This is a genomic window from Roseivivax sp. THAF30 (assembly GCF_009363575.1).
GTDB classification, from domain to species: Bacteria; Pseudomonadota; Alphaproteobacteria; order Rhodobacterales; family Rhodobacteraceae; genus Roseivivax; species Roseivivax halotolerans.
On record NZ_CP045389.1, the window covers coordinates 2,302,431 to 2,356,723 of the forward strand.

Annotated in this window: 56 protein-coding genes and 1 pseudogene (2 of these 57 cut by a window edge); 21 read left to right on the forward strand and 36 right to left on the reverse strand. The window is 65.1% G+C overall.

Translation table 11 applies throughout. The annotated features are described in order from the left end of the window. The 3 genes in view from FIU91_RS11165 to dusB are tightly spaced (each overlapping or abutting the next) and all read right to left on the reverse strand, a layout consistent with a single transcriptional unit that may run on beyond the window. Positions 1-142, reverse strand: partial view of a response regulator gene (locus FIU91_RS11165; RefSeq protein ID WP_152462502.1) — the beginning only. It extends 1,229 nt beyond the left edge of the window; 142 of the gene's 1,371 nt are visible here — the first part of the coding sequence; it begins with the start codon at positions 140-142; the stop codon falls past the left edge of the window. After that, positions 142-1,227 (reverse strand): nitrogen regulation protein NR(II), encoded by a 1,086-nt coding sequence (locus FIU91_RS11170; protein ID WP_152462503.1) that lies wholly within the window; start codon positions 1,225-1,227, stop codon positions 142-144. The genes FIU91_RS11165 and FIU91_RS11170 overlap by 1 nt, the downstream gene beginning before the upstream one ends. Further along, a complete protein-coding gene (dusB, locus tag FIU91_RS11175) occupies positions 1,224-2,204 on the reverse strand; it encodes a tRNA dihydrouridine synthase DusB (protein WP_152462504.1) in 981 nt (326 codons plus the stop codon). Before dusB ends, FIU91_RS11170 begins: the two co-directional genes overlap by 4 nt. 177 nt (positions 2,205-2,381) lie before the next feature. On the opposite strand from dusB, the pseudogene FIU91_RS19680 reads away from it, so the two are divergent. The 3 genes and pseudogenes from FIU91_RS19680 to FIU91_RS11190 all read left to right on the forward strand — a co-directional run bounded on the left by FIU91_RS19680 (position 2,382) and on the right by FIU91_RS11190 (position 4,468). Then, a pseudogene (locus FIU91_RS19680) lies at positions 2,382-3,513 on the forward strand (bifunctional 2-C-methyl-D-erythritol 4-phosphate cytidylyltransferase/2-C-methyl-D-erythritol 2,4-cyclodiphosphate synthase). After that, positions 3,510-3,998: a phosphatidylglycerophosphatase A gene (locus FIU91_RS11185; RefSeq protein ID WP_152462505.1), complete on the forward strand. Its 489-nt coding sequence runs from the start codon at positions 3,510-3,512 to the stop codon at positions 3,996-3,998. The pseudogene FIU91_RS19680 and the gene FIU91_RS11185 overlap by 4 nt, the downstream one beginning before the upstream one ends. Further along, a complete protein-coding gene (locus FIU91_RS11190; RefSeq protein WP_152462506.1) occupies positions 3,995-4,468 on the forward strand; it encodes a CinA family protein in 474 nt (157 codons plus the stop codon). Before FIU91_RS11185 ends, FIU91_RS11190 begins: the two co-directional genes overlap by 4 nt. Here FIU91_RS11190 and FIU91_RS11195 read toward each other — a convergent pair. Continuing rightward, entirely contained in the window at positions 4,465-4,908 is a 444-nt protein-coding gene (locus tag FIU91_RS11195) for a type II toxin-antitoxin system RatA family toxin (RefSeq protein ID WP_093009930.1), read from the reverse strand. The genes FIU91_RS11190 and FIU91_RS11195 overlap by 4 nt on opposite strands. A gap of 69 nt (positions 4,909-4,977) precedes the next feature. Here FIU91_RS11195 and hpt point away from each other — a divergent pair, with 69 nt between their 5' ends. Together hpt and FIU91_RS11205 are read left to right on the forward strand one after the other, a co-directional pair. After that, positions 4,978-5,520 carry a hypoxanthine phosphoribosyltransferase gene (gene hpt / locus FIU91_RS11200; RefSeq protein WP_093009931.1) on the forward strand — a complete coding sequence of 181 codons (543 nt, stop codon included), beginning with the start codon at positions 4,978-4,980 and terminating at the stop codon, positions 5,518-5,520. A gap of 4 nt (positions 5,521-5,524) precedes the next feature. Continuing rightward, positions 5,525-5,704: a hypothetical protein gene (locus FIU91_RS11205; RefSeq protein ID WP_093009932.1), complete on the forward strand. Its 180-nt coding sequence runs from the start codon at positions 5,525-5,527 to the stop codon at positions 5,702-5,704. A gap of 4 nt (positions 5,705-5,708) precedes the next feature. On the opposite strand, the gene FIU91_RS11210 is transcribed toward FIU91_RS11205, so the two are convergent. The 11 genes from FIU91_RS11210 to FIU91_RS11260 all read right to left on the reverse strand — a co-directional run bounded on the left by FIU91_RS11210 (position 5,709) and on the right by FIU91_RS11260 (position 18,127). Next, positions 5,709-6,854: an FAD-binding oxidoreductase gene (locus FIU91_RS11210; RefSeq protein ID WP_152462507.1), complete on the reverse strand. Its 1,146-nt coding sequence runs from the start codon at positions 6,852-6,854 to the stop codon at positions 5,709-5,711. 31 nt (positions 6,855-6,885) lie between these two features. Next, positions 6,886-7,662, reverse strand: a complete 777-nt coding sequence (locus FIU91_RS11215; protein WP_152462508.1) for an SDR family NAD(P)-dependent oxidoreductase — start codon at positions 7,660-7,662, stop codon at positions 6,886-6,888. A 62-nt stretch (positions 7,663-7,724) separates the two neighbouring features. Continuing rightward, positions 7,725-9,644, reverse strand: a complete 1,920-nt coding sequence (locus tag FIU91_RS11220) for a beta-galactosidase (RefSeq protein WP_152462509.1) — start codon at positions 9,642-9,644, stop codon at positions 7,725-7,727. Between the two features lie 25 nt (positions 9,645-9,669). After that, positions 9,670-10,275, reverse strand: a complete 606-nt coding sequence (locus FIU91_RS11225) for a 2-dehydro-3-deoxy-6-phosphogalactonate aldolase (RefSeq protein ID WP_152462510.1) — start codon at positions 10,273-10,275, stop codon at positions 9,670-9,672. After that, positions 10,272-11,177 carry a 2-dehydro-3-deoxygalactonokinase gene (locus FIU91_RS11230; RefSeq protein WP_371418287.1) on the reverse strand — a complete coding sequence of 302 codons (906 nt, stop codon included), beginning with the start codon at positions 11,175-11,177 and terminating at the stop codon, positions 10,272-10,274. The genes FIU91_RS11225 and FIU91_RS11230 overlap by 4 nt, the downstream gene beginning before the upstream one ends. Continuing rightward, positions 11,177-11,947, reverse strand: coding sequence for an SDR family NAD(P)-dependent oxidoreductase (locus tag FIU91_RS11235; RefSeq protein ID WP_152462512.1), 771 nt, complete (start codon positions 11,945-11,947; stop codon positions 11,177-11,179). Before FIU91_RS11235 ends, FIU91_RS11230 begins: the two co-directional genes overlap by 1 nt. After that, positions 11,947-13,662 carry an IlvD/Edd family dehydratase gene (locus FIU91_RS11240; protein ID WP_152462513.1) on the reverse strand — a complete coding sequence of 572 codons (1,716 nt, stop codon included), beginning with the start codon at positions 13,660-13,662 and terminating at the stop codon, positions 11,947-11,949. The genes FIU91_RS11235 and FIU91_RS11240 overlap by 1 nt, the downstream gene beginning before the upstream one ends. Positions 13,663-13,674: 12 nt before the next feature. After that, complete coding sequence (locus FIU91_RS11245) at positions 13,675-15,015, reverse strand: alpha-glucosidase/alpha-galactosidase (protein ID WP_152462514.1); 1,341 nt, start codon at positions 15,013-15,015, stop codon at positions 13,675-13,677. Positions 15,016-15,024: 9 nt separating this feature from the next. After that, the gene (locus FIU91_RS11250; RefSeq protein ID WP_152462515.1) at positions 15,025-15,873 is read right to left on the reverse strand and encodes a carbohydrate ABC transporter permease; all 849 of its coding nucleotides are present in this window, start codon (positions 15,871-15,873) and stop codon (positions 15,025-15,027) included. Between the two features lie 3 nt (positions 15,874-15,876). Further along, positions 15,877-16,806 carry a carbohydrate ABC transporter permease gene (locus FIU91_RS11255; RefSeq protein ID WP_152462516.1) on the reverse strand — a complete coding sequence of 310 codons (930 nt, stop codon included), beginning with the start codon at positions 16,804-16,806 and terminating at the stop codon, positions 15,877-15,879. A gap of 67 nt (positions 16,807-16,873) precedes the next feature. Continuing rightward, entirely contained in the window at positions 16,874-18,127 is a 1,254-nt protein-coding gene (locus tag FIU91_RS11260) for an ABC transporter substrate-binding protein (RefSeq protein ID WP_152462517.1), read from the reverse strand. Between the two features lie 143 nt (positions 18,128-18,270). On the opposite strand from FIU91_RS11260, the gene FIU91_RS11265 reads away from it, so the two are divergent. Further along, positions 18,271-19,059 carry an IclR family transcriptional regulator gene (locus FIU91_RS11265; protein WP_152463720.1) on the forward strand — a complete coding sequence of 263 codons (789 nt, stop codon included), beginning with the start codon at positions 18,271-18,273 and terminating at the stop codon, positions 19,057-19,059. A gap of 17 nt (positions 19,060-19,076) precedes the next feature. After that, a complete protein-coding gene (locus tag FIU91_RS11270) occupies positions 19,077-20,138 on the forward strand; it encodes an ABC transporter ATP-binding protein (protein WP_152462518.1) in 1,062 nt (353 codons plus the stop codon). Here the strand turns inward: FIU91_RS11270 and FIU91_RS11275 are convergent. From FIU91_RS11275 to FIU91_RS11355, 17 genes are all read right to left on the reverse strand, one after another. After that, positions 20,135-20,968 (reverse strand): PHB depolymerase family esterase, encoded by an 834-nt coding sequence (locus FIU91_RS11275; RefSeq protein WP_152462519.1) that lies wholly within the window; start codon positions 20,966-20,968, stop codon positions 20,135-20,137. The genes FIU91_RS11270 and FIU91_RS11275 overlap by 4 nt on opposite strands. Positions 20,969-21,034: 66 nt before the next feature. Then, the gene (locus FIU91_RS11280) at positions 21,035-21,553 is read right to left on the reverse strand and encodes a YHS domain-containing (seleno)protein (protein WP_152462520.1); all 519 of its coding nucleotides are present in this window, start codon (positions 21,551-21,553) and stop codon (positions 21,035-21,037) included. Between the two features lie 128 nt (positions 21,554-21,681). Then, positions 21,682-23,562, reverse strand: coding sequence for a glucans biosynthesis glucosyltransferase MdoH (gene mdoH / locus FIU91_RS11285; RefSeq protein ID WP_093009946.1), 1,881 nt, complete (start codon positions 23,560-23,562; stop codon positions 21,682-21,684). Continuing rightward, positions 23,559-25,106 (reverse strand): glucan biosynthesis protein, encoded by a 1,548-nt coding sequence (locus FIU91_RS11290; RefSeq protein WP_152462521.1) that lies wholly within the window; start codon positions 25,104-25,106, stop codon positions 23,559-23,561. Before FIU91_RS11290 ends, mdoH begins: the two co-directional genes overlap by 4 nt. 7 nt (positions 25,107-25,113) lie before the next feature. Beyond that, positions 25,114-26,328: an OpgC family protein gene (locus tag FIU91_RS11295; protein ID WP_152462522.1), complete on the reverse strand. Its 1,215-nt coding sequence runs from the start codon at positions 26,326-26,328 to the stop codon at positions 25,114-25,116. Positions 26,329-26,350: 22 nt separating this feature from the next. Beyond that, on the reverse strand, positions 26,351-27,712 hold the full coding sequence (locus FIU91_RS11300) for a tetratricopeptide repeat protein (RefSeq protein WP_152462523.1): 1,362 nt from the start codon (positions 27,710-27,712) through the stop codon (positions 26,351-26,353). A 115-nt stretch (positions 27,713-27,827) separates the two neighbouring features. Beyond that, the gene (locus tag FIU91_RS11305; RefSeq protein ID WP_152462524.1) at positions 27,828-29,042 is read right to left on the reverse strand and encodes a CaiB/BaiF CoA-transferase family protein; all 1,215 of its coding nucleotides are present in this window, start codon (positions 29,040-29,042) and stop codon (positions 27,828-27,830) included. Further along, positions 29,026-30,639: a thiamine pyrophosphate-binding protein gene (locus FIU91_RS11310; RefSeq protein WP_152462525.1), complete on the reverse strand. Its 1,614-nt coding sequence runs from the start codon at positions 30,637-30,639 to the stop codon at positions 29,026-29,028. The genes FIU91_RS11305 and FIU91_RS11310 overlap by 17 nt, the downstream gene beginning before the upstream one ends. A 139-nt stretch (positions 30,640-30,778) precedes the next feature. After that, positions 30,779-31,783 carry an ABC transporter substrate-binding protein gene (locus FIU91_RS11315; protein ID WP_152462526.1) on the reverse strand — a complete coding sequence of 335 codons (1,005 nt, stop codon included), beginning with the start codon at positions 31,781-31,783 and terminating at the stop codon, positions 30,779-30,781. 40 nt (positions 31,784-31,823) lie between these two features. Next, positions 31,824-32,669 carry an ABC transporter permease gene (locus tag FIU91_RS11320; RefSeq protein WP_152463721.1) on the reverse strand — a complete coding sequence of 282 codons (846 nt, stop codon included), beginning with the start codon at positions 32,667-32,669 and terminating at the stop codon, positions 31,824-31,826. Between the two features lie 8 nt (positions 32,670-32,677). Beyond that, the gene (locus FIU91_RS11325) at positions 32,678-33,679 is read right to left on the reverse strand and encodes an ABC transporter permease (protein ID WP_152462527.1); all 1,002 of its coding nucleotides are present in this window, start codon (positions 33,677-33,679) and stop codon (positions 32,678-32,680) included. Further along, complete coding sequence (locus FIU91_RS11330; protein ID WP_093009952.1) at positions 33,676-34,095, reverse strand: GNAT family N-acetyltransferase; 420 nt, start codon at positions 34,093-34,095, stop codon at positions 33,676-33,678. The genes FIU91_RS11325 and FIU91_RS11330 overlap by 4 nt, the downstream gene beginning before the upstream one ends. After that, entirely contained in the window at positions 34,092-34,874 is a 783-nt protein-coding gene (locus FIU91_RS11335) for an ABC transporter ATP-binding protein (RefSeq protein ID WP_093009953.1), read from the reverse strand. Before FIU91_RS11335 ends, FIU91_RS11330 begins: the two co-directional genes overlap by 4 nt. Beyond that, positions 34,871-35,518 (reverse strand): DUF2268 domain-containing putative Zn-dependent protease, encoded by a 648-nt coding sequence (locus FIU91_RS11340; RefSeq protein ID WP_152462528.1) that lies wholly within the window; start codon positions 35,516-35,518, stop codon positions 34,871-34,873. The genes FIU91_RS11335 and FIU91_RS11340 overlap by 4 nt, the downstream gene beginning before the upstream one ends. Beyond that, entirely contained in the window at positions 35,518-36,978 is a 1,461-nt protein-coding gene (hydA, locus tag FIU91_RS11345; RefSeq protein WP_093009955.1) for a dihydropyrimidinase, read from the reverse strand. The genes FIU91_RS11340 and hydA overlap by 1 nt, the downstream gene beginning before the upstream one ends. Before the next feature lie 63 nt (positions 36,979-37,041). After that, complete coding sequence (locus FIU91_RS11350; RefSeq protein WP_152462529.1) at positions 37,042-37,290, reverse strand: hypothetical protein; 249 nt, start codon at positions 37,288-37,290, stop codon at positions 37,042-37,044. Then, a complete protein-coding gene (locus tag FIU91_RS11355; RefSeq protein WP_152462530.1) occupies positions 37,287-38,537 on the reverse strand; it encodes a Zn-dependent hydrolase in 1,251 nt (416 codons plus the stop codon). The genes FIU91_RS11350 and FIU91_RS11355 overlap by 4 nt, the downstream gene beginning before the upstream one ends. Before the next feature lie 184 nt (positions 38,538-38,721). On the opposite strand from FIU91_RS11355, the gene FIU91_RS11360 reads away from it, so the two are divergent. Together FIU91_RS11360 and FIU91_RS11365 are read left to right on the forward strand one after the other, a co-directional pair. Then, positions 38,722-39,357 carry a TetR family transcriptional regulator C-terminal domain-containing protein gene (locus FIU91_RS11360; RefSeq protein ID WP_152462531.1) on the forward strand — a complete coding sequence of 212 codons (636 nt, stop codon included), beginning with the start codon at positions 38,722-38,724 and terminating at the stop codon, positions 39,355-39,357. Between the two features lie 35 nt (positions 39,358-39,392). Next, positions 39,393-39,629, forward strand: coding sequence for a hypothetical protein (locus FIU91_RS11365; protein WP_245760196.1), 237 nt, complete (start codon positions 39,393-39,395; stop codon positions 39,627-39,629). A 170-nt stretch (positions 39,630-39,799) separates the two neighbouring features. Here FIU91_RS11365 and preA read toward each other — a convergent pair whose 3' ends face one another. Continuing rightward, on the reverse strand, positions 39,800-41,104 hold the full coding sequence (preA, locus tag FIU91_RS11370) for an NAD-dependent dihydropyrimidine dehydrogenase subunit PreA (protein ID WP_152462532.1): 1,305 nt from the start codon (positions 41,102-41,104) through the stop codon (positions 39,800-39,802). A gap of 54 nt (positions 41,105-41,158) precedes the next feature. Further along, positions 41,159-42,544 carry an NAD(P)-dependent oxidoreductase gene (locus tag FIU91_RS11375; protein ID WP_152462533.1) on the reverse strand — a complete coding sequence of 462 codons (1,386 nt, stop codon included), beginning with the start codon at positions 42,542-42,544 and terminating at the stop codon, positions 41,159-41,161. Between the two features lie 225 nt (positions 42,545-42,769). On the opposite strand from FIU91_RS11375, the gene FIU91_RS11380 reads away from it, so the two are divergent. From FIU91_RS11380 to FIU91_RS11400, 5 genes are all read left to right on the forward strand, one after another. Beyond that, entirely contained in the window at positions 42,770-43,900 is a 1,131-nt protein-coding gene (locus FIU91_RS11380; RefSeq protein ID WP_152462534.1) for an ABC transporter substrate-binding protein, read from the forward strand. 80 nt (positions 43,901-43,980) lie between these two features. Continuing rightward, a complete protein-coding gene (locus FIU91_RS11385) occupies positions 43,981-44,901 on the forward strand; it encodes a branched-chain amino acid ABC transporter permease (RefSeq protein ID WP_093009962.1) in 921 nt (306 codons plus the stop codon). Further along, a complete protein-coding gene (locus tag FIU91_RS11390; RefSeq protein WP_152462535.1) occupies positions 44,898-45,881 on the forward strand; it encodes a branched-chain amino acid ABC transporter permease in 984 nt (327 codons plus the stop codon). Before FIU91_RS11385 ends, FIU91_RS11390 begins: the two co-directional genes overlap by 4 nt. Continuing rightward, positions 45,874-46,623 carry an ABC transporter ATP-binding protein gene (locus FIU91_RS11395; RefSeq protein WP_152462536.1) on the forward strand — a complete coding sequence of 250 codons (750 nt, stop codon included), beginning with the start codon at positions 45,874-45,876 and terminating at the stop codon, positions 46,621-46,623. Before FIU91_RS11390 ends, FIU91_RS11395 begins: the two co-directional genes overlap by 8 nt. Continuing rightward, on the forward strand, positions 46,620-47,306 hold the full coding sequence (locus tag FIU91_RS11400) for an ABC transporter ATP-binding protein (RefSeq protein WP_093009965.1): 687 nt from the start codon (positions 46,620-46,622) through the stop codon (positions 47,304-47,306). Before FIU91_RS11395 ends, FIU91_RS11400 begins: the two co-directional genes overlap by 4 nt. 19 nt (positions 47,307-47,325) lie before the next feature. Here the strand turns inward: FIU91_RS11400 and FIU91_RS11405 are convergent, their stop codons facing one another. Continuing rightward, the gene (locus FIU91_RS11405) at positions 47,326-47,634 is read right to left on the reverse strand and encodes a hypothetical protein (RefSeq protein WP_152462537.1); all 309 of its coding nucleotides are present in this window, start codon (positions 47,632-47,634) and stop codon (positions 47,326-47,328) included. A gap of 196 nt (positions 47,635-47,830) precedes the next feature. On the opposite strand from FIU91_RS11405, the gene phnC reads away from it, so the two are divergent. From phnC to FIU91_RS11430, 5 genes are all read left to right on the forward strand, one after another. Beyond that, positions 47,831-48,652, forward strand: a complete 822-nt coding sequence (gene phnC / locus FIU91_RS11410; protein WP_093009967.1) for a phosphonate ABC transporter ATP-binding protein — start codon at positions 47,831-47,833, stop codon at positions 48,650-48,652. Positions 48,653-48,705: 53 nt separating this feature from the next. Then, positions 48,706-49,614 (forward strand): phosphonate ABC transporter substrate-binding protein, encoded by a 909-nt coding sequence (gene phnD, locus FIU91_RS11415; protein ID WP_093010117.1) that lies wholly within the window; start codon positions 48,706-48,708, stop codon positions 49,612-49,614. A gap of 76 nt (positions 49,615-49,690) precedes the next feature. Then, positions 49,691-50,581: a phosphonate ABC transporter, permease protein PhnE gene (gene phnE, locus FIU91_RS11420; protein WP_152462538.1), complete on the forward strand. Its 891-nt coding sequence runs from the start codon at positions 49,691-49,693 to the stop codon at positions 50,579-50,581. Further along, complete coding sequence (gene phnE / locus FIU91_RS11425) at positions 50,578-51,894, forward strand: phosphonate ABC transporter, permease protein PhnE (protein WP_254701951.1); 1,317 nt, start codon at positions 50,578-50,580, stop codon at positions 51,892-51,894. The genes phnE (FIU91_RS11420) and phnE (FIU91_RS11425) overlap by 4 nt, the downstream gene beginning before the upstream one ends. 1 nt (position 51,895) lies before the next feature. Continuing rightward, positions 51,896-52,513, forward strand: coding sequence for a chloramphenicol acetyltransferase (locus tag FIU91_RS11430; protein WP_152462539.1), 618 nt, complete (start codon positions 51,896-51,898; stop codon positions 52,511-52,513). A gap of 9 nt (positions 52,514-52,522) precedes the next feature. On the opposite strand, the gene phnF is transcribed toward FIU91_RS11430, so the two are convergent. Beyond that, positions 52,523-53,257 carry a phosphonate metabolism transcriptional regulator PhnF gene (gene phnF / locus FIU91_RS11435; RefSeq protein ID WP_093009970.1) on the reverse strand — a complete coding sequence of 245 codons (735 nt, stop codon included), beginning with the start codon at positions 53,255-53,257 and terminating at the stop codon, positions 52,523-52,525. A 91-nt stretch (positions 53,258-53,348) separates the two neighbouring features. On the opposite strand from phnF, the gene phnG reads away from it, so the two are divergent. Both phnG and phnH read left to right on the forward strand, forming a co-directional pair. Continuing rightward, the gene (phnG, locus tag FIU91_RS11440) at positions 53,349-53,801 is read left to right on the forward strand and encodes a phosphonate C-P lyase system protein PhnG (protein ID WP_152462540.1); all 453 of its coding nucleotides are present in this window, start codon (positions 53,349-53,351) and stop codon (positions 53,799-53,801) included. Further along, positions 53,801-54,293, forward strand: the 5' portion of a protein-coding gene (gene phnH / locus FIU91_RS11445) for a phosphonate C-P lyase system protein PhnH (protein WP_152462541.1). The gene runs 71 nt beyond the window's last position; only the first 493 of its 564 coding nucleotides appear in the window; the start codon lies at positions 53,801-53,803; its stop codon lies off the right edge, out of view. Before phnG ends, phnH begins: the two co-directional genes overlap by 1 nt.

Genomic DNA, 54,293 nt, shown 5'->3' on the forward strand with positions numbered 1-54,293 from the left:
CGCCCTTGCCCTCGCCGACCCAGCGCATGAGGGTCGTCAGCGACGAGGTCGCATGAACCTTGCAGCCCGCGCGCGTCAGCGCCTGGGTCAGAACCGTGCGGATCGTGCGGTCGTCATCGGCGACCAGGACCGTTCCATCCATCACTCACCCTCCTTCGCGTCTTTTGGTGCCAGCGGCAACGAGATGCGGAAGAGCGTGCGCCCCGGCACGCTTTCCACGGAAATCCAGCCGTCATGGTCGGAAATGATCTTCGAGACGAGCGCGAGACCGAGCCCCGTGCCGTTTTCCTTGCCCGAGACGAAGGGATCGAAAATGTCGCCCTTGATGTCGTCCGGCAGGCCCGGCCCGTCATCCACGATCTCGATCTGGAGCGGCAGCAGCTGCCCCGAGCCGTCCGCGCGGCGCAACCGGAAGCTGTGCTCGTAGAAGGTGCGAAGGCGAATGCGCCCGCCTTCCTTGGGATCGGCCGCTTCGGAGGCGTTCTTGAGAAGGTTGAGGACCACTTGCAGAAGCTGGTCGGGATCGCCCCAGGCCAGCGGCAGCGACGGATCGTAATCCTCGATCATGTTCATGTGGCCGCCGAAACCGAGAAGCGCCGACCGCCGCGCCCGGTCGAGCACGTCATGGACATTGACCGCGCGCTTTTCAGGCCGCGAGAGGTTGCCGAATTGCTCCACCTGCTCGAGCAGCTTCACGATGCGGCGGGTCTCGCTGACGATGAGGTCCGTGAGCTCGAGATCGTCCTTCTCGAGGCCCATCGACAAAAGCTGCGCCGCCCCCGCGATGCCCGCGAGCGGGTTCTTGATCTCGTGCGCCAGCATCTCGGCCATGCCGATCGCGGATTTCGCGGCGGATTTCACCGAATGGCTTTGCGTGATCCGTCCGGCCAGTTCGCGCGGCGAGATCAGAACGATCATCCATCCGGGCGTTCCCGCAAGCGGCGCGATATGCAGCGAGCAGACAAGCGGCGGACGCGAACCCGTCCCGACATCGACATCGTTGACGAAGAGCGGCGTGCCGTTTTCCCGGGCCCGCAGGAAGCTCTCCTCTATCGGGGCATCCACAGCGAGCCTGTCCCAGATCGGCTGCCCGACGATCCATTTCGCCGAATTGTTCATGAAGCCTTCGGCGGCGGGATTCATGTCGGCGATATTGTCCGACGCATCGATCAGGAGCGCCGGCACCGGCAGCGAAGACCAGATCGAGAGGGCGAGCGCGGTGTTCATGCGGCGCGGCTCTCCTCGGTCTCGGACAGGGCCGCAGGAAACTGCGAAAGAACGGCGGCGGGCGATTGCGCGGTCAGGATCTCGCGGCGGAGCGGACCCGGCGTGCCCGCGACATCCATATACCATCCCAGATGCTTGCGCGCGACGCGCAGTCCCAGATCGCTGCCATAGAAGTCGAGCATCGCCTCGTAATGCCCTGACACCATGTCGGAAAACGCGCGCCCACTCGGCACGTCCGGGAGCGGGCGGCCGGCAAGACTCGCCGCCACCTCGGCCAGAAGCCAGGGACGGCCCTGCGCGCCGCGTCCGATCATCACGCCGTCGCCGCCCGAAGCCGCGAGCGCCCGACGCGCGGGCGCCGTCCCGGTGATGTCGCCATTGGCGATGACGGGAATGGAGACGGCCTCCTTCACGGCGCGGATCGCGGACCAATCGGCTGCGCCCTTGTAGAACTGGCAGCGCGTGCGGCCGTGGATGACGATCATGCGAATGCCCGCACCTTCGGCACGGCGCGCCAGATCGGCGGCGTTCAAGCTGCGCGCGTCCCAGCCGAGCCGCGTCTTCAGCGTGACCGGGATCGAGACGGCCCCCGCCACCGCCTCGATCAGACGCATCGCGTGATCGAGATCGCGCAGAAGCGCGGACCCCGAATAGCCGCCGACGACCTTCTTGGCCGGGCAGCCCATGTTGATGTCGACGATCTGCGCGCCTGACGCCTCGACGAAACGCGCTGCCTCCGCCATCCAGTACGGATCCCGGCCCGCAAGCTGAACCGACGTATTCGCGAGCCCGAAGCCTAGCTCCGCCTTCTCGCGCGTGGCCCATTTGCCCTGCACGAGTTCCTGGCTCGCGATCATTTCACTCACGACGAGGCCCGCGCCGAACCCCGAGACGAGATTTCGGAACGGCAGGTCCGTGATCCCGGCCAAGGGGGCCAGCAAAACCGGAGTGTCGAGGTCTCTGTCGCCGAGTCGCAAAATATTCGCCCGCTGGTCATCTACAGGTTTGGGCTACTCTCGCATCGCGTGTCATTCAACGGCCCTTGCTGCGTCCGCGCCGAAAAACCGGGCGACCGCCTGTTTTTTAGGCACCCTCTGGCGAGTTGCGGAAGACTGGACGCTCTCATAAGGATATCGCGCAGGGAGAAACGCCGGATGTCCTACGCCGCAATCATCGTCGCCGCCGGTCGCGGCACCCGCGCCGGGGGCGGTGTGCCGAAGCAATGGCGCGAGATCGCTGGCAAGCCGGTCGCGCGATGGACGCTGGAGCGGTTTGCCGATGCCCATTTGGTGATCCTCGTGATTAACGACACGGACCGACAGGTTGCGTCTGACGCCACCCAAGGCATCGACGTGCAGCTCGTGACCGGTGGAGAGAACCGAGCGGCATCGGTCAAGGCCGGGCTGGAAGCGGCGGCGGAGAGCGGCGTCAGAGACGTGCTTATCCACGACGTCGCACGGCCCTGCGTGACATTAGATGTGATCGGCAACGTCTTGGCTGCGCTTGAAAACTCCGAAGCTGCCGCTCCGGCGCTCGCTGTCACCGATGCGCTCTGGACCGGTGCCGACGGAACCGTCACGGGAACCACGACGCGCGACGGGCTGTTCCGGGCACAGACGCCGCAGGGCTTCCGCCTCAAGGCGATCCTCGCCGCGCACCGCGCCCACGATACCGAGGCCGCGGACGATGTGGAGGTCGCGCGCCGCGCCGGCATGAATGTCGCCATCGTCGCGGGTTCGGAAGACAATCTGAAAATCACCGGGCCGGAGGATTTCGACCGCGCCCGCGCCATATTGGAGAGACAGAATGGACATCCGCCTCGGTAACGGCTTCGACGTGCACCGCTTTCGGGACGGCGACCATGTCATCCTCTGCGGCGTGAAAATACCGCATTCTCAGGCGCTTGATGGCCACTCCGATGCCGATGTCGGGATGCATGCGGTAACGGATGCGCTGTATGGTGCCTTGGCCGAGGGGGATATCGGGCAACATTTCCCGCCCTCCGATCCGCAATGGAAGGGCGCGGCCAGCGAGATATTTCTGGACCACGCGGTAAAACTGGTTCGATCACGCGGGTTCGAGATCTCGAACATCGATTTGACGCTGATCTGCGAGCGCCCCAAGATCGGGCCGCATGCTTCTGAAATGAAAGAAAGAATGTCCGAACTCATGACCCTTGACGCATCCCGCATCTCGATCAAGGCCACGACCTCCGAACGGCTGGGCTTCACCGGTCGTGAAGAAGGCATCGCGGCCATCGCCACCGCAGCGCTGGTGTCGGCATGACCGGGATGATCGTCACCCTGTTCGGCGTCGGGTATCTGCGTCCGGCGCCCGGCACCTGGGGCTCGCTCGCGGCGCTGCCGCTTTACTGGCTCCTCTACCAGATGGGCGGCTTTGCCCTGACGCTCGTCGCGATCGCGATGGTCGCGGTCCTGGGGATCTGGGCGATCGGGCGCGAGACGGTGAAACGCGGCCAGCACGACCCGTCCGAGATCGTCATCGACGAAGTGGCCGGGCAATGGATCGCCCTTCTTCCAGTGGGTTACGGGGCGTACTTCACAGGCTCGGACGTGTTGGCACTCTGGCCCGGCTGGATCGCGGCCTTCCTCTTCTTCCGGCTCTTCGACATCTGGAAGCCGTGGTTCGTGGGCCGCGCCGACCGGATGGAAACGCCGACGGGCGTCATGCTCGACGATTGCGTCGCGGGGGCCTTTGCGGCGATCTCGACCTTCGCGCTCGGCGCGCTCTGGCATGCGGTGTTCCTATGAGGCCTGCAGCACAGGAAGTGTTGCGCCTGGCGAAGGCGCAAGGTGCGACCATCGCCACGGCGGAAAGCTGCACTGGCGGCATGATCGCGGCAGCGCTGACGGACATCGCCGGATCCTCCGCGGTGTTCGACCGAGGCTTCGTTACCTACTCCAACGCTGCAAAAACACAGATGCTGGGCGTGTCGGACGCCACGCTTGTCGCGCATGGAGCTGTCTCCGAAGAGGTGGCGCGGGAGATGGCCCAAGGCGCTTTGGGTCGTGCCGGTGTGACACTGGCCGTGTCGGTCACAGGGATCGCAGGGCCCGGAGGATCGGAAACGAAACCGGAGGGGCGTGTCTGTTTCGGTCTAGCAAGCGACCGCGGAGTTGCCACGGAAACCGTCGAGTTCGGCGCGCTTGGTCGCGAACAGGTGCGCCGGGCGAGCGCGGAGCACGCGCTGGCCCTCCTGATCGCGGCGCTTGACCGCTAGCCGTAGAGGGCCGCGGCCCGTCGCTCGAAGGCGCGCACGATCCGCTGCATCGCCTCGTAGAAGAACATTCCGGCAGCCCCTTGCAGGATTCGGTTCTTGAATTCGAAATCTACGAAGAAGCTGACTTCACATCCGCCGTCCACATCCTTGAATTCCCAGCGACTTTCCATGTAGCGGAACGGGCCGTCGAGATATTCGGTGTCGATCTTCTTCTCATCCGGCCAAAGCGTGACGCGGCTACCGAAGCGCTCGCGAAACACTTTGAAGCTGATGACGAGGTCGGCCAGCATCACCGTCTTGTCGCCCTGCTCCTCGGTCGAGCGAATGCGCGCGGCAGCACACCACGGCAGGAATTCAGGATAGGACTCGACATCGGCCACGAGCGCATACATCTCGTCCGCGCCGTATGGCAACGTCTTGGTTTCGGAATGCTTTGGCATGCGCCTCGCTCCGGTAGTGACAATGGCCTCTCATGTCGTATAGAGGCCCGGCAAAATCAAGGGAATGAGATGTCCCAGACCTCATACGTCATCGACGAAATGATCTCCGCGAAAGCGATTGCTGCGCGGATCGAAGCGCTCGCCCACGAGATCGAGCGCGATTTCGCGGGCACCGACAAGCTCGTGGTGGTGGGCCTCTTACGCGGCTCCTTCGTGTTCATCGCGGATCTCGCGCGCGAGCTATCCCTTCCCGTCGAGGTCGACTTCCTTGAGGTCTCGTCTTACGGAAATTCGATGGAGAGTAGTCGGGAAGTTCGCATTCTCAAGGACTTGCGGACCGGAATTGAGGGTCGCGACGTGCTGGTCGTGGAGGACATCGTCGACACCGGCTACACGCTCAGCCACGTCATCAAGCTTCTCGAAAGCCGCAATCCGCGCAAGCTCCGCACGATCGCGCTTCTCGACAAACCCTCGCGGCGCGAAGTCGAGGTCAAGGCCGATTGGATCGGTTTCGAGATTCCGGACGAATTCGTGGTCGGCTACGGCATCGACTACGCGCAACGCGACCGCAACCTCGGCCATATCGGCAAGGTGCGGTTCGTCGAAGGCTAGGCCCGTGCGATTCCTGATGCGGATGCGCCTCTGGGCGCAGAGGCCGAAGAGCGCGGCGCAGGTCAAGATCATGCTGGGCATTCTCGCCGCCTGCTTCGCACTCTATTCGGTGGAGCGGTGGATCGGCTGGCCCGACGCGCTGACCGCGGGCCGCTACGCGCCGCCCGCCAGGGTCGCCGATTGATCCTCTAGTACACCATGCCTTCATGCAGCGGCCGGTTCTCGCGTATCCGCTCCCATCCAAGCGGCGCAAGGTCGAGACTGCGGTAGCCGCCGCACTGGATCCATTCGGCGATCCCGCGCCCGGCGGCCGGTGCGTGTTGAACGCCGTGACCCGAAAACCCCGTGCAGAACAGAAGGTTCGGGAACACGTCATGCGGGCCGATGATCGCGTTCTGATCGAGCGTGTTCATCTCGTAATGCCCCGCCCAGGCCCGGTCGAGCCGCAGCTCTTCCATCGCCGGAATGCGGTGGGCGATATGCGGCCAAAGCGCTTCGAGAAAGAGATCGTGGTCCGGTTCGAAATCGTCCGGCGCATGAGTGTCCCGCTCGGGCGGCGGCTGGATACCCGCGATGAACCCTTGGCCTTCGGGACGGAGCCAGAAACCCGAGATATCGAAGACGAGCGGCATCCCCTCGTTCCTCAGAGGAGCGCGGAACGCAAAGCCCGTGCGCTTCTTGTGAGCGACGGGCAGCGCGACCCCGAGATCGGCAACCAGGGGCGCGGATAGGGCACCCGCAGCCAGAACGCACCAATCGCAGGGCAGCCGCGTGCCGTCAGCCAAGGCAACACCCGTGACCGCTCCGTCCCGCCCCTCGATGCTCCGCGCCTCGCCGCGCAGGTAGGACACGCCGCCCTCCCGCGCACGGGCCCGCGCCTCGCTCAACATGGCCCAGGGGTCGAACCATCCTTCACCGCTCAGCCCGATCGTACCGCCGGCGAGATCGTCGGCGTTCAGCCATCCAAAGCGCTTTGAGAGGTCCGAGCGGTCCAGCACCGCGACATTCGCGCCAGACGCGTTCTGCATGTCCGCCAGCCGCGTGCGCGTCTCCATCCCTGCCGCATCCGACAGAACGAGATATCCCTCCTCGCGCAAGGCCATCTTTGGTCCTATACCGCGCAGGTAGTCCGCGCCGAAAAGCGACATCTCGACGAGGAGCGGCGTGTCGAACTGCGTGCGGATACCGGCGGCGGACAGCGCCGTAGAGGCCCGCTCATAGCTCGGATCGCGTTCGACCACCGTGATCTCGCCGGGAAAGCCCTGCTCCACGAGAAACCGGGCGACCATGCTGCCCATGGCCGCCCCGCCCAGGATGACCACACGCTCGGACATCAAAGCGCTTTGGATATGGGGCCGGCCAAGGTCATTCCGGGACAGGCACCGTATAATTCAGTACCATGCGCCCACCATCCGGGTAGATCGTCTGCCCGACGACGTAGGACGCATCCGGCCCGCAAAGGAACGCGGCGACCGAGGCGACCTCGGAGGGCTCCCCGCAGCGGCCCGCGGGCGTGCGCGACAGGATGGTCTGCCGCGCCGCGTCCGATTGCATGACCGACTGGCGCACCATGTCTGTCAGGATCGTGCCGGGACCGATCGCATTGACGCGGATGCCGTGTGGAATGAGGCCTACGGCCATGACCGCGGTCAGCTGCTTCATCCCGCCCTTGGAGCAGGCATAGGCGACGGTGTTCGGGATCGCGAGCTCGGCATTGACCGAGGACATGTTGACGATGGCCCCGCCCTCGCCCTGGTCGATCATCTGCCGCGCGACGGCCTGACCCAGCAGGAAGGGCGCCTTGAGGTTCACCGCAAGCGTTTTGTCGAAACCATCTTCCGGGAAGTCGACGAAATCGGCTTGAACGATCATGCCCGCGTTGTTGATGAGCACATCGCAGCGCCCGAACGCCTCGACGCAGCTGGCAACGATAGCCGCCGCGCTATCGGCGTTCAGGCTGGCAAGATCGACCACATGTGCGACGGCCCGATCGCCGAGCCGGTCCGCCGCTGCAAGCAAGGCCTCTTCCTTGATATCGACCAGCATGACCCGGTCGCCATCGGCGATGAAGCGCTCGGCGCAGGCAAGGCCGAGGCCTTGCGCGGCCCCTGTGACAATAACGGCGCGATCTGTCTGACGCATGTCCTGCTCCTTCTCGAGTTCGGGACGGAGTGTGACAGCACGGGCGCCGGACGCAAGGCATCTCAAAGCGATTTGGGCATGCCTCGAAGCGCTTCTATATGGACGCCCGCAGGAGGCAGCGTGCCGATCTCGGTCGCGACATCGGTGGCATTGTGGTTGAACCAGAATCTCTCCGCCCCCGTCTCACGGATACGGACGCCTTCGGGCAAAACGCGCGTGTCGATCCCGGCGCGCAGGGCGAGATCCGCAATGAGCCGGTCGAGCGCGGCATCATCGCCCAAGCCGCCCATATACGTGACGGAACCTGCGCGCTGCGCGACGATCTGGCCATTCTCGGTCTGAAGAACCGGTTCGGCACTGCCTTCGAGCTCTTCGAGATACCCGACGATCCGACCGCCACCGTTCAACAAGACCGGCATGTCGGGCCGCAGGCTCTCTACCCGGCTGACCGTTACATCGAGACCGGGAAAATCGGGCGGCAGGGGAATGGGGATGGAGAATTCGCCATCGCGCGCGGCGCTGCGGGGACCGATCAGGATCTCGGCGCCGCTTGCCTCAAGCCGCGCTTTGAGATCCTCGGGCATGTGCATGAGGCCCGGAGCGAGGATCAGGCGGTAGCCGTCCAAAGCGCTTTGAGGAGCGACGATATCGACCGATAGCCCCGCCCGGCGCAGCGCCCGGTAATGATCGAGGACCAGCCCGAAATACGAAAGCCCTGCCCCGTGCGGTTGCACGTCCCAGGCCCAAGCCGCGTCGTAGTCGAAAAGAAGGGCAACCTCTGCCTGGCGCGGCGCGACGTCAGGTCGCTCGGCCAGCTCTTTCGCCACCTCGCACGCCTCGCCCATTGCTGGCGCATCGGCGCTGTCGGGCCGCAAAAGACCGCTATGCATCTGTTCTTGCGCGAAGGGCGCCTGCCGCCAGCGGAAATAACACACCGCCTCCGCCCCGTGCGCGAAAGCCTCCCAGGTCCAGAGGCGCACCATGCCCGGTAAGGGCGCGGGGTTGTAAGGCGCCCAGTTCACCGGGCCCGGTTGCTGCTCCATCACCCACCAGCGCCCGCGCCCGACCGCACGGTATAGGTCGTGGTGGAAGGCCTGGAAGTCCGGATCGCCCTGGCGCATGTAACGGCGCTGGATCTCTGGCGAAGCGCCCGCACGGTCTTCGAGAAACCCCAACGGATAGGAATCCCAGCTTGAGATATCGAGGTCCGCGCCGACGGCGAAATGGTCGAAGGCGATCTCGCGGCCCATGTAATTATGCGCGATGGGCGCCTCCGAATAGGTACGGATGATTTCGGTTTGCGCGCGGTTGAAGGCCACCACCTGATCGGACGAGAACCGCCGGAACGCGAGCGCATGGGCCGGGTTCGGTTCGGTCACGGTCAGGTTCGGCAGATCGATCTCGTCGAATGCGTCATACTCCATCGACCAGAAGACGTTGCCCCAGGCACGGTTCAGCGCGCTCGGCGATTGATAGCGCTGCGCGAGCCAGTCTCGAAATGCCTGCCGCGCCGCGTCCGAGTAGGAGATCACCGTATCGTGGCAGCCATATTCGTTGTCGGTCTGCCAAGCGGCAACATGCGGGTTTCGGCCATAGCGCTCTGCCATACGCGTCACGATGCGGCGGCATTCCTCGAGGTAGCCTTGGTGCGAAAAGCAGTAATGGCGGCGAGATCCAAAGCGCCTTGGACGTCCCTCTGCATCGACGGCGAGCATGTCGGGATGCTTCGAGAGCATCCAGCGCGGCGGCGTCGCGGTGGGTGTGCCGAGAACGACCTTGAGGCCTACCGCGCCCAAGATGTCGAGCGCCTCGTCGAGCCACTGCCAGTCGAACTGGCCCGGCTGCGGCTCGATCCGTTTCCAGGCGAACTCGCCGATCCGCACCCAGGTCAGGCCCGCCTCCGCCATGCGGCGGGCGTCCTCCTCCCAGATCTCGCGCGGCCAATGTTCGGGGTAGTAGCAAGTGCCGAGCGTGCGACGCATGGAGCCTCTCAAAGCGGTTTGGATGTCAGGCGGGAAGCGCGTCCCACGCGGAGACGATGCCGGCCGCACGGGTGGCGACATCCTCGGCCGAAGCGCCGGGCGTATAGATGCCGGTGCCGATGCCGAAGCCGGTGACGCCCGCGCTGCGCCAGGCGGAAAAGTCGTCCGGACCGACGCCGCCGACCGCGAAGGTCGGCACCTCGCGTGGCAGGACGGCCGACAGCGCCTTCAGCCCGTCCGTGCCGAGCTTGAAGGCGGGAAAGATCTTGAGCCCGTCCGCCCCGGCACGGATCGCGGCGAAGCATTCGCTCGCGGTGAATACGCCGGGATAGGACAGCATGCCGGCATCCTTGGTGGCCGCGATGACCTCGGGATTGCAATCGGGCGAGACGACCATGCGCGCGCCGATCGCCGCCAGACGATCCACGTCGGCAGGATCGAGGACCGTGCCCGCGCCGATCGTCGCCTCGCTGCCCAGCGCGTCCACCATGCGCGCGATGCTGTCGAAGGGCTCGGGCGAATTGAGCGGCACTTCGATCCGGTCGATCCCTGCCTCCAGAAGCGCGCGAGCGACCGGAACGGCATCTTCGGGGCTGATACCGCGCAGGATGGCGATGATATCGCGGCTCATGTGGTCGTCTCCTTCATGTCTGCGCGCGCGGCGACAAGGCCAGCAAGCGTGACCGCTTCGGCGTCGAGACGCTCGACCGCCGCGCCCTGCGCGCTCAAAGCGCTTTCATAGGCGCGCGACAGATCGCTCGCCCCGGCCAGAATGATGGGCTGGCCGAGCCAGTACGGCCGCGCGCCCGCGAGTTCGAGCCCGATCAAAAGACCGGAGAGCCGCGAGGCGGCGCGCGCGCCATCGAGACCGCGCAGCAATCCCTCGGCCCGGAGCCCGAAGAGATGGGCCGCGACACTGCCCGGCCGCGACATGGCGTCCGAGACGGCTTCGGAGAAGGCCTCCCCGTCCCAGCCCTCGCCGATGGAATGACGCAGAACCGAATTTGCCGAGAGAAGTGCGTAAAGCTCGCCCGTCATGAAGGTGCGAAAGCTCACCACCTCGCGCGCCGAGACCTGCACCCACTTGGTATGCGTGCCCGGCAGGCAGATCGTGCCGTCGAAGCCCGGGTTGGCAAGGAAGATGCCACGCAGCTGGGTCTCCTCGCCCCGCATCACGTCGGCGGGCTGTTCCTGCTTCAGACCCGGCAGAATCCGCACGTCGAGACGCGGATCGTGCACGAGCGCGCGCGTGGCCGCGGAAAGCCGGGGCGGCGCGGAGGGAACGCTGCGATACGGCGCCTCGGCCCAGCCCTGCCGCGAGCCGGCCATGCCGCAGACGATCACCGTGACGGGCCCGTGTCCGATCGCATCGCCGACGAGATCCAGAAGCGCGGGCTCGAACCCGTCGCGGGACAGCGCGTTCATGCCCCGGTCCGAGCTGCGCTTGTCCAGGATCGTGCCATCGGCCGCCATCAGCCAGGCGCGCAGGTTCGACGTGCCCCAATCGACCGCGATCCAGTCAAGTCCGTCCATCATCCGGTCACCACGACGCCGCCATCGACCACAAGCGCCTGCCCGGTCATCATTCGGCTCGCATCCGAGGCGAGAAACAGCATCGGGTTGACGATATCTGACGGGCCGAGATGCTCTTTCAGGCACTGCTTGGCGAGATGCGCCTCGAGCGCTTCGGGCTTGGCCCATTTGTCGAGTTGCTTCTGCGTCAGCACCCAGCCCGGCGCCAGCGCGTTGACCGCGATATTGTCGGGGCCAAATTCCCGCGCAAGGCTGCGGGTCATCCCGTTGATGCCGGAATTCGCGGTCGTGTAGGCGGGGTAGTCGGCATTGCCCATCATGTAGCTGATCGAGGTGAAATTCACGATACGCCCGCCACCGGCGGCCCGCATGCCGGGGATCACCGCCTGGCAGGCGAAAAAATAGGCCTTGAGATTGATCGCCTGCGCCCAGTCCCAGAAGTCTTCCGTTACCTCTTCGGTCTGGTGGCGCTGGTCGTTTGCGGCGTTGTTCACGAGAACGCGGATGGGGCCATGCGCGTCCGCGGCCCGGTCAACCGCGGCACGCAGGGCGGGAATGTCGGTGATGTCGCATTGAATGAAGAGCGGGCGATTGCCGGTTTCCTCTTCCATGCGGTCGACGAAGGCGCTGGCATCGGAACGGCCGACGAAGGCAACCTTCGCCCCTTGACGGAGCAGCCCTTCGGTGAGCGCCGCCCCGATGCCGGAGCCGCCGCCGGTGAGAAAAACGGATGCCCCGGCGAGATCGGGATAGGTGGGATTTTCGGTCATCAGTGGCTCTCCCGTGTGACTGGCCGTGTGTCCTTGCCGACGAGAAAGTCGAGATCGGCCCCTTGGTCGGCCTGAAGAACGTGGTCGATATAAAGCTTGGCGTATCCACGCGTGTAGCGGGGCGGTTCAGGGGCCCAATCCGCTCGGCGTGTGGCCAGTTCCACCTCGTCCACCAAGAGCTCAAGGATGCCGTCCCTGGCGCTGACCCGGATGCGATCGCCGGTTTTCACGAGGCCAAGCGGCCCGCCTGCCTGCGTCTCGGGGCTGACATGCAGGATGACGGTCCCGAAGGCGGTGCCCGACATCCGCGCATCGGAGACGCGGATCATGTCGCGCACCCCCTCCTTCACGAGCTTGGCAGGGATCGGCATGTTTCCGACCTCGGCCATGCCCGGATAGCCCTTCGGCCCGCAGCCCTTGAGTACCAGGATCGTCTCGGGCGTGACCGGAAGATCGTCCCTGTCGATATTGGCTTTCAGCTCCTCGATATTCTCGAAGACATAGGCCTCGCCCTCGTGTTCCAGGAGATGGTCCGACGCGGCAGAGGGTTTCACGATGGCCCCGTCCGGCGCGAGATTGCCGCGCAGGACACGCAAGCCGGCGGCGGGCTTTACCGGCGCATCGAAGGCGTGGATCACATCGCGGTCATGGCATTCCGCGCCGTCCGCATAGACCGAGATATCGCCGCCGAGGACCGTTTTCGCCGGTGCGAGAAGCCCCTGCCCTGCGAGTTCCGACAGGATCACCGGCATCCCGCCCGCGTAGCAGAAATCCTCCATCAGATACGTGCCTGACGGCATGCAATTGGCGAGCAGCGGCACATCGGTGCCGTCTTCGAAGTCTTTCAGTGTCAGGTCGACACCGACCCGGCCCGCGATGGCGAGAAGATGCACGACCGCGTTCGTCGACCCACCGACCGCCGCATTGGCGCGGATCGCGTTCAGGAACGCCTCCTTGGTCAGGATGTCCGAGGGTTTGAGATCCTCGTCCACCATCTCGACGATGCGCTTGCCGGTCAGATGCGCCAGCGCCTTGCGGCGTGCATCGACCGCGGGGAGCGCGGCGTTGGTCGGAAGGCTAAGGCCCATCGCCTCGCAGAGCGAGGCCATCGTCGAGGCCGTGCCCATCGTCATGCAGACGCCGACCGAGCGCGACATGCCCGACTCGGCGGCCATGAAATCCTGCAAGGTCATATCGCCCGCGCGCACCGCTTCGGAGAACTTCCACACATCGGTCCCGGAGCCGATGTCGCGGCCCTTCCACTTGCCGTTCAGCATCGGGCCCGAGGAGACGACGATGGAGGGCAGATCGACCGAGGCCGCGCCCATGATCTGACCCGGCGTGGTCTTGTCGCAGCCGCCCAAAAGCACGACCCCGTCGATCCCGTAGGCCCGGATCGATTCCTCCACATCCATCGACAGAAGGTTGCGGAACAGCATCGCGGTCGGCTTCATCTGCGTCTCGCCAAGGCTCATCACCGGGAACTCGACGGGGAAGCCGCCCGCCTCCCAGACACCGCGTTTGACCGCCTCGGCAAGATCGCGCAGACCGGCGTTGCAGGGCGTCAGCTCCGACCATGTGTTGCAGATGCCGATGACGGGGCGGCCGTCGAAGGCGTGATCGGGAAAGCCCTGGTTCTTCATCCAGGAGCGGTGAATGAACCCGTCCTTGTCGAGCTTGCCGTACCAGGCGGCGGAGCGTCGTGTCTTTGTCATCATGTCGTTCCTTCAGGCCGCTTTCGGCATCCGCGCGAAGGCCGGCAGCATGTCGCCATGCGCGGCCAGAAGATCGCTCACGAGCGCCCGGATCTGGCGCAGATCGAGCTCGGCCGCCGTGTGCGGATCCAACATCGCGGCGTGGTAGATGTGTTCGGCGTTCTCTTCGCTCAGGGCGCGGACCACAAGCTCCTGCACGTTGATCTGGCTCCGCATGAGCGCGACGAGCTGCGGCGGGATATCGTCGACCACCGTGGGCTGCACGCCGTTCGCGTCGACCATGCAGGGCACCTCGACCGCCGCGCCCATCGGCAATTGCGGCGCCTGCCCCCGGTTCGGCAGGTTGCCATAGATCGGGAACGGCGCATCGGTCACGACCGCGTTGATGATCTCGGCAGCAAACTCGTGGCTCTTCTCGAAGCTGATTTCCCCCGCGTCTCGGTAAGAGGCGGCCTGCGCGGACCAATCGGCCATCTGCTCCACGCAGCGCTTGGGGTATTCGTCGAGCGGGATCTGAAATGTCTCGATCAGATCCTCCCGGCCGGACTTGATGAACCACGGCACGTATTCGGCCAGATGCTCGGAGCTTTCGGTGCAGAAATAGCCCAGGTGCTCCATCACCTCGTAGCGCACCTTGTTCGGGCAGCGCGGCATCAGAAGCGGCGGCTTCGGCAGCCGGCCCGCGCGGTAGCCCTCGCCAAGGCGCGGATAGAGACTTTCGCCCCCGTGGGTGAGCTCGAGGAAGAATGCGACATGGTTCACGCCCGCGACACGGTAGCGGATCTCGTCTTTCGGCAGATCGAGGTCATGGGCCAGCTCCTCGACCGTGTTCTGCACGGAGTGACACAATCCCACCTGCTTGAGGTTCGGAAAACGCTCGGCCAGCGCCCAGGTGTTGATCGCCATCGGGTTCACGTATTGCAAAAGCAGCGCACCCGGACACAGCTCGGCCATGTCGGCGGCCACCGCCCAGAGATGCGGCACCGTGCGAAGGCCCCGCATTATCCCGCCAACGCCGAGGGTGTCGGCGATGGTCTGGCGCAGCCCGTAGCGTTTTGGGATGTCGAAATCGATGACGGTCGAGGGCTCGTAACCGCCGATCTGGAAGGCGGTGACGACGAAATCCGCGCCATCGAGCGCTTCGCGGCGGTCGAGCGTCGTCTCCACATGTGCGCTCCGGCCCGATGCGGCGATGAGCTTTCTCGCAACGAGCGCCGATTCCTCGAGACGGTGCGCGTCGATATCCATCAGTGCGAAGGTCACCCCGTCGAGCGCGGGGAAATGCAGGCAATCCCCGATGATGTTCTTCATGAAGATGGTCGAACCGGCGCCGATAAAGGCAATGCGCGTCATGGGTAGTCCTTATTTCACGGCTCCGAGCGTCAGCCCGGCGATGAAGTGGCGCTGCATGAGGAAGAACATCGCCACAGGCGGCAGTGCCGCGACGATGCTGCCCGCGCTCATCAGGTGGTAGGCGGCACGATATTGCGCGTTGAACGAGGTGATGCCGGCGGTGACGGGCTGGCTTTCCGCGCCTTGCGTCAGGACCACCGCCCAGAAGTAGTCGTTCCAGATGAAGGTGAAGACGAGCACCGACAGCGCCGCGATGGCAGGCTTCATCAGGGGCAGGACGATGAACCAGAAGATCCGCCATTCGGCGACGCCCTCGACCCGTGCGGCCTCGATCAACTCGAAGGGCAACGCGCGGATGAAGTTCCGCATGAACAGCGTGCAGAACCCCGTCTGGAAGGCGATGTGAAAGAGAACGAGCCCCGTCTTGGTGTTGTAGAGGTCCAGATCCAGCGTCAGGTCACGGACCGGCACCATCAGGATCTGGAACGGCACGAAGTTGCCAGCGACGAACATGAAAAAGATCCAGAGATTGCCGCGGAACTTGTAGACGCCAAGGGCAAAGCCCGTCATCGCCGAGAGCGCCACCGCCCCGATCACCGTGGGCACGGTGATGAGGACCGAATTCATCAGGTAGCGCGGCATATCGCTCTCGAAGAAGACCTTGCCGTAATTGGCGAAGCCTTCGAACTCCGCGGGCCAGCCCCAGTAATTGCCGCTGGTGAAATCCGTGTCCGGTTTGATCGAGAAGATCGCGACCGCGATCAGCGGCGCAAGCCACAGAAGAAGCGCCACCGGAATGAGCGACTGGTAGGTGATCTGCGCGGCGCGCGGCTGGGTTTCGATGGGTCTTGGAAACATCGCTCAGTGCCCCCGTTCCTGCCGCCACATCGACCACAGGAAGTAGGCGATGAAGACCAGCATGATGAGGAACAGAACGACCGCGATCGCCGCGCCGTAGCCCATGCGGAAGCCGTATTCCGAAAGCGCCTTCTCGAACATGTAGAAGGACAGAACGCGGGTGGAGCCGAAGGGTCCGCCATTGGTCATGATCGAGATGAGATCGAAGGAGCGCAACGCGCCGATGATCGTGACCACGAAGGCGATGAAGGTCGCGGGGCGCAGCTGCGGCAGGATCACATGCCAGAGCATCCGCAAGCCCTTGGCTCCGTCGAGACGCGCGGCCTCGATCTGTTCGGGGTCCACGGCGTTGAGGCCAGTGAGATAGAGGATCATGCAATAGGCGATCTGCGGCCAGAGGCCCGCGATGATGATGCCGTAGGTGGCGAGCGTCGGATCACCGAGCACGTTGATCGGCGAGAGACCGATGCCTTCGAGAAGCGTGTTCAGAAGCCCGAAGGTCGGATCGTAGAACCAGGTGAAGACGAGGCCCACGACCACCTGGGAGATCACGAAGGGAAAGAAGAAGAGCGATTTGTAGATGCGGATACCCGCGACCGTCTGGTTGAGAAAGAGCGCGATGAACAGCCCGCCCGGAATGGCCAGAAGGTAGAGGACCAGCCATTTGAGGTTGTTCCAGAGCGAGACCTCGAAGGCGCGGTCGGTCGAAAGCTCCTGGTAATTGGCAAGGCCGACGAATTCCGGCTCGCCCAGACCGTCCCAGCGGAAGAAACTGATCTGGAAGCTCTGCAGGATCGGCAGGATCACGTAGGCGATGAAGAAGATCGCGCCGGGCAGAAGGAACAGAAGCGGCGCGAGCGTCATCCGGTTGCGCCGGATCCAGCCCGGCCCGCCCTCGTCGGCATGCGTGTCTGGCAGCGTTGCGGTGGTCATCCGCCTCTCCTCACGGGGGGTCAGCCTTTGGGCAGGGCGCGCGGGTAGCCCGCGCACCCCCGAAGGATCAGTAGATCCGCTGGCGCGCCTGCTCGAGGCGGCCGAGGATATCCTCGAGGTTGTCCGGGAACACCATGAATTCCTGGAACCCCTCCATCGCGACCGAGGCCATCTCGGCCGGCGCGTCACGGTCGAAGAACTGTGCGATGCCGCCCGGCGCGTTCGAGGACAGCATCTCGAACCCCTGGTTCAGCATCTCGTCATCGTCGACCGAGCTTTGCGAATTGACCGGAAGCTGACCCAGCCCGTCGCCCGAGTTGATCTGCGTCTGGTTCTCGGCGGAGACCACGAAGCGCAGGAATTCGCGCGCCGCTTCCTTGTTCTCGGCCCCGGACGGGATGTGGAACGTGTCGGTCGGCGCGTCTTCGGCCAGCTCCACGTCCGGGTTGATCGCAGGGAACTGGTAGAAGTCGAGCTGGTCGTCCGAAAGGCCCGCCTCGCGCATCGGCGCGACAGCGAAGTTGCCCATGAGGTAGGCTGCGGCCTCACCGTTCACCATGAAGGGCAGCGCCTCCTGCCAGCTATAGGATTGGTGATTGTCGATGAACGCGCCCATGTCGATCAGTTCGCGCCAGTTGGCAAAGGTCTGGCGCACGCGCTCGTCGGTCCATTCCACCTCACCTTGCGTGAGCTGCATATGGAAGTCGTAGCCATTGGTCCGCATGTTGAGATAGTCGAACCAGCCGGCAGCGGTCCAAAGGAACTTGGTTCCGATGGTGAAGCACTTCATGCCTGAATCGAGCATCGTCTGGCAGTTCGACTTGAAGGTTTCCCAGTCCTGCGGCTCTTCGAGGCCGAGCTCTTCGTAGATGTCCTCGCGGTAATAGACGCCCCACTGATAGTAGGTGTAGGGCACGCCCCATTGCTTGCCGTCCAAGGTCAGCGCGCCCTTCGTGGAGGCGAGATTGTCGGCGATCTCGGGCTCGGCCCAAAGATCGGAGACGTCCTCGAACAGCCCCGCATCGACATAGGGCGCCATGCGGTTCGCAGCGTACCAGTTGGCGACATCCGGCGGGTTCGCGGTCAGGAAGTTGCGGATCTGGGTCTTGTAGGCTTCGCGGTCGATGATCGTGAGTTCGATCTCGAGATCGGGATGCATCTCACCGAACCGCGCCGCCATGTCCTCCATCACGGCGCGCGGAGCAGGGTTCGACATATCCGAGAAAATGGTGAGCGTGCCCGACAGCTCGCTGTCCTGGGCATGGACCGCGCCTGCGGCCAGCGACAGCGCGGCCGCCGCGGTGAGTGTCGTCCTGAGCATGAAGTCCTCCCTTGAGCTTCAGGGACTGGGTTCCATTATTTGAAACTTTAGTCCAACTATTGAAACTATGCGGGAAGCCTCGTAAGAATGTCAACACGTCCCGCGACGGGACGCCGGGGAGGAGGCCCTGCAAGATGAACGACATGGGCACGCGCAGCGGCGATGGCACTGTGGGAAAGGCGCTTGACGTGCTGGACCAAGTCGCGGGACATGGTCGCCCGATGCGGTTCGCCGAAGTGCTGGCGGCATCGCCCCTGCCCAAGGCCACGCTCTACCGTCTGCTGCAAACGCTTGTGAACCAGGGCATGCTGCGTCTCGACGCCGAGACCGGCGCCTATTCGCCGGGGCTGAGGCTCGTGCGGCTGGCGCACATGGCCTGGGCCCGGTCGTCGCTCGCACCCATCGCGCGGCCCTTTCTCGACGAGCTCTCCAAGGATGTCTGCGAGACGATCCACCTCGCGCAGCTCGACCAGGGCCAGGTGCTCTATGTGGACAAGCGCAATGCGCGCCAGCCGATCGAGATGTTCTCGGGCGCGGGCAAGGTCGGGCCGGGATATTGCACCGGCGTCGGCAAGGCGATGCTGGCCCATCTGCCCGATGAGGAGCGCGCGGCCGCCCTGCCCCTCCAGGCCTTCCACGCCCATACAGGCCACACGATCACCAGCGCCGAGGCGCTCGAGGCCGAGCTCGCGGAAATTCGCGCCGCCGGTATCGCCTTCGACCGCGAAGAGCACGAGCCCGGCATCATCTGCATCGCCGCCCCGATCCTGTCCCCCGGCGGCCGTGTCATGGGCGCGCTTTCGATAACCACCTCCACCGACCGGCGCAGCCTCGAGGATCTGGCGACGCTGAAACCCCGCATAATCGCGACCGCCGCGCGAATCGCCGAGGCCGCCTCGGCCTGGCAATTCCCCGACCGGACCGAGACCTGACAGGAAAGGAGACCGCCATGAGCGGCGTCACGCTTGAAAAGGCCGTCAAGAAATACGGCGAAGTGCAGGTCATTCACGGGCTGGACCTCGAAATCGCGGAGGGCGAGTTCTGCGTCTTCGTCGGCCCCTCGGGCTGCGGCAAGTCAACGCTGTTGCGGATGATCGCCGGGCTTGAGGAGACGAGCGGCGGCAAGATCCATATCGGCGCGCGGGACGTGACCCGCGTCGATCCCTCGGACCGGGGTGTCGCGATGGTGTTCCAGACCTACGCGCTCTATCCGCACATGACCGTCGAGGAAAACATGGGCTTCGGGCTGCGGATGACCGGTCATCCCAAGGCCGAGATCCGTGAAAAAGTGAGCGAGGCCGCGCGTATCCTCAAGCTCGAGGATTACCTCAAGCGTAAGCCAAAGGCGCTTTCGGGCGGGCAGCGCCAGCGCGTCGCCATCGGCCGCGCCATCGTGCGCGGTCCCGAGGTATTCCTTTTCGACGAGCCGCTCTCCAACCTCGATGCGGAGCTGCGCGTCGATATGCGGGTGGAGATCGCGCGCCTGCACAAGGAGATCGGCGCGACGATGATCTATGTCACGCACGACCAGGTCGAGGCGATGACGCTCGCCGACAAGATCGTGGTGCTGCGCGCAGGGCATATCGAGCAGGTCGGCAATCCGATGCATCTTTACAACGACCCCGACAACCGCTTCGTCGCGGGGTTCATCGGCTCGCCCTCGATGAACTTTCTCGAAGGCACCGTGAGCGGCGGAAAGGTTCATTGCCCGCTCTTGGGCGAGACGGCAATGGACGCCCATGTCGCCCTGCCCTCCGAAGGCTCCCGCGTGCTGGTGGGGCTTCGTCCGCAGGTTCTGTCGGTGGAGGAAGGACCCTCGCCGCTCAAGCTCGATATCCGAGAGCGCCTGGGCGGGGTCGCCTATGACTACCTCGTGGGCGGCAAGGACGCCCGGATCGTAGTGGAGACCCGCGCGGACGAGGAAATCCCCGAAGGCACCGAGGTGCGGCTGGTCTTCGATCCAGTCGACGCGATGTTCTTCGATGGCGAGACCGAGGCGCGACTGCGCTAGCGGGCGAGCCCCTCGAACCAGTCGAGCGCCATCGGCGCCCAGCCCGGCGGAATGCCGTGCCCGCCATCGTAGAGCGCGAAGTCGAGCCGCCCGGCTTCGCAGTCCGTCCAGCTTTTGCGCCAGAAGGTCTCGTCGGCCGAGAAATCGTTCGCCTGAAGACGGCAGCCATTGGTCTCGCGCCAGATCCGCATCGCGTCCCAGACATCGCCCTGCACGACCGCGCCGTCGGCCTGTGGGCTGTCGCCCCTGAGAAGCCGTCCTTCGAGCGGCACTGTCCCATCGCGCCAGCCATGCGTGTGAAAGAGCGCCACCGGCCCTGCGCATTCCGCCGGGTGCGGCCGCCAGAAACTGCCCGCGACGGGCGCATAGGCCGCGAACGCCCCTGGCGTGGCGCAGGCAAGATACGAGACCATCGAGCCGCCGATGGAAAAGCCCGCCAGCAGCATCGCATCCGCATCGAGGTCGAACCGCGCCGCCGCGTCGTCCCGCACCTCGGCGAGGAAGGCGACCTCGTCGCGGGGACCGGGCCGTTCGGGCTGGAAACCCCAGGTGCGCCCGTTCCGCCCCTCTCGCGGCACACCATCGGGTGCGATCACCGCGTAGCCCCGCGAGGTCGCCTCCTCGATGATGCCGCGCATGGTTAGCGTGCCTTCGCCGCTCGATCCCCAGCCATGCAGGAAGACGAGCGCAGGCGCGCCGGCGGCTTCTTCGGGCAGTTCGATGTGATAGGTGCCGCCTTCGGTCTCGCAGGGCCCCTCCTCGGTGCCGCAAGCGGCATGGAGGCTTGCAGGAAGCAGGCAGGCGGCGAGGATCGCGAAAGAGCGCAGCATGACGAGTCCCCGATCAGGTCCGGCAGCCGAAACATTCCGGCTGCAGGGGAAGGTAGAGCGGCGCCTTTACTCAGACAGCGGCGCAGCGGAGGCGAATTGCGGGATCGTGTTGCCCGACGCGCCATCGGGCTCGATGCCCGGCCAGTTGCCCTCGGCGAGATCGATGTTTCCGGGAATGTCCTCTTCCCAGAAGCTCACCACATTCTCGGTGATGTTGAGGTAAAGCTCGTCGTCCACGATCCGCCACAGATACGGATTTCCCGGCACCTTGCCGCCCTTCGCAACGCCGTAGGCACAATGCCCGTCATATTGCGGCACAAAGGCTTCGGGGTCGGCAAGGAACCTCTCGCGGTTCTCCTCTGACGAGAAGGCAAAGGTCGCTCCGTTATGCTCGGCGGTGAGGCTCGCGCGTCCGGGAACCGGGTCGGGCTGCGCCTCGCCCACAGCGCTCTGCGGCAGGTCGAAATAGGCCACGACGTCGTAACCGGAGACGGCAAAGCCGGTCTCGTCGACATATTGCTCACCGGCGAACGCGGTCGCCGGCAGGAGGGCCGCAAAGGTCAAGGCTAAGGATGTCGTACGCATCAAATCATCTTTCCTGTTGGGTCGATGATCCGATGGTGCACCCGAAGCAGCCGCTGCGTCAGCCCGCCTCCGCGCTTCGTGAGGATACGTGCGCGGCGCCCTGCGATTGTTACAGGAAAGGGCCTTTTTTACTCGGCGGCGATCAATACGGGCTCTTCTTCGGCGAGCGCAGATTTCAGACGGGCGCGCTCCGCACGGGCACGGGTCTGCACGCGCGGCTCGCGGAGCGAGAGCGGCGTCTCAAGTCGCAGCGCCGCAACGCCAAGCTCGTCGACCTTGAGCGAGGACGCCCAGGACAGAACCGGCGCAAGAGCGAGGCTGGTCGCCACCGGCAGAAGCCAGAGCGACAAAAGCCCCGCGGCCATCCCGTAGACCATGCCCGCACCGAGCACCGTCTCTAGCCAGTGGAAGCGCAGCACCGTCGACCAGTCGTAATGCGTTGTGCCGCGCGATTGCGGCGTCCAGGCGTTCGGTTTGCCCAGAAGCGCGCGCATGACGGCTTGCGTCTGCTGCACCATGAGGATCGGCGCATAGAGGATCGCGAGCCCGATTTCGACGGCGGTCGTCGCCACGAAGCGTCCGGTGCCGCCATAGAGCTTCACCACGCCCCGCGAGGCTGCCAGAAGTCCGGCGGCGACGATCTTCGGCAGAAGCAGCATCGTGTAGATGAAGACAAGGAACCACACACCGTCAATCTGGCTGACCTGCGGCCAGACGGGGTGGAAGGGGTTCGAGGGCGAGAAGTAGCTCACCGGATCCTTCGTCAGCGGCAGGAACGCCGACCAGACGACGAGAAGCACGAACCAGGCGGGCGAAAGAAGATAGGCGAACGCCCCCTGCAAGAGGTGAAAGCGCGAGATCGGGTGGAAACCGCGCGCACCCAGGATACGCAGATGCTGCAGGTTGCCCTGACACCAGCGCCGGTCCCGGATGACGTAATCGATTAGAGAAGACGGCGTCTCCTCGAACGAGCCGCCCAGCCGCGGCAGGAAGCGGACGGCCCAGCCCGCGCGGCGCAACATCCCGGCTTCGACGAAATCGTGGCTCAGGATGAGCTGATCCTGACCGCCGCGCCCTTTCAGATGTGGAAGCTGCGCGCTGTCTGCGAAGGCACGGGTGCGAATAATGGCATTGTGCCCCCAGTAATTGCCTTCGCTCTGCGACCAGAGGGCAAGTCCTTCGGCCAGGAGCCAACCATAGACCGAGGTTGCGAATTGCTGCATCCGGCCGAAAAGCGTCTCGGCGGAGATAAGGACCGGGAAGGATTGAATGAGGCCGGCGCTTGGATCGCGCGACAAGGCGTCCGAAAGCTGACGGATGCCCGCGCCTGTCATCAGGCTGTCCGCGTCAAGGACGATCATCGCATCCCACGCGGCTCCGTATTCGGTGATCCACCCGTTGATATTGCCGACCTTCTTGTCGGTGTTAACTTCGCGGCGGCGGTAGAAGACGGGAATCTCACGGCCGATTTCGGCGCGCAGGTGACGGATGGCGCGCGCTTCGTCCTCGGCGATCTGAGGATCCTGCGTGTCCGAAAGAATGAAGAAGGCGTAATCGTCGGACCGGCGCCCTTGCTCGAGTTCCCGCCGCATGGCCGCGACGTTGCCCATCACGTCGGAGGGATTCTCGTTATAGACAGGGACCAGAAGCGCGATGCGCTGAGCCGCACCGCGTGCCCGCCGCTCGGCCCGCTTGCCGAGGATGAGCCGCAGGACAGCGAGCAGCACCGCCGACACCGACAGCGACACCCATACGAAGGTGAGACCGATCAGGAGGGTGACAAGCCCTTCCTGGAACGTGAACCCGGTCAGACCGAACCAGTTCACGATCCCGACGACCAGAGACAGCGTGATCAGGAGCGCCGGACCGAACGCCCCGACACGCCACGCGATATCGCGCATCGTCCAGCGTCCGGGATGACGCTCCGGCGTCGGGCAAGTCCCGAAGCTCTGCTTTCGCATCGCCAAAGGCGTGCGCGGAGGCATCATTGACGCGTAGTCGCTGTTCATTCCGTCCATCGGTAGAGCCAGACCTCAGAGAGGGGAGCATTGGGAGTTCTGAGCTGCGCACGCATCTCGCTCACCTCCGCATCACCCGGTTGAAACTTGAAACCAAGCCTCAAACCGCCTGTCTCGGGGTTTCGTTCCACGATCGGGGCGACGATCTCCCCCTGGGAGGCCCTGACCAGCGGAATAATGCTGTCCGGGTCGGTAAGTGCACCATTTTCAGGCGCAAAATCGATGGTGAAGCGCAAACCGCCGCCACGATCGTCACCCGCTCGCGTGTTCAAAACGCGCAGACCCTTGCCGTATTCGGCCCGCGAACTCCACGTCATGTTGTAGGAAAAAGCGCGCGACTGGCCGGACTCGAGCGGGGTGCGCGGTCGCCAATAGGCGACGATATTGTCATAGATTTCGTCATCGGTCGGGATCTCGACAAGCGTCACCTCGCCCACGCCCCACCCCTCGCCGGGTTTGATCCAAAGCGAAGGGCGACGGTGGTAGAGCGCCTGGAGATCCGCGAAATCTTCGAAGTTCCGGGCCCGCTGCATGAGGCCGAAACCGCGCGGGTTCTCATCCTGGAAACCGCTGACCTGAAGCGTTCTGGGGTTCGCGAGCGGCCGCCAGATCGTCTCGCCGCCGCCACTCAACATCAAGAGCCCGTCGGAATCGTGGACCGCGGAGCGGAAATCCGAGAACCGGTGCCGGTTCGTCTCGTCGAACTGGAACATGCTGGTGAGCGCGCCGATGCCGAAATGCGTCAGGCGGTCGCGGGCGAAGATCTCGGCCTCGACCCGCATCTCGAGCGCATCTCCGGGCTGGATGGTGAACTTGTAGGCGCCGGTCGCCGACGGGCTGTCGAGCAGCGCATGGATGATGATTTCGTCCGATCCGGCCGCGGGGCGTTCGAGCCAGAAGCGCCGGAACTCGGGGAATTCCTCTCCCGACGGCTCTGCGGTGTCGATGGCAAGGCCGCGCGCGGATATTCCGTAGATCTGCCCCGCGCCGATGCCGCGGAAATAGCTCGCGCCCTGGAAAACCGCGAATTCTGTGAAGATGCCCTGCTGTTCGAGCTCGGCGCGCAGGCGAAAGCCCGAATAGCCGAGCGTCTCGTCGACCGGCAGGTCGGGGAATTGATCGGTCTTGTCGAAGACATCGAGCGAGAACAGAACCGGGCGCGCTTCCTGGCCCTCGATCACGTCGATGCGGATCGGTGTCGGGAAATAGAGGCCGGGCGCGAAGACATCCACGCGGACCGGCGTATCCTCGACATTTTCCCACAGCGCGTTGCGAGGATCGAACCAGATCGACCGGTATTGATCGTAGCTGAGGTCGGTCCAGGCATCGGGGATGCGCTGCGGCTCGGAATAGGGCTGCGCGGCAAGATCGGCGGCCAGAGTGCGAACTTCGCTTTCGGAGAAGGGCGCGGGATCGCCAAGTTGAAGGCCGGGTTCACTGGCCTCCGGCGCGGGTGCCGCCCCTTCCCCGTCCTGAGCCACGGCGCGCGTCGCCAAAAGCCCCATCAATCCTGCAAGTACGTCTCGTCTCAGCATTGTCATCTCACTTCTTGCGCCGCCAGGGCTCGGCCTTGAACCAGCCGACGCCGTAGGCCGTTGCCGCCAGGATGGCGATACCGGCCGCGTTGATCGCGAACATGGAGACCGCATCGCGCGATACAAGGTCGAGGGCGACCCCCATGAGGCGAGCGAGGAACATCGACGTGATGAAAACGGCGAGCGATTGCTGACCGACCTTCATGATAACGGCGAGAACCCGCCGCCAGATCTCGGGCCCGATACCGGGGCGGCCCGAGGGCTGCAACCGTGCGCCGCGCGCACCCGCCGCAACCCAGGCAAGATAGGCGAGCGAGAGGAAATGCACGTAACGCAGAAAGCCGAAATCGGTCTTCGCGATCAAGAGGGCGTAATCAGAGCGCCACTCGCGAATGAACGGCACTTCGCCGATGATCCGGAACCAGGCGAAGGGCACGATGGTCAGCACGATCACCGCCGCCAGGATCACGAGGCGTCGGTCGACCGGCGGCGCGGGCAGCCAGCCCGACATGAAGGCAAAGCCCGTGAAGAAGATGAGCTGCCAGCCGAAGGGATTGAAGAACCACTCGCGGTCCGACCACGGCTCCGCCGGGAAGGCCAAGACGTTTGCCTGCGCCAGAAGCCAGAGCGTGAGGATGAAGAGCGCGGCGAGCCCGCGATGCACGGTCGCCAGTGCGACGACGACGGGCATCATCGCAAGGATCACGAGGTACATCGGCAGGATGTCGAAATAGTTCGGCACATAGGTCAGCGTCATCAGGCCGACGAGGTTTGTCTCGGTGTCCTTGAAGAACGGGTGGAGATTGAGCTGGCCGACATAGTCGCGCTCGAAAAGGCCCGAGGCATTGAGCGCGGCCATCGTCACCGCGATGGCGAAGAAGAGCCCGATATGAGCCCAGTAGACCTGCCAGCACCGAAACGCGACGCGCGCCGCGCCCATGAGCCAGCTCTGGTCCCGGAATACTTTTCCGAAGGCAATGGCCGAGGCCATGCCCGAGCAGAAGACGAAGATCTCGGTCGCGTCGGAAAACCCGAACCGCGCGGGTATCCAGAGACCCCAAGCATTTCCGGGGACATGGGCGATGAGGATGATGAACATCGCGATGCCTCGGAAGAAGTCGAGGCGAGGATCGCGGCTTGTTACTGTCCGCGCGCCAAGCGCGGTGGTGGTGCGGGGCGGTTCGGTCGTCTGGGCCGTCACGGGCATCTCGGCATCGGTCATAACCGCGTGATCTCTCTGCCGATCACTGGGCGGCGTAAAGTGCTGCGTTGCGGCGAGCCTCGGCGATGGCGGAAAACCGCGTATCGGCGAACCGGTCGCGATGCTCGGCGCGAAGGGCGGTCCGCTCTGTCAGAATGGCTTCCGTCCGGGCAAGTTCGCCAGCGCGCAAACCGGCGTCGATACAGATCCGTTCGAAGATGTCGCGCTGCGCGTGGCTGCCCCCGATCGTCTGCATGTGTGCGCGGGCATGGCTCAGCATCTCGAAGGCGACCTCGTACCGGCCCTCGCCGAAGGCTTCGAGCCCGCGTGCCGCCGCTTCGCCGGGATGGGCCGCGATACGGCCGGGCTCGGTGCGCGCCCTGCCCGAAGACGCGATCCGCGCGGTGAGGCGATTTGCGCTATCCCGCCGACCGTTGCTCGCGAGCGCAAGCATGTAGTGCAGATCCGCAAAGACGAGGCAGCCATCGGTCAGCCGCGTCTCGGAGAGTTCGGCCAGCTCGTCCCAGCGGTCGCCGCAGGCCACGCCCTCGAGCTCGAGCCGCATCAAGAGCGAGGTCGCGTTCGAGATGTCGCGGTAATCGTCCGTCTTCTCTTCGCGGATCTTGCCGTCGTAGAGCGCGAGCACCGTATCCGTCTCGCCCCGGTCGAGATGCAGGAGCGCCTTGTGCCACCAGACATGGAAGCGGAAGTTGTTGCAGTGGTCCCAGGCCGCCTCGTTCGCATCGAGAAGTGCGATCCCGGCATCGCTGCGATGAGTCATATCATAGACATGCGCGACGGCGTGCAGGCCCCAGGCATCGTCGGGCGCGACCTCAAGCGCCGCCCGCCCGGCGCCTTCTGCGGCATCGTAGTCGCCGGTCTCCTCGAGCGCGAAGGCATGACAGCCGAGCGTGTAGCCTCGGAGCGGGTGATCCGCGCCATGCGCTGCGAGGGTATGTTCAACGGACAGGCGCATGCCGCGCGCATCCCCGAGAACGAAGCGGATCGCGTGACAGACCTTCATGGTCAGCGTGTCTGCGGGATTGCGGGCCAGAACTGTCTCGAGGTGAAACACCGCCCCCGAGGGATGCCCCGAAAGCCAGGCCTCGAGCGCGGCGAGCCAGGCGGCCGCGCGCTGCGTGTCGTCTCCGCCCTCGACAGCCGCCCGCGCCCGCAGCGCCGCGTCCCGCGCCGCCTCCGTCATCTCGGACCTGCCCATGAGCATACAGAAGAGCCCTTTGGCCGCGTGGGGCAAGGCGGCATCCGGCGCGCCCTCCAGGACTCGCGCGAGATGATCGGGTGCCGCCGCGCCATGCGCGAGGAACGCGCGGATCATCGCGTTCCAGGCATCGAGCGCCGTGGCATCCCGGATCGCGATTTCGGAGCAGCATATATCGAACGTCATGGGGAAACCCCTGAGATTGGAGTGCGGAACTCCTCTTAGTGGTGACATAGAACGGCGTCATAAAATGTCGCACCGGCGCTTTTGCGCGCGTTTGTGAACAGCCGTCAGGGATGTTTCAGCGCGCGCCACGCGCGCCGATAGCACGTCGCAGAATGTCGCTCAGCGCCGCGTCATGCTCTCCGAGACGGGGCGGCGCCTGCCTGTAGGAGACCGGCGTGCGAGAGAATTTCAACGGATTTCCAAGAAGTTGCACATTGCCCTTCACGCTGTCGTCCCGCTGCATGGTGATCACCGCCCCGCGCGCACCGGCTTGATCCGAACTCAGCGCTTGCCGCACCGTATGGATCGGACCCGCTGGAACACCGACATTGGACAGCCGCTCAAGAATGTCGCGCGTATCCCGCTTAATGAGCAGTTCTGAAATAATCGGCGTCAGCGCGTCGCGATGGGAGAGACGCGAGGAATTCGTTGCGAACCGCTCGTCAGCAGCCGTCTCAGCGGCATCCAGCGCCTCGCAGAAGCGGCGGAACTGCGCGTCATTTCCGACAGCGAGGATGACATGCCCGTCGGCTGTCTCGAACACATCATAGGGGCAGATATTCGGGTGAGCATTGCCGCGCCGGACCGGATCCTTCCCGGAGGTGAGGTAATTCGTACCCTCGTTGATGAGCCAGGCCATCTGTGCATCGACGAGCGCAAGGTCGATATGCTGTCCCTCGCCTGTCGCGTCGCGATGCCTCAGCGCCGACAGGATGCCGATCGCGGCATACATCCCGCACATCACGTCCGCGATGCCGACGCCCACCTTCATCGGGGGGCCATCCGGCGCACCGGTGAGCGACATGATCCCGCCATAGCCTTGCGCCATCAGATCGTAGCCCGCGAGATGCGCGTTGGGACCGGTCTGCCCGAACCCCGAGATCGAGCAATAGACAAGGCCCGGATGCGCCGCCAGCATCGTCTCGTGATCGAGGCCGTATTTCGCGAGACCGCCGGGTTTGAAATTCTCGATGACCACGTCCGCGGCCGCCGCGATCTCGCGCACGAGCGCCACGCCCTCCGTTGTCGAAATATCCGCGGTGACGGAGAACTTGTTGCGGTTCGCGGCCATGAAATAGGCGGAAAGATCACTCTCTTCGTCCGTCGTCTCGGCATAGGGCGGCCCCCAGGCGCGGGTATCGTCACCGCCGGATTTGGGGTTTTCAATCTTGATGACCGTCGCGCCGAGATCCCCCATGAGCTGCGTCGCGGTCGGCCCGGCAAGGATGCGCGAGAGATCGCAGATAACGAGACCGGCGAGCGGACCCTTGGGCTCAGATGCGTCCGTCATAGACTCTCCGGTCAATCTCCGCGGCGATAAGGGTAAAGGTATCGGCCTTCAGCGCTTCGGCGAGCGCGGCTTCCAGCCCGTCGCGCGACGAGACCTGCACGCCCTGCCCGCCCATGGCCCGCGCGAGGCCGGGGAAGTTCGTGCCCGCGAAATCGACACCGGCATTGGGCAGCTGGCGCTGGCGCTGCTTCATCTCGATCAGCGCAAGCGAGCGGTCGACGAACACGACGAAGATCGGCCGCACGCGAAGGTCCGCCGCGGTGGCAAGCTCTCCCGCGACCATGAGGAAGCCCGCATCGCCCGAGAAGGAGACGACCGGCACGTCGGGCGCTGCCAGCGACAGGCCGATAGCGAGCGGCACGGCGCAGCCCATCGTGCATAGCCCGGAAGATTGCACGAGACCGCGCGGGGCGTAGGTCGTCCACATCTGGCTGAGAAGTATGCGATGCGCGCCGCTATCCGCGGTGGCGCGGGTGGTCTCGGGCAGAACCTGGCGGCACGTCTCGATCACGACGCCAGGGCCCCAGTCCGGCTCCGGCGCGAAAGCCTGCGACAGCGCCGCCTTCGTTTCGGCGATCCGATCGCCCCAGCCGGAGGCGCGGCCTGCGCCTTCGGTCAGCGCATCGAGGCTCGGGCCGACCCCGCCGACCACGTTCACGCTGCCCTGGTGCATGTAATGCAGGTTTGGAGCGGCGGAGATGTCGATCACGCTCTGGCTGCCCGGATCCACCGCATCCTGCCAGCCGGTCCGCATCTCGATCGGATCGTAGCCCGCGAGGATGACCACGTCCGCCCCCGCGACAAGCGGCAGAAGGTGCTTGTCCGCCTTGGGTGAGAGGCCTGCGCCGCCGAGTGAGAGCTCATGCGCCTCCGGGATTAGGCCCTTTCCCTTGTAGCTCGTGACGAGCGGCGCGCCGAGCGCCTCCACCGCGCGAAGGATGGCATCGCCCGCGCCTTCGTTCACCGCATCGACGCCTGCGACGATCAGCGGGCGCTTCGCCTCGGCGACGGCTTGCCGCGCGGCCTCGAACTCCGTGCTCGGCGCAGGGGCCACGGGCAGCGCAGGGCGGCGGCGCAAGGCAGGACGTGACTCGGCGGGCGCGTCGGCAACGGAGACCGGCACGTCGATATGCACCGGGCCCGGCCGCGCGTCGGTCGCAATCCTGACCGCCTTGTCCGCGATGACTTCCGCCGCACCGGCGCTGAAGGTGAAGCTCGCCTTGCAGACCGCTCCGAAAACGGCGCGCTGGTCGAGCACCTGGTGGGTGTAGCGTTCGGCCTCGTCGGCATCGATCGCGCCGGTGACGACGATCATCGGCACGCGGTCCTGCCGGGCATTCTCCACGACATTGATGGCGTTGAGCGCACCCGGTCCGACCGTCGCCAACAGAATGGCGGGCGCGCCGTCCACGTGATGCACGCCTTCCGCGATGAAACCGCCCGCATTTTCGTGCCGAACAAGGGTGAAGCCGAGGCCCGCCGCCTCGAAGGCGTCGAGCAGCGTCAGCACCTCGCCGCCGGGCATGCCGAAGACGTGCCGGCAGCCCGCATCGTAGAGGCGTCGAGCAAGGATATCGGCGGCGCGCGTTTTGGTCATGTCAGGGCCTTTCGCATCTGGCCGAACAAGACGGAAGCGGGGCGCGAAAGGCAAGCCGGGTCACGCGGCCTCACCGAAACGTGGCAAAGCGAAACCGCCGCCGGATCTCTCCGGCGGCGGCGCGTTGCAGGTCACCCAATCAGTTCAGCGCCTGGTCGGTGATGTCATGGGTCCAGGCGCCTTCGCCCGGCTCCTCTGTGATCGCCGGGTTTTCCTCGGAGATCGCCGACAGAAGCGTGTCCACGGTCTGCTGGTAATCCTCGGGATCGAGCCCACCGTCGGAGCCCGCGGTCAGCTTGGCAACCTCGCCCATCATGTAGGTCTGGTGCTCGAGGGTCTGCGCGCCGGTCATGTCATTGTCGACGACGATCTGCGCGGCTTCTTCGGGGTTCTCTTCGGCCCATTTCCAGCCCTTCATCGAAGCACGCACGAAGCGCACCATCTTGTCGGAAAACTCGGGATCTTCGAGATCTTCCTCCAGGACATAAAGGCCGTCCTCGAGCATCCCGACGCCTTCCTCGAGATAGTTGAAGTTCACGAGATCCTCGGCGGTATAGCCTGCATCGAGGACCTGACCGTATTCGTTATAGGTCATCGTGGAGATGCAATCGGCCTGCCCCTGCAGAAGCGGATCGACGTTGAAGGCCTGCTTCAGAACGGTCACGCCGTCCTCGTCCGCGCCATCGGTGCCGACGCCGAGCTGCGCCATCCAGGCGTAGAAGGGGTATTCGTTGCCGAAGAACCAGACGCCAAGCGTGCGGCCCGGGAAATCCTCGGGCGTCTCGACGCCGGTTTCCTTGAGGCATGTCAGCTGCAGCCCGCCGGTGGCGAAGGGCTGTGCGATGTTGACCAGCGGCACGCCGCGTTCGCGCGCGGCCAGCGCCGCTGCCATCCAGGTCACGATCACGTCGGCCCCGCCGCCCGCGATCACCTGTTCGGGCGCAATGTCGGGCCCGCCGGGCTTGATCTCCACGTCGAGATTCTCTTCCTCGTAGAAGCCCTGATCCTCGGCCACGTAATAGCCTGCGAACTGGGCCTGCGTGACCCATTTCAGCTGCAGCGTGACCTCGTCCATGTCCTGGGCATGCGCGAGTGGCGCGAGCAGGCTGAACGCGGCGGCCCCTCCGATCAATGTTCTTTTCATGTCTTACCTCCTTGTCGGTCCTGTCTTCCGCCCGGCATCTCTAGTGCCGGTGCGACGGGTGCCAGAACGTGACCCGTTTCTCGAGCGCGGCGACCGCGCCGTAAAAGAGCGTGCCCGCCAACGCGGCGACCACAATCTCCGCCCAGACCATGTCGAGCGCAAGCTGTCCCACCGAGGTGGAGATGCGGAAGCCGACACCGCGGATCGGAGAGCCGAAAAATTCGGCAACGATGGCCCCGATCAGCGCCAGCGTGGTCGAGATCTTGAGCCCGTTGAAGATGAAGGGCATCGCCGCGGGAAGCCGCAGCTTCACCAGCGTCTGGACGTAGCCCGCGCCGTAGGTTCGCATCAGGTCGCGCTGCATCGCGCTCGTATCGGCAAGGCCCGCGACCGTGTTCACCAGCATCGGGAAGAACACCATCACGACCACCACCGCCGCCTTGGAGTGCCAGTCGAAACCGAACCACATCACCAGGATCGGCGCGGTGCCGACGATAGGCAGCGCCGCCATGAAATTCCCGACAGGCAGGATGCCCCGGCGCAGAAATTCCGTCCGGTCGGCGAGGATCGCGAAGGCAAACGCGGCAAGACAGCCGATCACGAAGCCCGAAAGCGCGCCTTTCACGAAGGTCTGGACGAAATCCTCCCAAAGCGTGCCCGCCTGCGCCACGAAGGTCGCCGCGATCGCGCTTGGCGCGGGCAGGATCACGCCCGGCACGGCGAGCCCGCGCACGATCAGCTCCCACATGGCGATGAGCGTGAGCCCGAAGATCACCGGCACCGCGATCTGCGCTGCGCGGGTCTGAGAGACAGGCCCATGCGCGAGCCGCGCGTTGAGCGCCCAGCCCGCCGCCCAGAGGATGAGCGCGAAGACGATGAGGATCATACCGCCGCTCATTCCTGCATCCCCATGCGCCGCAGAAGCACGCGCTCGAGCGCGCCGATCAGCCCGACCGACAGGGCCGCGAGGATCGCCGCGGCGAAGAGCGCGGACCAGATCTGGATCGTCTGCCCGTAATAGCTGCCCGCGAGCAGCCGTGCGCCGAGCCCCGCGCTCGCGCCCGTGGGCAATTCCCCCACGATCGCGCCCACGAGCGAGGCCGCGAAACCGATCTTCAGCGAGGCGAAGAGATAGGGCATCGACGAAGGCAGCCGCAGCTTCCAGAACATCTCGGATTTTTTCGCACCATAGGTCCGGAGAAGGTCGAGCTGCATGGAATCGGGGCTTCTGAGGCCCTTCACCATGCCGACGATCACCGGGAAGAAGGACAGATAGGCCGAGATCACCGCCTTCGGGATCAGGCCCTGTATTCCTACGGAATAGAGAACGACGATAATCATCGGCGCGATGGCGATGATCGGGATCGTCTGGCTGATGATCGCCCAGGGCATCACGCTCATGTCCATGACCCGGCTATGCACGATCCCGACCGCCAGAAGGATGCCCAGCCCCGTGCCGATGGCAAAGCCGAGCGCGGTGGCCGAGAGCGTCACCCAGGCGTGGTAGATCAGGCTGCGCGGCGAGGTCGGCGCGAGAACGGCGGTCGAGTTCCAGAGTTCCACCGCCACCTGGTGCGGCGCGGGCAGTTTGGGGCGGTCCTGCACATAGGCATAGCTCAAGGCGACGCCGGGATTGCGAAGCGCGAGCGCAGTGCCCGACATGCCCCGCCGGTCGGACGGGCTTTCAGGGTCGACCGCGATATCGGCACGCGAGGCCGTCAGCACCGATTGCGGCGCGTTCATCGGAATGCAGGCGAGATACCAGAGCGCGAGGATCGCCGCGACGACGGTCAGAACCGGCGCGAGCCCGCGCGAGAAACCGCGCGCCCAGAGCGCGACCCGCCCCGACCGGCCGACACCTGCGCCCTGCGCTGCAAGTGGGGCGGTATTGCTCATGCGCGCCACTCCATCCGGATCTCGGGAATACCGTCATTGCCCTCGAGCCCGCGGGCCACTTCGACAAACCCTTCACGGGCATAGAAGCGATGCGCCTGCTCGTTCGCCTCGTGGCTGTTGAGGCTGAGCCGCGTGCGGCCCGACTTGGCCCGGTCGAGCAGCGCGCGCCCCCGGCCCCGGCCCGGCTCTGCTACGTAAAAGCCGCTGATGTGGCAGCGCTCGGGATCGAGCGAGAGATACCCCTCGGCCGGTGTGCCGTAGACCCAGACCTCGCGGTTCGGAAACCCTTCGGCAAGATAGCCGCGCAGCTCTGCTTCGCTGGGCGAGGCCGGCATCCAGTCGATGCTGTCGAGCCAGCGCCGGACGATGGCGGCGCAGGCGGGCACATCCTCCTGGGTGACGGGCCGCACGATCATGCCACCTCCATACCGGCGCGCAGGCCCTCGCGGACGCGATGCGCGACCTCGATGAATTCGCGGCTGTCGCGGATATCGAGCGGGCGCTCTTTCGGCAGCGGGCTATCGATCACGTCCGAGATGCGGCCCGGACGCGGGCTCATCACAACGATCTTGGTCGACAGATACACCGCCTCGGGGATCGAATGCGTCACGAAGAGCATGGTCTTCTGGGTCCGGTCCCAGAGCTTCAGAAGCTCCTCGTTCAGCCTGTCGCGCACGATCTCGTCGAGCGCACCGAAGGGCTCGTCCATCAAAAGGATCGGCGCGTCGAAACTGAGCGCGCGGGCAATCGAGGCGCGCTGCTGCATCCCGCCCGAAAGCTGCCAGGGATATTTCTTCTCGAATCCTGCCAGATCGACGAGTTCCAGCGTTTCCTTCACCCGCCGCGCCTTCTCGGAGGACGAATAGCCCATGATCTCGAGCGGCAGGCGGATATTGCCGCCGATGGTGCGCCAGGGATAAAGCCCCGCCGCCTGAAAGACATAGCCGTAAGCGCGCGCCTTGCGGGCCTCATCGGGCGTCATTCCGTCCACGGTCAGGCTACCGCCCGTCGGCGTCTCGAGCCCCGCGACGCAGCGCAGGAACGTGGTCTTGCCGCAGCCCGACGGGCCGATGAAGGAGACGAACTCGCCTTTGGACACGTCTAGGTCGACATCCTTCAGCGCATGAACCGGGCCGTCATTTGTCTGGAACGTGAGGTTGAGATCCTTGGCACGGATCACGGGTTGGGCAGTCATGCGGCAAGTCTCCTTGCGCTGTCCTTGAACTCGGCGGCGGGCGCATCGGTCAAGTCACGCACCGGGGTCCCGGTCGCCTCGATGTGCTGCGCCACGATCCGATACCCGAGTCTGTATCCAAGCCACATCGGGCGATCTTTCGTGCCGAAAAACCATTCGGCGTGATCGAAAGGCGCGGCCCATTGCTCCAGCGCATCGCCGAGCGCATTGAGATCACCGTCGCGCGGCGCTTCGAATATCTCGGGCGCGCTGTCGAAGATCGCGTGCACGTAGCGGCCAGCCAGCCCCTCGGTGACCAATGCCTCGCCGAGCGTGCGGCCATATCCCTGCGTGCGCCAGCGGATCGTATGGTTCGCCTCGTGCGCGATCATACGCTCCAAAGGTTCGCCGAGATTGCCTTCAAAATTTGGATTGCCGGGATCGCATATCAGCCGGATCGTCCAGCCCGAGGGCGAGAAGCCCGCAAGGCCCATCTCTTCGATGACGCCGCCCGGGATGTCCTCCACGATGATGTCGATATCGGACATCCCTCCAGCTTCGAGGACTCGCGCCTCGGCCCGGTCGATGGCGTCGCGGATCTCGGCTTCCTTCGGGGAAAGCCGACCGCGCGCATCGGCGAGATGGACGATCCAGTGGTCGGGCATCAGATCCCCGCCGGAATGTTCATCGGGTCGCGGTGGATCTGCTTGGGCGCGGTCAGCGCTTTCCACTTCGACAGCGCCGTATGCGCCGAGGGGAAGGCCGGACGCGGCACGAAGCGGCCGCGACCGGGCTGCGGCTGGGAATTCTGACCCCAGGCCCAGATGACCTCGCCCCTGCTGATCGTGTAGCGCGGCTGCGCTTTCACCTCGAAGCCCTCGAAGACATTGTAATCGAGGATAGAATGGTGATTGGAGGCGCTGATCGTCTTGGTGATGGAGGGATCCCAGACCACGATATCGGCATCCGCACCTTCCACGATGGCGCCTTTCTTGGGGTAGATGTTCAGGATCTTGGCAACGTTCGAGGACGTGACCGCGACGAATTCGTTCATCGTCAGGCGGCCCGTCTCGACACCTTCGGTCCACAGGACGCCGAGACGCTCTTCGAGGCCGTTGGAGCCGTTCGGGATCTTGGTGAAATCGCCGACGCCCATGCGCTTCTGCTCGGTCGAGAAGGCTGCATGGTCGGTTGCGACCACTTGCAGCGAGCCCGCCTGCAAACCGGCCCAGAGGCTGTCCTGATGTTCCTTGTTGCGGAACGGCGGCGACATCACGCGGCGCGCGGCATGGTCCCAATCCTTGTTGAAATACTCGCTCTCGTCGAGCGTCAGGAACTGCGCGAGCGGCTCGCCGTAGACGCGCATCCCCTTCTGGCGTGCACGGCGGATCGCTTCATGCGCCTGCTCGCAGGAGACGTGCACGATGTAGAGCGGCACGCCCGCCGCATCGGCGATGGTGATCGCGCGGTTCGCGGCCTCGCCCTCGAATTCGGGAGGGCGCGAATAGGCATGACCTTCGGGGCCGGTGATGCCCTGCTCGAGCATCTGCTGCTGCATGTCCGCGACAAGATCGCCGTTTTCGGCATGGACCATCGGCAGCGCGCCGAGCTCCTTGCAGCGCTTGAACGAGGCGAACATCTCGTCGTCCTCGATCATCAGCGCGCCCTTGTAGGCCATGAAATGCTTGAACGAGTTGACGCCCATGTCGACGGCGTCCTTCATCTCATCGAAGATCGTCTCGTTCCAGCCCGTCACCGCCATGTGGTAGCCGATATCCGAGCAGATCTGCGGCGCCGACTTGCGGTGCCACTCGTTGATCGCGTTCTTGATCGAGCCATCCGCGCCCGGCAGGCAGAAGTCGACGAGCATCGTCGTGCCGCCGCAGGCCGCCGCCCAGGTGCCTGTCTCGAAGGTCTCGGCGGCGGTGGTGCCCATGAAGGGCATCTCGAGATGGGTATGCGGGTCGATCCCGCCGGGGATCACGTAAGCCCCTTCGGCGTCGATATATTCATCGCCCTTGAGGTCTTCGCCGATCTGCTTGATCGTCTCGCCCTCGATGAGGATGTCCGCCTTCCAGGTGCGGTCGGCGGTGACGATTGTGCCGTTCTTGATGACCTTGGTCATGGGGCTCTCCCTTTTGGTTGCCGCGCATGCGCCGGGGCATGCGGAGAAGTCAGGTTGCGCGCGCTATGCGCCGGCATCGATGCAGACCTGGTTGCCGTCCGCATCGGTGACAGGCTCGGCAGGGCCGCCATTCGCCGGCACGACCGACTGGCAGCCGCGCGCATCGACGATGAGCTGCGCCTCGGACGTGTCGCTCAGGATCGCGGTGCCGTCGGCCAGGATCCGCAGTGGTCCATCGCCACCCCCGCCTCCGCCGAACCGGCCGCAGCCTGCCGCGACGAGGCAGAGCGCGACGCCGAGGACGATTTTCATTCCACGATCTCCGCGGTTTCGACGACCGCGTGCATCAGAACATCCGCACCGGCGCTCGCCCAGTCCTTGGTGATCTCCTCGGCCTCGTTATGCGACAGACCGTCGACGCAAGGACACATGACCATCGCCGTCGGCGCGACCTGGTTGATCCAGCAGGCGTCGTGACCCGCGCCAGAGACGATGTCTCGATGCGAGTAGCCAAGACGTTCCGCCGCATCCCTGACCGCCGAGACGCAGCCTTCGTCGAACGTCACAGGGTCGAAATGGCCCACGGGCTCGATCTCGAGGCCGAGACCGAGATCTTCGGCGATCCCGGCGGCTTCGCGTTCGAGGCGCTCGCGCATCGATGTCAGCTTCTCGAGGTCGGGCGAGCGGAAATCGATGGTGAAGACCGCCTTTCCGGGGATGACGTTGCGCGAGTTGGGATAGACATTTGCCTGCCCCACTGCGCCCACGGCATTCGGAAGATGATCCATCGCGATCTGGTGCACCGCCTCGGTGATCCGCGCCATGCCGAGCCCGGCATTGACCCGCATTTCCATCGGCGTGGAGCCGGTATGCGCGTCCTTGCCAGTGAGGGTGACCTGCAGCCACCAAAGCCCCTGCCCATGCGTGACAACGCCGATATCCTTGCCTTCGGCTTCGAGGATCGGACCCTGTTCGATATGCAGCTCGAAGAAGGCATGCATCTTGCGCGAGCCCACCGGTTCCTCGCCACGCCAGCCGATGCGGTCGAGCTCGTCGCCGAACCGCTTCCCCTCGGCGTCTTGCCGGTCTTCGGCCCAGTCCTGTTGATGCGCCCCGGCGAAGACGCCGGAGGCCAGCATGGCCGGAGCGAAGCGCGTGCCTTCCTCGTTCGTCCAGTTCGTCACGACGATCGGGTGCTTGGTCTTGATTCCGAGATCGTTGAGCGTCCGCACGACTTCGAGACCGCCCAGCACGCCGAGCACGCCATCGTATTTCCCGCCCGTCGGCTGCGTGTCGAGATGCGAGCCCACATAAACCGGCAGCGCGTCGGGATCGGTGCCCTCGCGCCGGGCGAACATGTTGCCCATCGTATCAAGGCCCATCGTGCAGCCCGCCGCCTCGCACCAGGACTGGAACAGCGCGCGGCCCTTCGCGTCGTCATCGGTCAGCGTCTGGCGGTTGTTGCCGCCTGCGACACCCGGGCCGATCTTCGCCATCTCCATGATGCTGTCCCAGAGACGGTCGCCATCGATCCTGAGGTTCTCGCCCGGTGCTGCCATGTCACATCCCTGTTGTCTCGTGCCGGCGCCCTGCTTGACCGGGGCGGCATCTGTTTTTTACCATTTGGTCAAGGCACGATTGCAATGCCCCCCGGTCCTGTCAAGTTCACCCGGGACGGAAAGACCGGATTGACTGATTAAAGCTTATCGCCTTTGCACAACATGTCATCATCGGAATAACCCTATGGCCGCAGACGGCACTCCGCTTCCGGCCAAAGGCCGCAGCCGCATTCAGGAGCGGAACAGAACGCGCATCCTCGATGCGGCGCTCGACGTGTTCTCGGCGCATGGCTTCCGCGGCGCGACACTCGACCAGATTGCCGAGCGGGCGGGCATGTCGAAGCCGAACATCCTGTATTATTTCGACGGCAAGGAGGCGATCCACGTTGCGCTGCTGGGCGCACTGATGGAAACTTGGATCGCCCCTCTGCGCGCACTCGGCCAGACCGCGGAGCCGAAAGCCGCGCTCATGGATTACATCCATGCCAAGCTCGAGATGAGCCGGACGATGCCGCGAGAAAGTCGCCTCTTCGCCAACGAAATCCTGCAAGGGGCGCCCCGGATGGGTCCTCACCTCGAGAGCGAGCTGAAACCGCTTTTCGACGAGAAATGCGCGCTCATTCGAGACTGGGTGAGCACGCGACGGATCGCACCGATAGACGCGGAGCACTTCCTGATGACGATCTGGGCGGTGACGCAGCATTACGCGGATTTCGAAGCGCAGATCGACACGCTTGTCCCGCGTGACGCGCATTGGGCGCGCGCACGGCGGCATGTCGATGCGGTCTTTGCGCCAATGCTCGAGCCTGGCGCCGATTAACGAAATCTTCAGGTAGCGCGCGGTAGGGTCGACCCATGCAGATGACGCGCGTCACCTCCAGCCAGACCCGGGACCAATGGCTGGCTCAGCTTTTCGGGGCCCAGGCCGTCCACAAAGGCGGCGTGGTGCGGCGATCGGTGCGGGACGTGGATCGGATGATCGGACGGGAGCCGTTCAAGCGCGAAGTGCAGTTGCGTGGATTTCACCTGCTGGAATGCGGGGGGCAATTCATCGTGATCTGCAATTCGGGCCGAATGGTCGTTCATGTATGACCCGTTAATGACGATCTTATCTAAGATCGTATTGATAAAATTATCTAATTTTATCAATCTTGGGCAACTTTCTGCCCGTGCGACAGCATCATCTACCGCTTCCCATGACGCCGCTGACGCCACTCCCGTCCCGACTGCGCGTCTTGCGCACGACCAGGACGGGAGCGATGTCACTCCGCCGCCTGTGCCGCGGGGTTGTTCGGATGGGTCGTCCAATTGGCATATTCGGGCTCGACCACGCGGCCCGTCCGCGGATCGGTGGCCCCTGGCTCCAGTTCGACCATCGTGATGCAGTCCTCGACGGGACAGACGTCCACACAGAGATTGCAGGCAACGCATTCTTCGTCGACCACCTCGAACACGCGACCGGGCTTCATCGCGATCGCCTGGTGCGAGGTGTCCTCGCACGCCGCGTAGCACCGGCCGCACTGGATGCAGGCATCCTGGTCGATGCGCGCCTTCGTGACGTAGTTAAGATTGAGATATTGCCAGTCGGTGACATTTGGCACGGCGCGGCCGACGATCTCTGCGGTGCTGGTATAACCTTTCTCATCCATCCAGGCGGACAAACCGCGTGTCATCTCCTCCACGATGCGGAACCCGTAGGTCATCGCAGCGGTGCAGACCTGCACGTTGCCGCAGCCAAGCGCCATGAACTCCGCCGCATCGCGCCAGGTCGTCACGCCGCCGATACCCGAGATAGGCATGCCGCGCGTCGCCTCGGCGCGCGCGATCTCCGACACCATCGACAGCGCGATCGGCTTGACCGCCGGGCCGCAATAGCCGCCGTGGCTTCCCTTGCCATCGATGGTCGGCTGCGGGCACATCTGATCGAGATCGACCGAGGTGATCGAGTTGATCGTGTTGATGAGGGAGACGGCATCCGCCCCGCCGTTCCGCGCCGCCTCGGCCGGCTTGCGGATGTCGGTGATATTCGGCGTGAGTTTCACGATCACCGGCCTGTCGTAATATTCCTTGCACCAGCGCGTGACCATCTCGATGTATTCCGGCACCTGACCGACAGCCGAGCCCATGCCCCGCTCGCTCATCCCGTGCGGGCAGCCGAAATTCAGCTCGATCCCGTCCGCACCGGTTTCGGCGACGCGCGGCAGGATCGCTTTCCAGGCGGCTTCCTCGCAGGGCACCATGATCGAGGCGATGAGGGCGCGGTCGGGATAATCCGCCTTCACCCGCGCCATCTCCTCGAGGTTCACCTCGAGCGGACGATCGGTGATGAGCTCGATATTGTTGAGACCCAGAAGCCGCCGGTCCGCACCGTAGATCGCGCCGTAACGCGGGCCGTTCACGTTGACGACGGGCGGTCCCTCGGCGCCGAGCGTCTTCCAGACGACGCCGCCCCAGCCCGCCTCGAAGGCGCGGCGCACGTTGTATTCCTTGTCAGTCGGCGGCGCGGAGGCCAGCCAGAACGGGTTGGGGCTCTTGATGCCCACGAAATCGGTCGTCAGATCAGCCATATCCGTGTTCCCTCCTGGGATCTGTTATTCTGTGCCAGAGCGATGGGGCGGCAATCATTCCGCCGCCGCACCCCGCGCGGCCTCGCCGAGACGCGCGCCGGTCGCAGTGGCGGCCACACCCATCAGCTCGGCGTGAATATCCTCGGCCGCATCGCGTCCTTCGGCGACGGCGACCACGGTGAGATCCTCGCCCGGCGTGCAATCGCCGCCCGCCCAGATCCCGGCTTTCGACGTGCGGCCCGTCGCGGAGACCCTGATCTTGCGGCCATCCATCTCGAGCCCATCTACCGGAACCAGCGTCTGGCCGATGGCGCGGAAGACCTGATCCGCCGGCAGGCGCAAGGTCTCGCCCGTGCCCTTCAGTCCCGACCCGTCATCGGCGGTGTATTCGAGCTCGATCTCGGCGGCGGTACCGTTGCCGTGAATGGCCTTGGGCTGGGCGTTGCAGACAATCCGCACGCCCTTGGACGTCGCGAGATCCTGCTCGTAGCGCGACGCACCCATCCGGTCCTTACCCCGGCGATAGGCGATCGTGACGTTCTCCGCCCCGAGGAGCTTGGCCTGTACGCCCGCGTCGATGGCCGTCATGCCGCCGCCGATCACCACCACGTTGCGCCCCACCGGCAGGGAGGAGAGATCCGGAGACTGGCGCAGCTCGGCGATGAAATCGACGGCGGCGTCGACGCCGCCACGATCCGCGCCGTCGACATCCAATGCGTTCACGTCGGCGAGACCGACACCGAGAAAGACCGCGTCATGCTCCGCGGCGAGCCCGTCGAGCGACAGATCGCGACCGAGCGCCTTGCCATATTCCATCGAAATCCCGCCGATCTGGACCAGCCAGGCCACTTCCTTCTGCGCGAAATCATCTGTCGACTTGTAGGCGGCGATACCGAATTCATTGAGCCCGCCCGGCTTTTCCTTGGCCTCGAAGATCGTCACGGAGTGACCCTTCATCGCGAGGCGATGCGCGCAGGCAAGACCCGCGGGCCCTGCCCCGACGACCGCGACACGCTTGCCGGTCTCGGGCGCGCGGGAATAGGGATGGCTCTGCCGGGCCATCAGCGCGTCGGTTGCATGGCGCTGGAGGCGGCCGATCTCCACGGGCTTGCCTTCGGCGATCTCACGCACGCAGGCGCCTTCGCACAGATCCTCTGTCGGGCAGACGCGCGCGCACATGCCGCCGAGGATATTCTGGTCAAATATCGTCCGCCCCGCTGCCTCGGCCTGTCCGGTCGCGATCTGCCGGATGAAAAGCGGAATGTCGATCTCGGTCGGGCAGGCTGTGACGCAGGGCGCGTCATAGCAGAAATAGCAGCGATCGGCGGCGACGGCCGCCTCGTGCGGATCGAGCGGCTTGTGCAGATCGGCGAAGTTCTCGGCAATCTCGTCGCCGGGCATTCGCCCGGGCACGATGCCCGGCGTGAGCGGGTCGGCCATTGGTTCCCTCCTGTTTATTCTTGCAGGAAGCCTGCCACGGAAATTTTTTTTATCAAACGGTAAATTTTCTCAGGGGCATTTTTCCGGCCTGCGCCGCTCCTCGAGACGCTCGAATTGCCCGTTTTTCCATCACCAATCGTCAATGCGCCCGCATCCCTGGGGGTAGCGCCCTGCCCGGCATCCGACTAACAATCGTCCGCAACACCGAAAACAGGGAGGGACGAGATGAAGAAATGGATGCTGGGAGCTGCGCTCTGCGCGATCTCCTCGATGGCGGCGGCCGATGTGAAGGTCGGCATGATCACGACTCTGTCGGGCGGCGGCGCAGGCCTCGGGATCGATGTGCGCGACGGCTTCCTGCTCGCACTCGAGCAAGCCGGTCGTGACGACATCGAGATGGTCATCGAGGATGACGAGCGCGCGCCGGATGCCGCCGTGCGGATCGCAGACCGGATGATCCAGTCCGAGCGCGTGGACATCATGACCGGAATCATCTGGTCGAACCTCGCGATGGCGGTCGTGCCGGGCGCGGTCGCGCAAGGCGTCTTCTATCTCTCGCCCAATGCCGGGCCCTCGCAGCTCGCAGGGCAAGGCTGCCACGAGAACTACTTCAATGTCGCCTGGCAGAACGACAACCTGCACGAAGCCGCGGGCGCATGGGCGAACGAGACGGGCTACTCCAACAGCTTCATCCTCGCGCCGAACTATCCGGCAGGACAGGATGCGCTGACCGGCTACAAGCGGATGTACGAGGGCGACCTCGCGGGCGAGATCTACACCGATCTCGGCCAGACCGACTATGCCGCCGAAATTGCCCAGATCCGGGCGTCGGGTGCCGACAGCGTCTTCTTTTTCCTGCCTGGCGGCATGGGGATCTCGTTCCTGAAGCAATATGCCGATAGCGGCGTCGAGCTGCCGGTGATCGGGCCCGCCTTCTCCTTCGACCAGGGAATCCTGCAGGCGGTAGGCGACGCCGCGCTCGGCGTCGTGAACACCTCGCAATGGTCCAAGGACATCGAGAACGAGACCAATGCCGCCTTCGTCGAAAGCTTCGAGGCGGAATACGGCCGCCTGCCGTCGCTCTATGCGAGCCAGGGGTTCGATACAGCGAACCTTTTGATCTCGGCGCTCGAAGTGGCGGATTCGTCCGAAGACGCGGACGCCTTCCGCGAGGCGCTGCGCGCGGCGAATTTCGACAGCACGCGCGGCGACTTCGCATTCGGGCCGAACCACCACCCGGTGCAGGACATCTATGCGCGCGAGGTTATCCAGGAGAACGACGTCTTCACCAACCGCATCATCGGCACCGCGCTCGAAGATCACGCGGACGCCTACGCCGCCGAGTGCCAGATGTGAGCCGGCTCGGGCGGGGGCCTCGCGCCCCTGCCTGTCCGATCTGACCCCGCCGTCCAACCCGCCTGCCGAGCCCGCTTTCCATGTCCACGATCCTCGTCATCGAACAGGTCATCAACGGCCTGCAATTCGGCGTCATGCTGTTTCTCATGGCGGCGGGCCTCACGCTGATCTTCGGCGTGATGGGCCTCATCAACCTCGCGCATGGCTCGCTCTACATGATCGGGGCCTTCGCGGCGGCCTGGGTCGCAGGGCTGACCGGATCGTTCCTGCTGGCGCTCGTCGCCGCGATGGCCGCCGCAGCGCTTGCCGGCGCGCTCGTGGAGATGGTCGTCATCCGCAGGCTTTACGCCGCCGATCACCTCGACCAGGTGCTCGCAACCTTCGCGCTGATCCTGATCTTCTCGGAGGGGACGCGCTGGGTCTTCGGTTCCTTTCCGCTCTACCTCGACATTCCGGAGGCCCTGTCGGGCACGGTGACGCTGCCGGGCGGCATCGCCTACCCGCTCTATCGGCTTGTGCTCATCGGGATCGGGCTCACCGTGGGCCTCGCGCTCTGGGCACTGATCGAGCGCACGAGAATCGGAATGCAGATCCGCGCGGGCCGCGACGACAGGGAGATGATCGCGGCGCTGGGCGTCGATATCTCACGGCTTTACACGGGCATCTTCGCGCTTGGCGCGCTTTTGGCCGGGCTTGCCGGGGCGCTCGTCGGCGCGATCCAGTCGGTGCAGGTCGGTATGGGTGAGCCGGTGCTGATCCTCGCCTTCGTGGTCATCGTGATCGGCGGGATCGGCTCTATCAAGGGCGCGTTCATCGGCGCGCTACTGGTCGGGCTCACGGACACGCTGGGCGGCATTTTCCTGCCCGAGATCTTCAAGCTGTTCACCGACGCCTCGACGGCGACGCAGGCCGGGTCGGCCCTCGCCTCCATGGCGATCTACATCCTGATGAGCCTCGTTCTGATCTGGCGGCCCACCGGGTTGTTTGGGCGGGCCGCATGATCCCCGAACGCCACCTCAACATCGCGGTGCTGGTGATGTTCTTCGCGGTGCCCGCCTGGGCGCTGATCATGGACGAGCCCTTCACGATCACGCTCGCGACGCGCGCCGCAATCCTCGCGCTCGCGGCTACCGGCCTCAATATCGCGCTCGGGCTGGGCGGTCTCGTCAGCCTCGGCCATGCGATCTTCTTCGGGATCGGCGGCTACGCGATGGGTGTCCTGGCTTTCCACGCGCAAACCTATACGCCGATGCAGCTTGGTGGCTTCGAGATCGCGGGCACGAAGTCCATGCCGGTGATCTGGCTGGTGGCGCTGGTCGCATCTGGCCTTGCGGCGGTCTTGGTCGGGCTTTTGTCGCTCAGAACGAGCGGTGTTTATTTCATCATGATCACGCTCGCCTTCGGACAGATGTTCTACTACTTCGCGATCTCCTGGCGCGCCTATGGCGGCGAGGACGGGTTGTCGATCTATGTTCGAAACGACTTTCCCGGCCTGAACACGCTTGACCCGATCCAGTTCTTCGGCCTCTGCGCGACGCTCCTCTGTCTTGCGCTTCTGGTCTTCTGGCGGCTCGCCCGTTCGCCCTTCGGCCTTGCGCTCGGGGCCGCGCGGCAGGTGCCCCAGAGGGTCGAGACGGTCGGGCTCGATCCGGTGCGGCTCAAGCTCGTGGCCTTCGTTCTCTCGGGCATGATGACCGGCCTCGCGGGCGCGCTCTTCGCCGATCTCAACCGGTTCGTGAGCCCGACAATGTTCTCCTGGCAGTTCTCGGGCGAGCTGATCGTGCTTGTCATCCTCGGCGGTGTCGGGCGGCTGATGGGCCCGCTCATCGGCGCGGGTCTGTTCGTGACGCTCGAACATGTTCTCGGCGACATCACCGATTTCTGGCACGTGATCCTCGGCGCGATCCTGTTGATGATCGTGCTCTTCGCGCGCGGCGGCGTGGTCGGGCTCTTTTGCGGAAAGGCACGGCCCGATGCCTGATCCGATCCTCACCACGACGAACCTGCAAAAGAGCTTCGGCGCGCTGAAGGCGACGGACAGCGTTTCCCTTGATCTGAGGCAAGGTGAGATCCACGCCATCATCGGCCCGAACGGCGCGGGAAAGTCGACGCTGATCGATCTCATCTCGGGGCGCACCCAGCCCGATGCGGGCAGTGTCACGCTGCTGGGTCAAGACGTGACCCATGCGGGCACGGCGGCACGGGCACGGGCGGGGCTTGGCCGCACCTTCCAGATCTCCGCGCTCGCGATGGAGGACACTGTCCTTCAGAACGCGGTCCTCGGCGCGATGGGCGCGAGCGGCAAGCCGTGGCGTTTCTGGCGCCCCGCGCTCTCGGATGCGGACTTGCGGATGCGGGCCGAGGAAGCGCTGAGGCGCGTCGGGCTTGCAGATGATGCCGGCAAGCGTTGCGCCGAGCTCAGCCACGGGCAGCGCCGCCAGCTCGAGGTGGCCGTCGCCCTGACACTCTCCCCGCACGCCTTCATCATGGACGAGCCGATGGCGGGCCTCGGGGCCGAGGGCTCACGGCTTCTCACGGGCTTTCTCGACAGCCTTCGCAGCGAAGCGCCCATCCTTCTGGTCGAGCACGACATGGACGCGGTCTTCGCGCTCGCCGACCGGATCAGCGTTCTCGTTTACGGACGGGTGATCGCCACCGGCACCGCCGCGGAGATCCGCGCCAGCCGCGAGGTTCGTGATGCCTATCTCGGGGAGGATGCATGAGCCTTCTCGAAATTCGAGACCTGACCGCAAGCTACGGCGTCACGCAGGCGCTGCACGGCGTCGATCTCAGTATCGATGCGGGCGAGATCGTCGCGCTGATGGGCCGGAACGGCATGGGCAAGACGACAACCGTCAAGGCGATCTGCCGGATCATCGCATCGGAGGGCACGCTGCGGCTCGGCGGGACGGATCTGCACCGGTTGCCGAGCCATCGCGCCGCACGGCTCGGGATCGGGCTCGTGCCCGAGGGGCGGCGCTGCTTTCGCGATCTGACGGTGTCGGAGAACCTCGTCGCGACGGCGCGGCCCGGAGAGTGGACGCAGGCGCGCGTCGAGGAACTTCTGCCCAAGCTCGGCCAGCGCCGCGATCAGCGGGCGGCATCGCTTTCAGGCGGCGAGCAGCAGATGCTCGCCATCGGGCGCGCGCTGATGACCAATCCGCGCCTTCTGATCCTCGACGAAGCGACCGAGGGTCTCGCCCCTCTCGTCCGGCAGGAAATCTGGCAGGCCATCGCCGAGCTCGGGCACTCCTCGGGCATGGCGATCCTCGTCATCGACAAGGCGCTGCGCGAGATGGCCCGGATCGCAAGCCGCGCGGTCATTCTGGAGCGTGGGCGGTCAGTCTGGTCCGGGCGGATGGACGCCCTCGACGAGGAAACCGCGCGCCGACTGATCGGGGTGTGATCGTGGCCACGACCGGCGGTCAGAGATCTTTCGACGCCCCGTCGGCACCCGACAGGGTCAGCCCTTCCCAAGCCTCTCCCATCGCGACGATGCAGGATTGCCCATTGGCATAGCTCTGCACGAGCGTCCACTTGCCTGTCTCCGGCCCGGTCCAGATCTCGAGAACCACGTCCGGCGCGCGCAGGCCGCGCCCGGTGAGTTCAGCCCCGTAGCTGAGCGTCAGCTTCCGTTCGAGCCGATCCTCGGCATCGCACAGAACATCCGCCACCTGCGCCGCGGCGGGCGATGCGGCGAGGCACGCGAGAACGGGAATGGCAAATCGCTTCATGTTCAGGGCTCTAAGGGCTGACCAGTCCAGTATGTAACACTTTTATAACAAAAGACCCGAATTTTCCGTTATCGCCCGTGCGATAGCCCGCCGGACCGTCACGCAATCGATACGTTTCTGTCGCGAAACTTTTTCCGAAGTGTCGCGGAACTTTCTCATCGCGCCTGTAGCTCGCTCCCAGCTTAGGGGGACAGGCATGCTGGAAATCGACGCGCTGACCAAAAGGTTCGGCCCGAACACCGCCGTGGATGCGGTGAGCCTTACATTCGACAAGCCTGCGATGATCGGCATCATCGGTGCATCGGGCGCGGGTAAATCGACATTCCTGCGAATGGTGAACCGGCTGACGGATGCCACCGAGGGCCGCATCATCTTCGAAGGCACAGACGTGACGGCGCTCAAGGGCAAGGCACGGCGCGGATGGCAATCGCGCTGCGCGATGATCTTCCAGCAGTTCAATCTCGTGCCCCGGATGGACGTCGTCTCGAACGTGCTGCACGGCACGCTCAATCGCCGCTCGACGCTGGCCACGATGTTCAACGTCTATCCCGAGGCCGACATTCACCGCGCGATCGAGATTCTCGACCGTCTCGGGATTGCCGAGCAGGCGCCGAAGCGCGCCGAGGCGCTGTCTGGCGGACAACAGCAGCGTGTCGCGATCGCCCGCGCGCTGATGCAGGATCCCGCGATGATCCTTGCCGACGAGCCCATAGCCTCGCTCGATCCGATGAACGCGCAGATCGTCATGGATAGCCTGCGCCGCATTCACGAAGAAGACGGGCGCATGGTGATCGCCAACCTGCACACGCTCGACACCGCGCGGCGCTATTGCGACCGCGTGATCGGGATGCGTCACGGCCGCGTCGTCTTCGACGGAAGGCCCGACCAGCTCACGGTCGGTGTCGCACGCGACATCTACGGTGCGGGGGCGGATTTCTCCGAAAGCGCCACCTCCACCGATCTCGAAACCCTGGACAGACAACCGGACGCTGCGGCCACGGCCAAAGCCTTCGTCTGAGCCAGTACCCTGCCCGCCTGCCAGCGGGCCTATCCTCAATGGAGAGAATGATGATGAAGACCACCATCGCACTTGCACTCGCAACCACCGCCCTGGTCGGCACCGCGCAGGCCCAGGAGATCGAAGAGTTCCGCATCGGCATCCTTGGCGGCGAGAACGCCCAGGACCGCCTGAACTCCTATGCCTGCCTTCAGGAATACACCACCGAAGCGCTCGGTGTTGAGACCAAGCTCTTCGCCCCCGCTGACTACAACGGCGTGATCCAGGGCCTCCTCGGCGGCACCATCGACATGGCGTGGCTCGGCGCATCCGCCTATGCCGCGACCTATCTGCAGGACCCCGAGGCGGTCGATCCGGTTCTGGTGAAAGTGAACCTCGACGGCACGATCGGCTACCACTCCATCGGCTTCGCGCGCGTCGATAGCGGCATCACCTCGCTCGAGGAGATGGAAGGCAAGGTCTTCGGCTTCGGCGATCCGAACTCGACATCGGGCTACCTCATCCCCTCGATCGAAATCCCGCAGGCGGGTGAGGAGATCACGATGGAGCCCGGCGCGTACTTCGGCGACGTCGTCTTCACCGGCGGCCACGAGCAGACCATCGTTGCGGTCGCCAACGGCGATATCGACGGCGGCGTGACTTGGGCCGACGCCCAAGGCAACTGGGAAGACGGCTACAATTCGGGCGCACTGCGCAAGGCCGTCGATGCGGGGCTCGTCGACATGAACGAGCTCGTGCAGATCTGGCAGTCCAAGGTCATCCCCGAAGGCCCCATCGTGCTGCGCAAGGCCCTGCCCGAGGACGTGAAGGCCACCATGACCGAGCTGGTCGACGGTCTGCATGAGCGCGATGAAACCTGCGCCTACAACGTCGCCGCTGGCGAGACGCTCGGCTTCCAGCCGGTCGATCACGACACCTACCAGTCGGTCATCGACGCCCGCAAAGCCGTGATCGGCAACTAAGACACCGGGTTTTCGACCCGAACGGTCCGGGCCCTTTGGCCCGGACCACCCTTTTCGCAGGCATCCCGAGGCAAAGATGAGCGACACGACCCTGAGCCGGGCCGATCCGTCCCACGATCCGTCCCACGTGGCGACGATCCAGTCGAGCTACATGGCCGAAGTCCAGCGCCGCCGCCTTTACGGTGGATTGACGCTATTGATCTTCGTCCTTCTCATGGTGTCGGGCTTCATGATCGCCGACGACCGGAACGCGGGCGGCTTCTGGGAAGGGCTCTCGCAGGTCGGCGACTACCCCGCCGAGGTTCTCTCGGAAGCCTGGGAGAAGCGGGCGGACCTGCCCGGCCTTCTCGTGAAATACTTCCCCGCGCTCATCGAGACGATCAACATCGCGGCGGTCTCCACCCTGATCGGGGCAGCGGCGGGCCTTGTGCTCTCGCTTTTGTCGACACGGGGTCTGGCGCGCTGGCCGCGCCTCATCGGTCTCTTCCGCCGGATCATGGACATCATGCGAGCCGTCCCCGAGATCGTGATCGCGCTCGTCCTGATCTTCGTTCTGGGCGGCGGGCCCGTCCCGGCGATGATCGCCATCGCGATCCACACCGCCGGTGCGCTCGGCAAGCTCTTTTCCGAAGTGGCCGAGAACGCCGATCTCAAGCCGGTCGAGGGCCTTGCCTCCACAGGTGCGACATGGGGCCAGCGAATGTGGCTGGGCGTGATCCCGCAGGTCGCCCCCAATTATCTCAGCTACGGGCTTCTGCGCTTCGAGATCAATATCCGCGCCTCCGCGATCCTCGGTTTCGTCGGTGCGGGCGGGCTTGGCTATGAGCTGCGCAACTCGATGGCATGGGGGCCGGGCCGCTTCGACGAGGCCGCCGCCATTTTCCTGCTGCTCTTCGGCACGATCGTCTTCTTTGACCAACTTTCGAGCCGCTACCGCAACCGTCTGACCGAGGGAGACCGGACATGAGCGAGGCGATGACACTCGATACCGCCAAGACCGATATCTCGGCGCTTTTCCGGCGCAAGCGGCTGACCGCCTTCGCGGTCCCTTCGGTAATCCTGGCCTATTTCGTCTACATCTTCTTCGCCTTCGACATCCCCGGCCTTGCCCAGCGCGCCGATTGGGACAATGCCGTGACGCTTGCCTCGGACAGCTGGTCGCACAAGGTGCACGTGACCCGTGACAATTCCTCGGGCGAGATGGAATACTCGGTCGAGGGCGAGCGGAAGGGCAACTACCCCGATGGCCAGCGCCCGGCCTGGGTCTCGGGCGAGGACATCGTCACCGTCGATCTCGGCGGCGATCACGTCGTGCGCTTTCTGGACGGCACCGCGACGGAGATCGAGATTCCCGGCTTTGGCCTCGTCGAGGCCCGCACCGAAGGCCGCACCGTTCTGACCAATCTGCCCGAGGCCGTGCCCGAGTGGATCAGCGTCTCGGATCGCCGCGTCGGGATCACGACGCCCGAGGGCCGGATCACCATCACCGGCTCGAAGACCGAGGTCTTCAACTACTTCCCCGGCTGGGAGCTCTTCTTCTTCACCTTCGAGAGCCCCTATCACGGTCAGCCTGCGACCCGCATCCTCTTCGGCGACCGCATCGACCCAGAGCGCGCCAACATCGTCGGTGCCGTGCAGGATTTCTGGAACAACGCCATGTGGCGGCACAAGGACGTGGTCTGGGCCATCGGCGAGACGATCCTGATGGCCTTCCTCGGCACGTTCGGCGCGGCCATTATCGCGCTGCCGCTGGCCTTCCTCGGCGCGAAGCGGTTCGCGCCCGTTCAGGCGGCACGCTTCGGCATAAGGCGCATCTTCGACTTCGTGCGCGGCGTCGACGCGCTGATCTGGACCGTGGTCCTCGCCCGCGCCTTCGGGCCCGGCCCGATGACCGGCGCGCTTGCCATCCTCGTCACCGATACCGGCACGTTCGGCAAGATCTTCTCCGAAGCGCTTGAGAACGTGGAGGAAAAACAGATCGAGGGCGTGCAATCGACTGGCGCGAAACCTCTTCAACGCTACCGCTTCGGCGTGATCCCGCAGGTCGTGCCCGTGCTCCTGAGCCAGATCCTCTACTTCCTCGAGTCGAACACGCGCTCCGCCACGATCATCGGCGCGATCACCGGCGGCGGGATCGGTCTGATGCTCACGCAGGCGATCCAGACGCAGAAGGACTGGGAAGAGGTCGCCTATTACATCATCCTCATCGTGCTGATGGTGATGCTGATGGACTGGGTCTCGGGCAAGCTGCGCGCGCGGCTGATCAAACGGTCGCACTGAGATGGCACGCCTCAAGGCGGACGGGCCGATCATCCATGACGGTTGCCAGATCAGCGAGGTCCAGTTCGGTGCCTATACCGAGATCGGCGCGGGCTCGCGGCTGTCGCATGTGGTCATGGGCGATTATTCCTATTGCGATCGCTTCGCGGATATCGCCAATGCCGAGATCGGCAAGTTCGCGAACATCGCCGCCTTCGCGCGGATCGGCGCGACGGATCATCCGCTGGACACGGCGGCCTGCCATCATTTCCTCTACCGATCTGACGATTACTGGGACGATGCGGAGGCAGATGCCGACTTTTTCGCGCATCGTCAGTCGCGCCGCGCCTCTATCGGGCACGACACCTGGATCGGCGCGGGAGCGATGGTGAAACCCGAGGTGGCGCTCGGGCACGGAGCGGTGGTCGCGGCCGGGGCCATCGTGACCAGGGATGTGGCTCCCTACACGATCGTGGCGGGCAACCCGGCGCGCGTGTTGCGCCAGCGCCAGCCGGAGCGGATCGCCGAACGCCTGATCGCGCTCGCTTGGTGGGATTGGCCGCACGAGGCTTTGCGCGGGGCGCTCCAGGATTTCCGGTCACTCTCTGCCGAGGCCTTCCTCGACACGTACGGCGGCTGAGCGCTCATGTCAGCCGGCTGAGTCTTCCCCGAGCGTCAGCGTGACCCGGTCCCCCGCGAACCAGGTCCGGCCGTATTCGACGGGCACGCCCGCGCCGTCCACGTTCACCCCGGTCGTCCGTAACAGCGGATCACCCTCGCGCAGACGCAGATGCAGCGCGCGCGTCGCATCCGCCGCGACGGCCGTCATCCGGGTCGAAGCGCGGATGAAGTCGGGCACGCCGCACCGCGCGAGCGCTGCGCTGACCCCGGTTTCCTCTGACAATGCTGCGGCGATGCCGGGCAAGCGCGCTTCGGGAAAGACGCTCTCGAATATCGCGATGGCCTGCCCGTCTGCGAGCGAGAGCCCGTGATAGGCAACGACGCCCGCGCCTTCCTCGATGGCGAGCGCATGCGCCTCACCGGGTGTCGCAGCGCGGGTCTCGATGCTCAGAATGCGCTTTTCCGGCCGGCGCCCCGCGGCGTGCAGGTTCTCGTGGAAACGCACGCGCCGCCCGATAGGGTAATCGGTGGGCCGCGCCGAAACGAACGCCCCTGCCCCGCGCCTTGTATGGACGAGTCCGTCCTCGCCGAGCCGTGCCAGCGCGTGCCGAACCGTGTGGCGATTGACGCCGAACCGCTCGCTGAGCTGCGCCTCGGTCGGCAGCTTGTCGCCCGGCGCGTATCGCCCTTCGGAGATGTCGTCCCGGAGCGCGGAGGCGATCGCCTGCCAAAGCGGCGTGCGGCGGGAGGAGGCGCGGGCCATGTCACTCAAAATTCACAAAACTCCACTGGCCGCCGTGGCGGCAATATGTCAATATTTGTCTAGTTGTATAGTAATTGACGGATTTGTCGAGATGAAAGATCACGGCGGCACCGAAGACAGACGGAGCTGGATGGGCATACTCGCCCGCGCGCCCGAGGGCCGCGCCGCAGCGTGCCTCGACGCTGCGATAGCCCGTCCCGGTTTCACCTGGCTGCGCGCGCCCGAGATCGGCACCGTCATGGTGCGGGGCCGCGCGGGCGGCACCGGCGCGCCGTTCAACCTCGGCGAGACGACGGTCACGCGCTGCGCGCTGAAACTCGCGGACGGCACGGTCGGCCACGCTTACATCCAAGGCCGCCGCAAGGCCGACGCGGAAGTGGCGGCGCTCTGCGACGCGCTCATGCAGACCGAGGACGCGGCACGAATCCGCGGCGCGGTGATCGAGCCCTTGCAGACGGAGGCCGATGCCGCGCGCGCCACCCGCGCCCGCAAGGCCGCGGCCACCAAGGTCGATTTCTTCACGATGGTCCGGGGGGAAGATTGATGCGTGCCGACGCTCTCGAAGGCGGATTTGCCGATCCCGCGCCCGATGCCGCGCGCGCCTTCCGCGCGATCATGGAGGCGATGGCGCGGCCCGGCACGATCCACGATCTTGTCGGCGCGGCCCCGCCGGCGCCTCTGTCGGTCGCGGCTGGCGCGGCGCTGCTGACGCTGGCGGACGGCACGACGCCGGTTCACCTGGCGGGAGAGGCCGATTGCGAGCCCGTGCGCCGCTGGCTTGCCTTCCATACCGGCGCGCCGGTGACGGGCGCCGAGACCTGCGCCTTCGCGGTCGGGACATGGGCCGCGCTGCTGCCGCTTTCGAGCTATCCCGTCGGCACGCCGGACTACCCTGATCGCTCCGCGACGCTGATCGTGGAGGTGGATCGCCTCGCACCCGAAGGCGCGACGCTGTGCGGGCCGGGTATCCGCGAGACGGCGGAGCTTTCCTTGCCCGAGACGCGCGCCTTCGCAGAGAACCATGCGCGTGCCCCGC

Excerpts from the sequence above, each read along its gene's own strand:
- mdoH (WP_093009946.1), bottom strand. The coding sequence starts at position 23,562 with ATGAACAGCGACTACGCGTCAATGATGCCTCCGCGCACGCCTTTGGCG.
- hpt (WP_093009931.1), top strand. The coding sequence starts at position 4,978 with ATGTCCCAGACCTCATACGTCATCGACGAAATGATCTCCGCGAAAGCG.
- FIU91_RS11315 (WP_152462526.1), bottom strand. The coding sequence starts at position 31,783 with ATGAAAAGAACATTGATCGGAGGGGCCGCCGCGTTCAGCCTGCTCGCG.
- FIU91_RS11340 (WP_152462528.1), bottom strand. The coding sequence starts at position 35,518 with ATGCCCGACCACTGGATCGTCCATCTCGCCGATGCGCGCGGTCGGCTT.
- phnF (WP_093009970.1), bottom strand. The coding sequence starts at position 53,257 with ATGGCCCGCGCCTCCTCCCGCCGCACGCCGCTTTGGCAGGCGATCGCC.
- hydA (WP_093009955.1), bottom strand. The coding sequence starts at position 36,978 with ATGACCAAGGTCATCAAGAACGGCACAATCGTCACCGCCGACCGCACC.
- phnE (WP_254701951.1), top strand. The coding sequence starts at position 50,578 with ATGAGCGAGGCGATGACACTCGATACCGCCAAGACCGATATCTCGGCG.
- FIU91_RS11170 (WP_152462503.1), bottom strand. The coding sequence starts at position 1,227 with ATGAACACCGCGCTCGCCCTCTCGATCTGGTCTTCGCTGCCGGTGCCG.
- FIU91_RS11185 (WP_152462505.1), top strand. The coding sequence starts at position 3,510 with ATGACCGGGATGATCGTCACCCTGTTCGGCGTCGGGTATCTGCGTCCG.
- FIU91_RS11275 (WP_152462519.1), bottom strand. The coding sequence starts at position 20,968 with ATGCTGCGCTCTTTCGCGATCCTCGCCGCCTGCCTGCTTCCTGCAAGC.
- FIU91_RS11300 (WP_152462523.1), bottom strand. The coding sequence starts at position 27,712 with ATGACGTTCGATATATGCTGCTCCGAAATCGCGATCCGGGATGCCACG.
- FIU91_RS11255 (WP_152462516.1), bottom strand. The coding sequence starts at position 16,806 with ATGACCACCGCAACGCTGCCAGACACGCATGCCGACGAGGGCGGGCCG.
- FIU91_RS11380 (WP_152462534.1), top strand. The coding sequence starts at position 42,770 with ATGAAGAAATGGATGCTGGGAGCTGCGCTCTGCGCGATCTCCTCGATG.
- FIU91_RS11225 (WP_152462510.1), bottom strand. The coding sequence starts at position 10,275 with ATGAGCCGCGATATCATCGCCATCCTGCGCGGTATCAGCCCCGAAGAT.
- FIU91_RS11250 (WP_152462515.1), bottom strand. The coding sequence starts at position 15,873 with ATGTTTCCAAGACCCATCGAAACCCAGCCGCGCGCCGCGCAGATCACC.
- FIU91_RS11230 (WP_371418287.1), bottom strand. The coding sequence starts at position 11,177 with ATGGACGGACTTGACTGGATCGCGGTCGATTGGGGCACGTCGAACCTG.
- FIU91_RS11365 (WP_245760196.1), top strand. The coding sequence starts at position 39,393 with ATGCAGATGACGCGCGTCACCTCCAGCCAGACCCGGGACCAATGGCTG.
- FIU91_RS11405 (WP_152462537.1), bottom strand. The coding sequence starts at position 47,634 with ATGAAGCGATTTGCCATTCCCGTTCTCGCGTGCCTCGCCGCATCGCCC.
- FIU91_RS11270 (WP_152462518.1), top strand. The coding sequence starts at position 19,077 with ATGAGCGGCGTCACGCTTGAAAAGGCCGTCAAGAAATACGGCGAAGTG.
- phnC (WP_093009967.1), top strand. The coding sequence starts at position 47,831 with ATGCTGGAAATCGACGCGCTGACCAAAAGGTTCGGCCCGAACACCGCC.
- FIU91_RS11215 (WP_152462508.1), bottom strand. The coding sequence starts at position 7,662 with ATGCGTCAGACAGATCGCGCCGTTATTGTCACAGGGGCCGCGCAAGGC.
- FIU91_RS11430 (WP_152462539.1), top strand. The coding sequence starts at position 51,896 with ATGGCACGCCTCAAGGCGGACGGGCCGATCATCCATGACGGTTGCCAG.
- FIU91_RS11390 (WP_152462535.1), top strand. The coding sequence starts at position 44,898 with ATGATCCCCGAACGCCACCTCAACATCGCGGTGCTGGTGATGTTCTTC.
- FIU91_RS11235 (WP_152462512.1), bottom strand. The coding sequence starts at position 11,947 with ATGACCGAAAATCCCACCTATCCCGATCTCGCCGGGGCATCCGTTTTT.
- phnE (WP_152462538.1), top strand. The coding sequence starts at position 49,691 with ATGAGCGACACGACCCTGAGCCGGGCCGATCCGTCCCACGATCCGTCC.
- FIU91_RS11350 (WP_152462529.1), bottom strand. The coding sequence starts at position 37,290 with ATGAAAATCGTCCTCGGCGTCGCGCTCTGCCTCGTCGCGGCAGGCTGC.
- FIU91_RS11280 (WP_152462520.1), bottom strand. The coding sequence starts at position 21,553 with ATGCGTACGACATCCTTAGCCTTGACCTTTGCGGCCCTCCTGCCGGCG.
- FIU91_RS11240 (WP_152462513.1), bottom strand. The coding sequence starts at position 13,662 with ATGACAAAGACACGACGCTCCGCCGCCTGGTACGGCAAGCTCGACAAG.
- FIU91_RS11265 (WP_152463720.1), top strand. The coding sequence starts at position 18,271 with ATGGGCACGCGCAGCGGCGATGGCACTGTGGGAAAGGCGCTTGACGTG.
- phnG (WP_152462540.1), top strand. The coding sequence starts at position 53,349 with ATGAAAGATCACGGCGGCACCGAAGACAGACGGAGCTGGATGGGCATA.
- FIU91_RS11355 (WP_152462530.1), bottom strand. The coding sequence starts at position 38,537 with ATGGCAGCACCGGGCGAGAACCTCAGGATCGATGGCGACCGTCTCTGG.
- FIU91_RS11400 (WP_093009965.1), top strand. The coding sequence starts at position 46,620 with ATGAGCCTTCTCGAAATTCGAGACCTGACCGCAAGCTACGGCGTCACG.
- FIU91_RS11375 (WP_152462533.1), bottom strand. The coding sequence starts at position 42,544 with ATGGCCGACCCGCTCACGCCGGGCATCGTGCCCGGGCGAATGCCCGGC.
- FIU91_RS11330 (WP_093009952.1), bottom strand. The coding sequence starts at position 34,095 with ATGATCGTGCGGCCCGTCACCCAGGAGGATGTGCCCGCCTGCGCCGCC.
- FIU91_RS11385 (WP_093009962.1), top strand. The coding sequence starts at position 43,981 with ATGTCCACGATCCTCGTCATCGAACAGGTCATCAACGGCCTGCAATTC.
- FIU91_RS11325 (WP_152462527.1), bottom strand. The coding sequence starts at position 33,679 with ATGAGCAATACCGCCCCACTTGCAGCGCAGGGCGCAGGTGTCGGCCGG.
- preA (WP_152462532.1), bottom strand. The coding sequence starts at position 41,104 with ATGGCTGATCTGACGACCGATTTCGTGGGCATCAAGAGCCCCAACCCG.
- FIU91_RS11395 (WP_152462536.1), top strand. The coding sequence starts at position 45,874 with ATGCCTGATCCGATCCTCACCACGACGAACCTGCAAAAGAGCTTCGGC.
- FIU91_RS11305 (WP_152462524.1), bottom strand. The coding sequence starts at position 29,042 with ATGACGGACGCATCTGAGCCCAAGGGTCCGCTCGCCGGTCTCGTTATC.
- FIU91_RS11290 (WP_152462521.1), bottom strand. The coding sequence starts at position 25,106 with ATGCTGAGACGAGACGTACTTGCAGGATTGATGGGGCTTTTGGCGACG.
- FIU91_RS11260 (WP_152462517.1), bottom strand. The coding sequence starts at position 18,127 with ATGCTCAGGACGACACTCACCGCGGCGGCCGCGCTGTCGCTGGCCGCA.
- FIU91_RS11295 (WP_152462522.1), bottom strand. The coding sequence starts at position 26,328 with ATGACCGATGCCGAGATGCCCGTGACGGCCCAGACGACCGAACCGCCC.
- FIU91_RS11210 (WP_152462507.1), bottom strand. The coding sequence starts at position 6,854 with ATGTCCGAGCGTGTGGTCATCCTGGGCGGGGCGGCCATGGGCAGCATG.
- FIU91_RS11310 (WP_152462525.1), bottom strand. The coding sequence starts at position 30,639 with ATGACCAAAACGCGCGCCGCCGATATCCTTGCTCGACGCCTCTACGAT.
- FIU91_RS11195 (WP_093009930.1), bottom strand. The coding sequence starts at position 4,908 with ATGCCAAAGCATTCCGAAACCAAGACGTTGCCATACGGCGCGGACGAG.
- FIU91_RS11190 (WP_152462506.1), top strand. The coding sequence starts at position 3,995 with ATGAGGCCTGCAGCACAGGAAGTGTTGCGCCTGGCGAAGGCGCAAGGT.
- FIU91_RS11360 (WP_152462531.1), top strand. The coding sequence starts at position 38,722 with ATGGCCGCAGACGGCACTCCGCTTCCGGCCAAAGGCCGCAGCCGCATT.
- phnD (WP_093010117.1), top strand. The coding sequence starts at position 48,706 with ATGAAGACCACCATCGCACTTGCACTCGCAACCACCGCCCTGGTCGGC.
- FIU91_RS11335 (WP_093009953.1), bottom strand. The coding sequence starts at position 34,874 with ATGACTGCCCAACCCGTGATCCGTGCCAAGGATCTCAACCTCACGTTC.
- FIU91_RS11320 (WP_152463721.1), bottom strand. The coding sequence starts at position 32,669 with ATGATCCTCATCGTCTTCGCGCTCATCCTCTGGGCGGCGGGCTGGGCG.
- FIU91_RS11220 (WP_152462509.1), bottom strand. The coding sequence starts at position 9,644 with ATGCGTCGCACGCTCGGCACTTGCTACTACCCCGAACATTGGCCGCGC.
- FIU91_RS11245 (WP_152462514.1), bottom strand. The coding sequence starts at position 15,015 with ATGACGCGCATTGCCTTTATCGGCGCCGGTTCGACCATCTTCATGAAG.